This window comes from Paraburkholderia hiiakae (genome assembly GCF_904848665.1).
GTDB lineage: Bacteria > Pseudomonadota > Gammaproteobacteria > Burkholderiales > Burkholderiaceae > Paraburkholderia > Paraburkholderia hiiakae.
Genome location: NZ_CAJHCQ010000010.1, coordinates 228,731 through 285,284 on the forward strand (window position 1 = coordinate 228,731; position 56,554 = coordinate 285,284).

The window sequence follows — 56,554 nt, forward strand, 5'->3', positions numbered from 1 at the left end:
GCATGCCGACGCCGCCTGTCGCCCTCCCATCGTTCACCTTACGGAGAGTCACCCATGGCAAACTCGTGGCGTATTTCGGCGCTTGCGGACCGGCATCGCGCGCTAGGCTCTCGCCTGGAAGACTGGAACGGGATGGGCATGGCATGGAGCTACGCGACAGATCTCGCCGACCATCACGAAGCCATCCGCACCAAAGCCGGACTCATGGACGTCTCCGGCCTGAAAAAAGTGCATTACGTGGGCCCGCACGCACAGAGCCTACTCGACTGGGCGACCACGCGCGATATCGGCAAGCTCTATCCGGGCAAATCTGCTTACGCCTCCATCCTCAATGAGGACGGCAAGTTTATCGACGACTGCATCATTTACCGGACCGGGCCGAATGCATTCATGGTCGTGCACGGCGCGGGCACGGGCTACGAGCGCCTCGTACGCTCGGCGCAGGGCCGCCAGGTTGCCGTGCTGTTCGACGACGATCTGCATGACCTGTCGCTGCAGGGGCCTGCGGCCGTCGACTTCCTCGCCGAGCACGTACCCGGCATACGCGACCTGCCTTACTTCCACCACATGCAGACTCGCCTCTTCGGCCGGCCGGTCACCATTTCGCGCACAGGCTATACGGGCGAACGCGGCTACGAAATATTCTGCAAGGCGCAGGACGCCCCGCTGATCTGGGACACTATCCTCGCGAAAGGCGCCGGATTCGGCATTGTTGCGTGCGCGTTCGCGGCACTGGATTGGTTGCGCGTGGAAAGCTATTTGCTGTTCTACCCGTATGACAATTCGGAAACCTATGCGTTCGCCAACGAAAAGGCGGGCGACACGCTGTGGGAACTCGGCCTCGAATTCACCGTCTCGCCTGGCAAGACCGATTTCTGCGGCGCGAACGAGCATTTCCGGCTGGCAGGCAAAGAGCGCTTCAAGATCTATGGTGTCGATGTCGCTTCGTCAAGAGCCACGGCTGCAGGTGACACGCTGTGGCGCAACGGGCGCCAGGTCGGCGTGATCACGTGTGGGATGTACTCGCGGCTGACGCGCCGCTCTCTCGCCATCGCCCGTCTGGACGTCGAGCAGGCCCGCGACGGCGTCGAGCTCGAAGTGAGAGGCAGCATCGAAGCCCGCGGCACCGTGTCTGCCCTTCCCTTCGACGACCCGGAGAAGAAGAAACGAACCGCGGTGGGGTGAGGGTCAGGCGTCAGTTCTGCTTTCGGCATCAAACGGACGTCACCAGCAGAAACGCTCATGAAGTGTCGCAAATGAACCGCACGCATACGAGAAATCTGGTCAGGCAGGTTGCACAGGACTGCGATCCACAGGCTGCGCTGTCGCTCTACGACCAGAGCATTGCGTCGGGGCACAAACGGATCGCATTGCTGCGCTATCTGGATGCGCGCGACTTGTCCGTGCCGCTTACGCCGCAGCACCACGCCTATGCACGCGCAGTCGCGAGCGTTCTGAGCGAGCGCGACATGGAGATCATCGCGCGGGAAGCGCTACGGCGCAGCCGTGAGCGCCAAACGTTGCCCGCCCTGACCGAGACCGAGCGAAATTAGAATTGGGGGGCGAGGCAATCGAGCGCTCGATGGTGGCGCACGACGTGCGCACGCGACCGGGCGGTCGTTACGCAACTCGCCGCAAGCCCATCGCCGGCCGTTCGCAGGACGGCGGGAAGACCCGCCAGAAGCCATCGTCGTGCCGGAAGAAGAAGAGCGCTCGAGGATGGGTCGGATGCAGGACCTCGACGCAGACAAACCGCTTGTTGCCGACCGCCGTGCGGCCGAACTGCGTCACATGCGCAGGCACGTCCGGCGTCGGCGCCAGCCACTTCTCCACCAGCCCTTGCAGACTACGGTTCCGAGTGTTCATCTCTTGCTTCCTTGCTTCCGCCCTGCCTCGTTCCAGCTCTCGCACGTCCCGCCGCCACGGCATCGCGTTGCTCATGCCACCGCCCTGACGAGTTCTTCGGATAGCCCGAACTCGCGCGCGATCGTCAGGAGCCGCTCGCGCCACTCCCATCTGCCGAACACGTCGTGGACATTCTGTGGATAACTGAGCAGTTCGACCGCGTCGGCGTCGTAGACGTTGATTCGCGCGCGAAGCACAGCCCGGCGCAGCGCGGCGACGCCTACGTCCATGTACGCGGGTATCGCGTCCAGCGACTGTTTGCCGATATAGCGCACAGGCACGCTTCGATCGAATGCAATCGGAAGGCTTGATGAAGCTGCCGACAGGACAACCACCGCAGTAGCCGCGATAAGCGCCGCCACCACGTGGCAACAGCGCCGCGCGGTCGTGGCAGAAGAGATGCGCCACTGCCTGGTCGAAGATCTGTTGAGAAGTCAGAAGTCACGGCATTTCATGATGCTGCTCCACCAAGCCTTACACTGATTCGTGTCTCCAGTATGGCCGGTTCACAGCGCCATGAAATCCGCCAGAGGGGGCTCCTCCTTTTGGGGTATCCGGAGCGGTCATCGCGACAAGCGCCCGGCGGCGAAATGCGTCAGTTAGGCCGCCTTTCACGCCTTTCCCGCAAGTCCTCACCCGTAATCCGCGATGTTTCCGCCTCTTGTCGGACGACTCGAGCACTTCGAGCGACATGGGGTATTCGTGCTTTTCACGCATTTTCTGGCGGTAACGGCCTGAGAAGCCGCTTGTAGCAAGGCTGAGCGGCCTCAGACACTTTTGCAACTTGACGTATTTTCAACTCAATGATTTGAATCGGAAGTTCAAACGATAGCTTTGCCCGCCTCCACGTCGAGGAGTCCACCCACTGGGACACGGTTGCGCCGTGCCGTCAAATCCGCGACGATCGACAATGCGATCTCGGGCGGCGTGCTGCCGCCGAGAAATATTCCTACCGGTGCGCGCAGCGCGTCGAGCGCCGAGCCCGTCACGCCAAACAGTTGCAGCCGCTCGCGGCGCGCCGCGCTGTTGCGCCGCGAGCCGATCGCGCCCACGAAAAACGCCGGCGTCATCAGCGCTTCCATCAAGGCAAGGTCGTCGAGCTTGGGGTCGTGGGTCAGCGCGATCACGGCCATGCGCGCATCTGGGCGCATGGCAAGCACCGTATCGTCGGGCATCGTGCGCACGCAAGCGACGCCCGGCACACGCCAGTCGTCGAGGTAGTGCTCGCGCGGGTCGCACACCGTCACCGCGTAGCCGAGCGGCAACGCCATCAATGCCACGTATTCGCTCAATTGCCCGGCGCCAATCAGCAACAGACGCCACGCAGGACCATGCACCGTCGCGAGCCGCTCACCGTCGAAGCTGAATGCGTCGGCATCTGTATGCGCATGGACACGTGCCAGCGTCACCGCGCCACTGCGCATGTCGAGCGTGCGCCGCATCAATTGCCCGTCGCACAGCGAGCCAAGCAGCGAATCGAGTCCACTGTGCGCGCCCAGCGTTTCGCACGCGAGCCGCATGGTGCCGCCGCAAGGCAGGCCGAAGCGATGCGCTTCGTCGGCGCTCAATCCGTATTCGACCGTCGATGGCCGCATCGAAGGCGGCCCTTGCGAAAGCAGACGGTCGACGAGATCGTCTTCGATGCAGCCGCCCGAGACCGAGCCCGCCATGCGGCCGTCCTCGCGCAGCGCCAGCATCGAACCGAGCGGACGCGGCGACGAGCCCCACGTGCGCACGACCGTATAGAGCCACGCGCTGCTGCCCGCCGCGACCCAGCGCGCCGCCGCTTCAAACACTTCACGATCCGCGTCCTGCATGTTCACGTTCGGCCTCCTTGCCGCTGTGGTCCGGCTAGCGCATCACGTCCGGGCCGGCAAGCGCTCAATGCGTCTGCGCGCGCAGGCGCGCAGACGCCGCGGCGAGATCGCGCCATGCCGGCTGCCCCGGTGCATAGCGCGCACGAATGTAGCCCGCGAGTTCGGCCATCTGTTGATCGTCGAAACTGTCCTTGAATCCCGGCATATAACCGAGCCCCTCGGTGGCCGGCTGGTCGATGCCGTGCATCAGCACATGCAGCAGATTGTCGGGGCTCGCCTGGCTCACGCTCGTATTCAGTCCCATGAGCGGCCGCACGCCAAGATGCCCGACACCGCCCGATTCCGCATGGCACACCGCGCAGGCCGCTTCGAACATGCGCTGGCCGTTCTGGAAGCCGAACGCCGTGAGGGTCTCGGCAGGCGCGCCCGCTGCCCGTTGCGCCGCCGCCTGCGCGGCGCTGGCCGCATCGACGGGCGGCGAGAGCGAGGCGATGTAATGGGCGATCGCGCGCACGTCCGATTCGGGCAATTCCGAGAGCCCCGCGACAACGGGGGCCATCGGCCCTGCGGCCACGCCGTGCTCTGCAGAAAAGCCTGTACGCAGGTAGCTGAACAACGCGTCTTCGCTCCACGGCACAGGCGCGCCTTGCTGCTTGTCGCGCGCAGCGATCAGCGAGGGCGCGTCCCAGCCCTCGGCGTTCCCGCCCGTGAGATAAGCGAAGCCGCCCTTCTCCGCGCCAAGTGCGTTGCGCGGTGTATGGCAAGCGCCGCAATGGCCCGCGCCATCGACGAGATATTTGCCGCGATTCCACTGCGCCGACTGTTGCGGGTTGGGCTGGTATTGCGCCTCATCGTGGAAGAGCCAGTTCCAGCCCGCCACGAGACGGCGCTGGTTCATCGGGAACGGCAGGCGTGTTTGCGGCGCGGCCTGCTTGACCGCGGGCTGCGACATGAGCCACGCGTAGAGCGCCGTCATGTCGGCGTCGCTCATGCGCGCGAACGCGGTATACGGGAACGCCGGATAGAGATGGCGGCCGTCGCGCGCGATGCCGTGACGCATCGCGCGCGCGAAGGCCTCGTAGGTCCACGCGCCGATGCCGGTTTCACGATCCGGCGTGATATTGGTGGACCAGACCGTGCCGAACGGCGTCTCCAGTGCGAAGCCGCCCGCGTTCGTCCGACCGCCGGGCGCGGTATGGCACACGGCGCAATCGCCCGCGAGCGCGACCTGACGTCCGCGCTCGAGCATCGCCGCGCTCCACATCGAGGCGTCCGGGCCCGCGCCCGCGGGCAGCGGCGCGATGGGCGCGGGGCCGGGCAGCATCGAGCAGGCAAGGCCGATCAGGCCGCCCGCCACGCCGCCCATGCCGCCGCCAGCCAGCCAGCGTTTCCAGCGCGACGGGCGGCGCACGGCGGCGGGCGCTTCGAGGGCGACCGCCGGGCCCGCTTCGGCGAGCGTGCGGCGGATGGTGTCGGCGTCGAACGGCGGCGCGCGAAACCGCACACCGGTGGCGTCGTAGAGCGCGTTGGCAATTGCGGCGGCGGCGGGCGCGGCGGCCTGGTCGATGCGCGCGTCGTCGTCGGCACTTCGATGAATTACTTCGTTATCCGTAGCGTTCGACGGCGCGACGATATCGTGCGCGATCGATGCATGCTGCGCCGAATCTCTGCCCGGCTCGTCGTAGTTGGCCCGAGCGATGCGGCGCGTGCCTGTCGCGCGCGCGATCGCCTCCTCGATTTGCCATGCGGGCATGCCTGCGAGCACGGCCGCATTTGGCGTGCCTTCGCCCTGCCCCGCCACCACGCGCCGCACGGCGATATCGCCGGTCTTGCGGTTGACGTCCAGGTCGACGACCCACGCGGACCAGCTTGCCGCCTGCGCCGCGGCTTGCGCTTGCGCGTAGTCGAGCATCGGCGTCGAAGCCGCGTTCGCAGGCGTGTCATGCCGCGCGCTCGAACCGTCGAACGCAAAGCCGCGCCCCCGCGCCCACGGCGAAGCCGGCTCGCTCGCGACGGGCGGCGTCACGCCCCACGCCGCGCGCTCGCTCACCATGCGAATCACTTCGCGCGCACCCGCGTCGCGCGCCGCGTCGAGATGATCGAGACGTAGCGCAACCGGATCGCGATGCGCCTCGTGCGCGATCTCGTCGATGAACGACTCGCGCGCGAAGGTGTGCGCCTGCAGGGGAATTGCCTGCGCGGGATCGTCGACGGCGACGCTCGCCTGCGCATGGCGATAGAGCAGCGGCGGCACGGACAGCGGCGAAGGAGTCGAAGCCGCCGCGCCCGAATGTCCGTCGATGCGCGCGCGGTAATGCCATGTTTTCATGATGCCGTCCGGCGCGAAGCTCGCAGCAACGGCGAGTTGCGCATCGGCATCGAGACCCCGTGCAGGCCACGCGTACTGCGCACGGCGTCGCGCACCCGGTGCGCTTTCGTCGTCGCCGTCCTGCGCGGTCAGCGCATGCGCATCGTCTTCATGCTGGCGCCATGTCTGCGGATCGTGCTCACTCATCGCGCCTCAGTTCCCTTGTTCCTGTTGCAGATACAGCGCCGCGCGCTTCACCGCGCGCACGATCTCCAGGTGCGTGCCGCAACGGCACAGATTGAAACGCAGCGCGTCGCGGATCGCCTCTTCGTCGGGCGTGGGATTGCGCGCGAGCAGCGCCGCCGCGCTCATGATCATGCCGTTCAGGCAATAGCCGCATTGCGCGGCCTGCTCGTCGATGAACGCGCGCTGCACCGGATGCAGTGCATCGAGCGTGCCGAGCCCTTCGAGCGTCGTCACTTCGCGCTCGCGTGCCGCCCCCGCCGGCACCACGCACGAGCGCGTGGCCTGGCCGTCGACCAGCACCGTGCAGGCGCCGCATTGGCCGAGTCCGCAGCCGTATTTGGGGCCATTGAGCTCACAGTCGTTGCGCAGGATGTAGAGGAGCGGTGTGTCGGGCGTGGCGCCCTCGATGGTGCGCGTCGTGCCGTTCACGCTGAGCGTGAGCGGCCCCGCGGGGGAACCGGAATGCAACATGGACTGACTCGAAATTAGGGTAAGCACAGGCTGCGCGGATGCCGTTCCGCAGCCCCGGCGGCGCGCCGCGTGATCTTCACACACGACGCGCCGCAAAGGAGCTTATAACCCGCCGAAAATCGGCGCGCTTCAGCCCGCTGCGCTCAGCGCTTCCTGGCTTGCGTCCTGTTTTGCGCCAGCCTCTTGCGGCGCAACCAGCGGCACGTTGAACACGTCGTAGGCGAACACCCACGCCGGGTCTTCGTTCGTGCGCAGCCACGTGTTGTTGTGCGAGACCAGTTGCACCTTCGACGCGCGCGCCGCGCGGTTCGCCTCGTACAGCGCGAACGCGCCCGTGTAGTCGGTCGTGCCCACCTCGTCGAAGCAGCGCGTGAGCATGGCCGCGTCTTCGATCGCCATGGCCGCGCCCTGCGCCATGTGCGGCTTCATCGGATGGCAGGCGTCGCCGAGCAGCACCAGGCGGCCGCGGCTCCAGAGCGGCAGCGGATCGCGCTCCAGCAGCGGCCACTTGGTGATGGACGGCGAAACGTCGATCAGGTTCAGCACGTCCGGGTGATAGCCCTCGAACGCCTCGCGCATTTCCTCGCGGCTGCTTTCCATCATCGAAACGCCCGTGGGCCATTCGGCCTGCGGCACGCCCGTGACGTAGTAATACTCGTCGCGCTTCTCGGTCACGTAGTAGACCATCATGTGACGGTCCTGCGACCACCACTTCACGCACATGTCATACGGGTGATTGCCGAGCAGCGAGGCCGGAAACACGGCGCGATGCGCGACATAGCCCGTATAACGCGGCGGCTCCGCGCCCAGCAGATGCTCGCGAATCTTCGAGTTCACGCCGTCCGCGCCGATCACGATGCCGGCCACTTCCACGCTGCCGTCCGTGAACGTGAGGCGCACTTCGCTGCCGGTGTCCTCGACCGACTGCAGGCACTTGCCGAACGCGATGGTGCCCGGCGCGACGGCGTCGGTCATCAGCTTGTGGAAGTCGCCGCGATGCACGGTCAGGTAGCTCGCGCCGTAGGTCTTGAGGGCGTAGTCGCCGAGCGGAATCTGCGAGATCGCCTCCGCTGTCTGCCAGTCGCGGCTGTACCAGTAATCGGGGTGCGAGCCCATGGTATTGAGCGCGTCCTCGCAACCGATGCGCCGCATGATCTTCATGACGTTCGGACCGAGGTGGATGCCCGCGCCGAGGCGCGAGAACGCGGGCGCCTGCTCGTAGAGGCGGACGTCGTGGCCGCGGCGCTGCATCAGCGCGGCAGCCGCCACACCGCCAAGACCAGCGCCGATGATGGCGATACGGGGTTTGCTCATGGGTTCTCCAGGTCGTGCGCCCGCGCCGCATGGTGCGCCGCCGGGCCAGGTTGAGTACGAATCGGTGCGAAGTGAAATGTAGCGTACACATTAGAAAATAAATCAGCAAGCACAAACTTTCCCTGGCCACCTTCGGCACTAACCCGCAAAAATTCACCTATATATGAAGCGACGCGTTTGAACAGATTATTTTCCCCGTTGCACATTTAAAACGTACACGCTAGAGTTTGCTCAAATCTCGACGACACCTGCGAAGGCGGGCCTCGTCGCCGCCCAACCGCAATGGAGTGAGCGTCATGAGCAAGACTTACCGCATCGGCCAGATCGTGCCGAGCTCGAACACCACGATGGAAACGGAAATCCCGGCGATGCTTCGCCTGCGCGAAGCGATCCGCCCGGAGCGTTTCACGTTCCATTCGAGCCGTATGCGCATGAAGAAGGTCGTGAAGGAAGAGCTCGCCGCGATGGACGGCGAATCGGACCGCTGCGCGGTCGAGCTGTCCGACGCGCGCGTCGACGTGCTCGGCTATGCGTGCCTCGTCGCGATCATGGCGATGGGCCGCGGCTATCACCGCGTCTCGCAGGCGCGCCTCGCGAAGCACACCGCTGAGAACGGCGCCGCGGCGCCGGTGCTCACGAGCGCGGGCGCGCTCGTCGACGCGCTCAAGGTGATCGGCGCGAAGCGCATCGTCGTGGTGGCGCCGTACATGAAGGCGCTCACGGAGCTCGTGGTCGACTACATCCGCCATGAAGGCTACGAAGTGCTCGACTATCGCGCACTCGAAATCCCCGACAACCTCGACGTAGGCCGCCACGATCCCGCGCGCCTGCCCGAGATCGTCAAGACGCTGAACTACGCCGACGCCGACGCCATCGTGCTCTCGGCCTGCGTGCAGATGCCTTCGCTGCCCGCTGTCGCCAAGGTCGAGGCAATGACCGGCAAGCCCGTCATCACCGCCGCGATCGCCACCACCTACGCGATGCTGCGCGAGCTCGATCTCGAGCCGATCGTGCCGGGCGCGGGCGCGCTGCTCTCGGGCGCGTATTGACTAAGCCAGCGTCTTTCAATCGAGTCATTCCTCGGAGCCCAGCATGCCCAGCACCTTTCTCTACGGCGCGAACGTCGCCGCCAACGGCATTCGCCAGCACTATCTGCGCTACGGCGGCGCCAGCGGCGCGCGCGCCGCTCGTGCGGCGGTCATCGTGATTCCAGGCATCACGAGCCCGGCTATCACGTGGGGCTTCGTCGGCGAGGTGTTCGGCGCCGCATTCGACACCTATGTGATCGACGTGCGTGGACGCGGCCTCTCGGAAGCGTCGGACACGCTCGACTACAGCCTCGACGCCCAGGCCGATGACATCGTCGCGCTGGCCGCCGTGCTCGGGCTCGAGCGCTACGCGCTGGTGGGTCATTCGATGGGCGCGCGCATCGCCGCACGCGCCGCTTTGCGCGCATCGCGCGGGCTCGCCTCGGTGGTGCTGGTCGATCCGCCGGTCTCGGGCCCGGGGCGCCGCGAGTATCCGGGCAAGCTGCCCTGGTATGTCGATTCGATGGCGCTCGCGCGCAAGGGCACCGACGCCGAAGGCATGCGCGCGTTCTGCCCCACGTGGACCGACGACGAGCTGCGCCTGCGCGCCGAGTGGCTGCACACCTGCGACGAGCGCGCCGTGCTCGCATCCTACGAAGGCTTCCACACTGACGATTTTCACGCCGACGCCGCACAACTGAAGGTGCCGTCGCTGCTCGTCACGGCCGCGCGCGGCGACGTCGTGCGCGACGAGGACGTGGCCGAACTGCAGCGCGCCACACCCGCGATGCAGCACGTGCGTGTGCCCGACGCGGGCCACATGATTCCGTGGGACAACGCGGCCGGCTTCTATGCGGCGTTCGGCAGTCTCCTCGGCGCACCGCTTGTCGTAGAAGCCACCGAAAACGCCGTCGCCTGACGCACGCCAACCGGAGACCACACGATGCCCATCAGCGACCATCGACTGATCGAAGCGTGGAAGGAAGTGCTCACGCTCTCGCGCCTCGAAGCCGGCCAGACCGTCACGATCCTGACCAGCGCCGCCACGCACCCGCAGACGCTCGCGTGCGCGCTCATCGCCACGCAGCAGATGGGCGCGATCGTCAATCGGCTCGATCTGCCGCCCGTGAACGGCGACAAAGCGTTCAGCCGCGACTCGCTCGCCTATCTCGGCACCACACCGCTCACCGGCAATCGCGCGGCCATTGCTGCGCTCAAGGCCAGCGATCTGGTGCTCGATCTCATGACTTTGCTGTTCTCGCCCGAGCAGCACCACATCCTCAAGTCCGGCACGAAGATCTTGCTGGCCGTCGAGCCGCCCGAAGTGCTCGCGCGCCTCGTACCGACGCTCGAAGACCGCGCGCGCGTGCTCGCCGCCACGAAGAAGATCGGCGCGGCGCGCGAGATGCGCGTCTCCTCGCCTGCGGGCACGGCGCTCGTGTGCCCACTCGGCGAATTCGGCCCGACCGCGGAATACGGTTTCGTCGATGAGCCGGGCCGCTGGGATCACTGGCCCAGCGGTTTCGCGCTGACCTTCCCCGACGACCGCACCGCGCACGGCACCATCGTGATCGATCGCGGTGACATCCTGCTGCCGCAAAAACGCTATGTGAACGAGCCGATCGTGCTGACCGTGGAAGGCGGCTACGCCACGAAGATCGAAGGCGGCGTGGACGCCGCGCTGCTGCGCGACTACATGGAAACGTTCGGCGATCCGGAAGGCTATGCGATCTCGCACATCGGCTGGGGTCTGCAGCCGCGCGCGCGCTGGTCGACGCTCGGCCTCTACGACCGCGAGGCCACCATCGGCATGGACGCGCGCGCCTTCGAAGGCAACTTCCTGTTCTCGCTCGGACCGAACAACGAAGGCGGCGGCAGCCGCACCACGACGTGCCACATCGACATTCCACTGCGCGGCTGCACCGTCAAGCTCGACGACGAGACCGTCGTGCGCGACGGCCGCGTGGTCGCCTGATCGCAGGATCGCAGGATCGCAGGATCGCCCTTCATTTACGCCGGATTCTCAACATGAACGAACTTTCGCAACACGCCGAAGCGGCGGTTTATCGGCAGCAGGGCTTCGGCACGCCGCTACCCGTGCACGGCAACATCGGCCTGCTCATCGTCGACTTCGTGGTCGGGTTCGCCGATCCAGCCACGTTCGGCGGCGGCAACATCGTGCCCGCCATCGCGCGCACGCAGGAGGCGCTCGCGCTCGCGCGCCAGCATGGCTGGCCGGTTGCGCACAGCCGCATCGTCTACGCAGCGGACGGCAGCGACGACAACGTGTTCTCGATGAAGGTGCCCGGCATGGCCACGCTCACCGAGGACCATCCGAACAGCGCGATCGTGCCCGAGCTCACGCCCGCGGCGGGCGAACTCGTGGTGCGCAAGACGGTGCCTTCGGCGTTCTTCGGCACGCAGCTGGCCCCCTGGCTCGCGCAGCGCGCGGTGCAAACGCTGCTGGTGGCCGGCGCGGTGACGAGCGGCTGCGTACGCGCGAGCGTGGTCGATGCGATGTCGCATGGCTTCCGGCCGCTCGTGCTATCCGACTGCGTGGGCGACCGCGCGATCGAGCCCCACAACGCGAATCTCTTCGACATGCAGCAGAAGTACGCGGCGGTGATGCCGCTCGCGCAGGCCATCGCCCAAATCGAGGCGGCGCGGCGCTGAATGTGCGCGGCATGTGCACAATGCCGGCACTGGCAGCGATGGCCGCCAAGCCTGCGCCGGTATTTGACGCGATGTTTTTGGCCGCATAACGTCACGCGTGGCCGCGGGTGCCCTGCGTGAAGGCACGCGTGCCTTCGTGCATAGCCGATTGCCGCGCGCCCCGCCCCCACAGGAATTCTCTGCCGTGAACCGCTCCGAACTGCTCGTGCGCGAGAGCTGCCTCACCGTCGTGCGCCAGCCCGCCCCGCCCGTCAAGCCCGCACCCGGGCAGCCGGGCAGCCTCTCGTCGTTCGTCCCCGCCGTCGCCGAAGTGTTCGTCGCCGTGCTCGACGACGGCCGCCTGCTCGCGTTCAACGGCCACGTCGATCTGGGCACGGGCATTCGCACCTCGCTTGCACAGATCGTCGCCGAAGAGCTCGACGTGCCTGCTGCGCGCGTGGCGATGCAACTGGGCCACACCGCCGCCACGCCGAATCAGGGGCCGACCATCGCGAGCGCCTCGATCCAGATCTCCGCGACGCCGCTGCGCTGCGCGGCGGCCCAGGCGCGGCTTGCGCTGCTGCAGCTCGCCGCCGAGCGCTTCGGCGTTGAGGCGCAGGCGCTCGCGACCGACAACGCCGAAGTGTTTTTTGCCGATGCGCAAACCTCGGGCGACACGCGCCGCGTGAGCTTCGCGGACCTGGTGGCGGGCCAGCGCATCGCGCTCGATCTTGACCTCAAGACGCCGGTGAAAGATCCGTCGACGTATCGCGTGATCGGCAAGTCGTCGCCGCGCGTCGACATTCCCGCGAAGGCGACCGGCCAGCTCACTTTCGTCCACGACATACGCGTGCCGGGCATGCTGCACGCGCGCGTGGTGCGGCCGCCCTACACCGGCATCGACAGCGGCGCGTTCGTCGGCCGTCTGCTCGACGAAGTCGATCGCGATTCCGTCGCGCACGTGCCGGGCTTGCGCGCCGTGGTGGTGCTCGGCGACTTCATCGGCGTAGTGTGCGAGCGCGAAGAACAGGCGATGCGCGCGGCGCGCGAGTTGCGCGTGAAGTGGAGGCCGCTGCCCGCGCTGCCCTCGCTCGACGACCCGGGCGCCGCGATTAAGGCCGCGCCCTCGCAGCGCCGTCCGCTGCTCGAAGAAGGCGACGTAGAGGCCGCGCGCGAGGCGCCGGACACGCAGACGATCTCGCGCACCTACGTGTGGCCGTTTCAGATGCACGGCTCGATCGGGCCGTCGTGCGCGCTCGCCGACTATCGCGAGGTGGGCAGGGGCCGCATCACCGTCTGGGCGGGCACGCAGAATCCGGTCTCGCTGCGCTACGACCTCGCGACGCTCGTAGGCCGCGACGAAGCCGACATCGACATCGTGCGCATGGAGGCGGCAGGCTGCTACGGCCGCAATTGCGCCGACGATGTCTGCGGCGACGCGCTCCTGCTTTCGCGCGCCGTCGGTGCGCCGGTGCGCGTGCAACTCACGCGCGGCGACGAACACGCATGGGAGCCGAAAGGCACAGGCCAGGTCGTGGACGTGACCGGCACCGTGACGCGCGATGGCCGCATGACGGGCTACGACTTCGTCGCGCGCTATCCGTCAAACGATGCGCCGTTGCTCGCGTCGCTGCTCACGGGCGCGGTCGCGAGCGAACCGCGCATCTTCGAAATGGGCGACCGCACGGCGGTCTCGCCCTACCTGAGCGCGAACCGCCGCTTCGTTTGCGAGGATCTCGCGCCGCTCGTGCGCGCATCGTGGCTGCGCGGCGTCTCGGCGCTGCCCAACTCGTTTGCACACGACTCGTTCGCCGATGAGCTCGCAGCAGTGAGCGGCGTCGACGCGCTCGAATTCCGCCTGCGCCATCTCGACGACACGCGCGCCGCCGAACTGCTCGAGGCCGTGGCCCAGCGCGCAGGCTGGAAAGCGCGCTCGCCGCGCAGCGAGCCGTTGCGCAGCGGCGAGCGCTATGCGCGCGGCCGCGGCATCGCTTACGCGCGCTACGTACACAGCCGCTTTCCGGGCTTCGGCGCGGCGTGGTCGGCATGGGTCGCCGACGTGGTGGTTGACCGGGTGACGGGCGAGGTGCGCGTGGAACGCATCACCGTGGGGCAGGACACGGGCACGATGATCAATCCGGATGGCGTGCGCCATCAGATCCACGGCAACGTGATCCAGGTGCTGAGCCGCTCGCTGAAAGAGCGCGTGCGTTTCGCCGACGGCAAGGTGGCGAGCCGCGAATGGGGCAGCTATCCGATTCTGACCTTCCCCGAATTGCCCGCCGTGGACGTGGTACTGATGCCGCGCCAGGGCGAGCCGCCATTGGGGGCGGGCGAATCGGCCTCGGTACCGGGGCCGGCTGCGCTAGCCAATGCGATTTACGACGCGACGGGCGTACGTTTCTGCGCCCCACCCTTCACGCCGGACACGATCCGCGCGGGGCTGCGCGAGGCGGGCGTGCTGCTGGAAGCGAAGCACGCGGCGCTTGCCTGAGTGGCGCTTTTACTGGTCTTTCTTCTGGATACTCAACGGCGACAGCGAGAACGACACCTCGTGGCGCTCATTCGCTGTCCAATTCCATCATCTTGCGCAGCAGGAACAGCAGCCCTACGCGCTCGCCCGCGTTGAGCGTGCCGTAAGTACGCTCGGTGACCTGCTTCGCGAACGGAACCGTGCGCTCGATCAGCGCGATGCCGGCGGGCGTGGTGCGCACGAGCAGCTTGCGGCCGTCGGTGGGGTCTGGCAGGACTTCAATGAGCGCGCGCGTTTTCAGCCGCTCGACCACGCCGCGGATCGTGGCCTGGTCGATGGCCGTGGCCTTGACGATGTCGTTGAGCGAGCAGCCCTGGGTCTCCTTCACGGCGCAGAGCGTGACGAACTGGGCGGCCGTGAGATCGGAGTCGGGAATCGCTTCCTGAAAGATGGACGCGTGACGCTGGTAGGCGCGGCGCAGCAAATGGCCCACCTGATCGTGGAAGTCGTAAGAGTCCTTGTGCGACGGCATGAACGTGCAGCCCTGACGGGCCTTGAGGAAGAAAAATGTAGTGTACACCGTCGAGATAGCCTGACAGTACGCGTGCGACGAGAAGACTTGCCCAATGTCAGCCCGGAGGCTCTGGAGACGACGCCACGTACAAACGCATCGAGACGTTTGAGCGGTACCACATTGGGGACCCGGTACGATTTGCGTTCGCCCTCCCGCAGCGCGCTGCGTGCGCCCGCTTACGCACGCAAAGCCCTCGACAGCGCCCAGCGCCCGTGCCGGAAGCACCGTCCGACGATCCAGCGACAACACTGCATATTTGAGCGCATACGCACAAATACCGTGCTTGACGGCACCATTGTGCGTCATTCAAAACGGACAGCCAGCACGAAAAATATACCTGAATTATCAGGTGCCCTCGCGCTTTTCAGTGTGCCCATATGAAAACCGGAAATGCTTTCCTTTCCCAGGTATTTTAGAGTGTATACGCTTGTATTTTGACATGCTATACATCTACCTGTGAGCGCTCGATGTGTGCACGCATCGGACGGCCAACCTCAATCCGACTTGTCCCAACCGGGAGTCCATCTATGTCAACCGTGCAATCCGGCACCGCCGCCCTCTCCCCTGCCGGCGCGCAACACGGCGAGCTATACCGCAAGGTCACGTTCCGCCTGATCACCATCTTTTGTCTGTGTTATTTCGCAGCGTATCTGGACCGGATCAACATCGGCCTCGCGAAGCTGCAGATGCTCGACGCGCTCAAGTTCAGCGATACCATCTACGGCTTGGGCGCAGGCCTGTTCTTCGCCGGCTACATTCTGTTCGAAGTGCCAAGCAATCTGATCCTGCAGCGCGTAGGCGCGAAGCTGTGGATCGCGCGCATCATGATCACGTGGGGCATCCTTTCGGGCGCGACCCTGTTCGTGACCACGCCGATGCAGTTCTACATCGTGCGCTTCCTGCTGGGCGTGGCCGAGGCCGGCTTCCTGCCGGGCGTGCTGCTTTATCTCACGCAGTGGTATCCTGACGCGCGACGCGCACGCATCGTCGCTCTCTTCATGGTCGGCCTGCCACTCTCCAGCATGATCGGCAGCCCGATCTCCGGCTGGATCATGCGCTTCTTCGACGGTGCGCACGGCCTCGGCGGCTGGCAATGGCTTTTCCTGATTGAAGCGTTGCCGTCGATCCTGCTCGGCTTCGCGATCCTGCTCTGGCTGCCCAACAGCATCGAGTCGGCGCCGTGGCTCGACGCGCACGAGAAAAAGACACTGCGCGCCAATCTCGACGCCGACCCGGCCGGCAACAAGAGCCATGCGCTCGGCAAGGCGTTTGTCGATCCGAAGGTGTGGGCGCTCGGCCTGATTGATCTGTGCGTGCTGCTTGGCCTCTACGCCGTGAGCTTCTGGCTGCCTTCCATTCTGCGCGATACCGGCGTCAAGGATGCCTACACGATCGGCTGGCTGATGGCCGTGCCCAACGCGGTCGCCGTGATCGGCACGCTCTGGTGCGGCGCGAGCTCGGACCGCCAGCGCGAGCGCCGCTGGCATATCGTCGTGCCGTTCCTCGTCGCCGCGGTGGCGCTCGTCGTAGCCGCCAGCGGCACGCATGGCACGCTCTCCACGGTGATCCTGTTCTCGCTCGTCAATGCAGGGGCGGCAGCGGCGATGCCGGTGGTATGGTCGCTGCCCTCGACCTTCCTCAAGGGCTCCGCGGCGGCGGGCGGCATCGCGTTCGCTTGTTCGATTGCGAATCTCGGCGGCTTCGGCAGCACGTATTTCATCGGCTGGCTGCGCGATACGTTCCACTCGCAAAGCGCGGGACTTTATGGCTTCGCAGTGTGCATGGTGATCGGAAGCGCGCTCGCGCTGTCGTATCCGAAGAAGGTGGTTAACCGCTGATTTTCGCGGCACGCGGGAAAGGCGCTCGCCAGGCGCCTTTCCCATCGTTATCGCAGTTCACCGTGCCCGCTTCGGGCGCGGCAGCCTTCGAGATTTCCCCTGCCTCAAGGGCGCGCACAGACCCTCCTGCTGCCCCACGCGCCCCTTTGCGCCCCGCTATCGCGCGACGCACTCCGTTCGCCTGAGCACGCGCCTCGTTCGTCTCGTTCCCCCACAACCTCCGCATCGCTTCCACGCCCGGCGCAGCGCATCACGACGCGTCCATAGCGACCCGTGTCACACGCCACAACCCAAGGTTTTCCCTGATATTGAGTCGCTTGACTTGTGCTAATTGGAACCTTAACTTTGCACCTGTTCCTACATGTACTTTTTTATAGAACAGGTTGGCCACTGGAACGGCCCCAATCAACCGGTCACAAGGATCTCCAATGTCCACCCGCCCACTTCGTCACGCTTGCGTTCTCGCTGTCTGCGCGCTGCCGCTCGTTGCACGCGCCGACTCGGGCGTGACGCTGTACGGCATCGTCGACGAATTCGTTCAGTACGTGAACACCGGCAACGGCTACACCGCCGCGGTCGGCTCGTCGGGACAGTGGGCGAGCCGCATCGGCCTGCGCGGGCACGAAGACATCGGCGGCGGCAACTACGTGGGCTTCGACCTGCAAAACGGCTTCAATCCGAACGATGGCACGTTCGCCTCGCCCGGCTCGATCTTCAACCGCCAGGCGTGGGTGGGCATCGGCGGCAACTGGGGCGAAGTGCGCCTCGGCCGCCAGAATTCGCCGATCTTCAACGATCAGGGCGGCCTCGATGCGTTTGGCGCCTCGACCCAGGCCTCGGGCTTCAGCAACATGATGACCTACGCTGTGCGCACCAGTAACACCGTGTCGTACACGTCGCCGACGATGTCGGGCCTGCAGTTCAGTGTCTATGTCGGCTTCGGCGACGCGGGAGGCCTGCGCTCCGCGGGCGCGAGCTATCAGGCGGACCTCACCTACGCGAACGGCCCGTTCTCGGCGGTCGCCGCCATCCAGGGCGTGCGCAGCCCCGACAACAGCACGCTCGACCACACGGCGGAAGTCGGCGCGTCGTACCAGATCGGCAAGACCACCGTTTATTTGGGCTGGAGCGGCGCGAAGTGGGACGATCTCGCGCTCGACGTGAACATCTACGGCATTTCCGCGCTGTATCAGCTCACGCCCGCCCAGGCAATTGCGTTCGGCGGCACGCTGCTGCACGACGAAACTGGCCAGGGCGACAACGCCCGGCAGATCGCCGCACTCTATACATATACGCTTTCGAAGCGCACCTCGCTGTACGGCGCGGTGTCGTTCCTGCAGAACCGCGGCGAAGCCTCGTACCGCCTTGCGGGCTCCGCCAACGCGGGCCTGCCGCTCGCCTATGCGGGCGCGGACGCGCGTGGCGTCCAACTCGGCATCGTCCATCGCTTCTGATTCGAACCGTCACGCCGATCATGCTGCGCGCAAGCCGATTCCCCACCCGATGCCACCCGTCAGAAAACATGTGCATACTTGTGCCTTTTACAAGGCGCGATGAGCGCACCGGCTCCCTCCGGTGCGCATTTGCACCGATTGCTCACGGGAGACTGAAGATGGTTCGAAAATCGGCCAAGGCATCCGATGTCGGGCGCTCGAAAGCGCACATGGTCGCGGCGGCGCTCGAGCGCGACATCCTGACCGGAAGGCTGCCCTACGGCCAGCAGCTCGAAAGCGAAAGCGAACTGGTGGAGCGCTTCGCGGTGAGCCGCAACACGGTGCGCAAGGGGCTCGACCTGTTGACGACGAATGGACTGATCACCCGCAAGGGCGGCGTTGGCTCGTTCGTGACGTTCAACGGCCAGGCAATCGACGGCTCGCTCGGCTGGAGCACCGCGATCGAACAGGCCGGCGGCAGCGTGCAGACGAAGCTCCTGCAGATCGCCATCGTCGAAGACGAGGCGCTCGCGAGGGAGCTGCGCCTGCGCAGTTCGCGCTTCGTCGCCATCGACCGGATGCGCCTGATCGGCGACCCCGCCACCTGCATCTCGCTCGAACGCAGCCGCCTGCCGTTCTCCGACGATCTCGCGGCGCTGCCGCTCGAAGGTCTGGTGGGCGGCTCGCTGTACCGCACGCTCGCGGCCCATGGCATGGTCGCCGATCACGGCGAGCAATGGGCCGAGGTGGTCGGCCTCGAAGCCGACGACGCCAAACTGCTCAAGCGCCGCGCCGGCACCTCGTTCCTGCGCTCGCGGCGTCTGACCCGCGATCGCGACAACCGCATCATAGAGTACGTGGTCAGTCTGCTCGACCCGGCTCACTTCGCCCTGCACCTGGAATTCTGATGTCGATGTCCCGCTCTCCTTCTTCCGCTTCGTCGGCGTCTTCAGCGTCCACGGACGCCCGCTTCGACCGCGCACGTGGCGCGTTCTACGGCCTCGCGCTCGGCGACGCCTTCGGCATGCCCACCCAGTCGCTGAGCCGTGAGCAGATTCACGCGCGCTACGGCCGCGTCACGGCGCTCCTCGACGCCGACGCCGACCAGCCGATCGCCCCCAGGATGGCCGCTGGCTCGATCACCGACGACACCGAACAGGCCGTGCTGGTCGCGCAACTGCTCGTCGACGGCCACGGCACGATCGAGCCGCTGGAGTTCGCGCGGCGGCTGATCGCGTGGGAGGCGGCGATGAAGGCGAAAGGCTCGCTCGACTTGCTCGGGCCGTCCACACGCCGCGCCACCCAGGCGATCGTCGACGGCGAGAACGTCCTGGTCGCGGGCCGCTTCGGCACGACCAACGGCGCGGCAATGCGCGTGACGCCGGTGGGCATCGCAGCCTCGCTCGCCAACCCGGACGCCTTCGTCGACGCCGTGGTCGGCTCATGTATCGTCACGCACAACACCACGCTTGGCATCGCGAGTGCAGCCGCCGTTGCGGCGGTCGTATCTGCTGGCATCGAAGGCGCGACGCTGCCCGAGGCGCTGGCGATCGGCGCCGACTTCGCAGAGCGCGGCGAACAGCGCGGCTTCTGGGTCGCCGGCGCGCGTATCGGCGCGCGCATCCGCTGGGTCGCCGATCTCACTGCGCAGGCGGGCGGCGACGCGCTCGCCGGCCTGCTCTACGACGTGGTCGGCACCTCGGTCGCCTCGCAGGAATCGGTGGTCGCGGCGTTCGCCCTCGCACACGACACGGCGCACCGCGGCACCCCCATCGAAAGCTCGCTCGCGACCGCGGCCAGCCTCGGCGGCGACACCGACACCATCGCGGCCATGCTCGGCGCCATGCTCGGCGCGTGCGCCGGCTACGACGCACTGCCGCGCGAACCCGTCGAGACCGTTCGCCGCGTCAACGCGCTCGATCTCGATCCGCTCATCCGGCAGTTGCTCGACCTGCGCGGCCCGCGCGGCTAAGGCGCTGCACCCTACGACCCAGGAGACTCACAGATGGCTTCGTCAAGCAATTCCGCCAACGCAGGCAAAATCGAGGCGCGCGGCATCGAACCCGTGCCCGAGAACGAATGCCGCGGCCATCCGCTGCAACTCTTCTGGGTCTGGTTCGCCGCCAATATCAGCATTCTCGGGCTGCCGCTCGGCGCCACGCTGGTCGCATTTCAGCATCTCGCGTTCTGGCAGGCGATGCTGGTCGCCGTGATCGGCGCGGCCGGCTCGTTCGCCATCGTCGGCGTGATCTCGATTGCCGGCCGGCGCGGCCACGCGCCGAGTCTGACGCTCTCGCGCGCCATCTTCGGCGTGCGTGGCAATATCGGCCCGACCATCGTCTCGTTGCTCTCGCGACTGGGCTGGGAAACCGTCAACACGACCACGGGCGCGTTCGTACTGCTCTCGTTGTGCTCGATCGTGTTCGGCACGTCCGCCGACGCGAAGGCCTCGCCGGCGCTCACGCTCGCCTTTATCGCGGTCTTCGTCGCGGCCACGCTCGTGGTGTCCGGCCTCGGCCACGCGACGCTGCTCGTGATCCAGAAATGGTCGACGTGGGTGTTCGGCGCGCTCAATCTGGTGGTCGGGGCGTTCCTCGCCGGTTCGATCGACTGGCATGCGGTGTTCGCCGCCGCGCCGGCACCCGCAAGCGCGGTCGTCATCGGCATCGGCACGATCGCGGCGGGCACCGGCATCGGCTGGGCCAACGCCGGCGCGGACATGTCGCGCTATCAAGCGCGCGACGTGAAGGCCGGCGCGCTGGTGGCATCGGCGGCGTTCGGCGCGGGCATTCCGCTCGTGCTGCTCGTCACGCTCGGCGCGCTGCTTTCGGTCGGCAACGACACGCTCGCTTCGGCGACCGACCCGATTGCCGCGATCCGCGAGCTGCTGCCGCACTGGATGGCGATCCCGTATCTGATTGCTGCATTCGGCGGCCTGCTGCTGTCGAACTATCTCTCGGTCTATTCGGCTGGCCTCACGACGCTCACGCTCGGCCTGAAGGTCAAGCGCGTGCAGGCGGTGGTGGTCGACATCGTGGCGATTACCACCGGCTCCGTTTACTTCATGCTGATCGAGGGCAGCTTCTACGGCCCGTTTATCGGCTTCATCTCGCTGCTCGCCGTGCCGATCACGGCATGGGTCGCCATCTTCATCGTCGATCTCGCAGGCCGCGATCACTATCACGCCGAAGCGCTGCTCGACGTGAGCCCGCGCAGCGCGTACTGGTATCGCAACGGCATCGAGTGGCGCGCGTTCGGCGCTTGGGCAATTGCGATCGTGCTGGGCTTGTGCTTCCTCTCGATCGGTGAGCATGGTTTTCGGGGGCCGTTCGCCGATAGCTGGCTCGGACACAACGGCCTTGGCTGGATCGTGACGTTCACGGTCGCGGGCGGCCTTTACGCGATGCTGGGCGGCGCGCGCCGCACCCAAGGTTTGCAGGAGAGCACGACATGAAGTTGGAAGTTCCCCGTTTGATTCACACGGGACAGGTCATCGTCGATCTGGTCATGCGCGTGGGCGCACTGCCGCCGCACGGCGGCGACGTGCTCGCGTCGGATGCGAGTTTCGAAGTGGGCGGCGGCTTCAACGTGATGGCCGCCGCACGGCGCAGCGGGATGGATGTCGTCTATGCGGGCGGCCACGGCGACGGCCGCTTCGGCGACCTCGCGCGCGAGGCGCTTTCGGCTGAGGGTGTCGAGGTCGCAGCTGCGCGCACAACGGACCGCGACACCGGGATTTGCGTCGCGATCATCGATGCGGGCGCGGAGCGCACCTTCGTGTCGCATCTCGGCGCGGAGGCTGAACTCCATCGCAGCGTGCTCGACGCACTCGCGGCCACTTCGCGCGACATCGTTTATGTCAGCGGCTACAGCCTCTGTGTGCCGGGCAAATGCGCGATCCTCGCCGACTGGCTCGAGACCCTGCCCGACGACGTGTGCGTGGCGTTCGATCCAGGCCCGCTAGTCGGGACGATCGATGCGGCACTGCTCGCGCGCGTGATGAGACGCACGCATATCTGGACCGCCAATTGCGGCGAAGCGCTGCGCCAATCAGGACGTGCGCAGGCTAGCGAAGCTATTGCCGAAATCGCCGCGCAACTGGCAGCCGGCGCCCTGACGATCGTACGTGACGGCGAGCGCGGCTGTCTCGTGTGGATGGAAGGCGCGGTGCATCGCGTCAGCGGCTTCGCAGTCACGCCCGTCGACAGCAATGGCGCAGGCGATGCACATACGGGTGTTCTGCTCGCGTCGCTAGCAGAAGGCCGCGCTCCCCTCGAGGCAGCGCGACGCGCTAATGCTGCTGCAGCGCTTGCAGTGACCCGTTTCGGTCCTGCGACAGCGCCTGTGCGAGAGGAAATTGACCGGTTGATCGAAACACGATAATCGCTCATCGTTTGAAAGTGCGGGAAATTGCGATGGCGACATCAGCCTCGTTGAGCCCCCCTATCGGAGTGGTGTGTCAGAGTTCCGTCGCCGCCCGCTAGGCAGGCGCACAGCGCCGACTCAAGTGCAACCAGAACGAAGTCCGTGGTCATCGACAAACTGACGCGCCAGCCAACGATGCGAGAGGCGAACACGTCGAGCACGTGCAATGCAAGAACGCACGCGACGGCGGAACTCGCGGGTATGTGGACCTTCAAGAGATGGCGTGCAACGTCACTATAACGATAAGTATTCCTATCTTATGGCTACCCAATCAAAAACGACTTGCGCGCCCCGCTCGGGAAGTCTGTCGGCCTACCCACATTGCCGCCTCGCGAATCAATCAAAACCACCGACGATAATTTTTTTATGTACAATTACTCAGGAATCCTGTTTATAGTTTGGCCAAGGAGGTATTCAGGCCGTTAACAAGTTCTAAACACGCAGGCGCGGTGCGGGTCTGGATTCGTCCCGTGTGTGGCGCGTCTCCCGGCGTTGACTGACTGGCGGAATGTTGACGCATCCTGCGCCTGCTTCCCGATGACCGGTCTCCCTGCATAGCCTCATGCGAGATAGCTCGGTCACGGTGTTCCTGTCGCGCATCCGTGTTGCTTCCTGTGAGGGCGAAAAGCTTCGTCGGCTCTCCGCACCGGCCGGTCATCGACCCATTCTGAAGCCCGGCCATCCCGGCGCGTCCAGTCGGTTAAAATCCGTCGGCATTCCGAAGGCCGCAGCAAAGCGGCCTGCAAACCCACCACACTTCGCCATGCCTACAGTTTCCATCGTTGTCCCCTGCTTCAATCAGGAAGCGTTCATCGCTGAGGCCCTTGATTCCTTGGTCGCGCAGTCATACACCGACTGGGAGTGCATCGTCGTGAATGACAGCTCGACCGACGGCTCCAAGGCCATCGTCGACGCCTACGCGAAGAAAGACAGCCGCATCCTGTCATTGACCAAGGAAAACGGCGGCGTCGCGGCGGCGCACAACTTCGGTTTCTTCCAGGCGAGCGGCTCGCTCTTTGTGCCGCTTGATGGTAACGACAAAATCCACCCTGACTATCTCAAGCGCGCCGTCGAGTGTTTCGAGGCGTTCCCCAATACCGTGCTTGTGCATACCGGTACGCAGAGCTTCGGTGAAAACCGCAAGGTCTGGCGGTCGCCGGAGTACAGCTACGAAAAGCTCCTCTGGCAAAACCTGATCGTCAAAACGACCATGTACCGCCGCGAGGCGTTCCAGCGCGCGGGGGGCTATGCGCCGGAAATGGTGCATGGGTTCGAGTACTGGGAATTCTATGTGCGCCTGCTCGGCCCGGATGCGCATGTGCAGTACATCAGGGAGCCACTTTACCTCCACCGCATCAAGAAAAGCTCGCGCTCGACCGACCTGGTGGAACAGGGCAAGGTCGAGGAGTCGCAACGCCTCATTTACGAGCGCAACCGCGAGCGGTATGCCGATCACAATGCGAACCCGATCAGCATATTCGACAAGCGCATGAAAGACTTCGCACCCATGCACGCCGCGCGCTACAAGCGGCAGGCCCGCTATCTGCACGCCGGATATGGCGTGCTCGTCGTGGTTCTGCTTGGCGTTATCGGCTTGCTCGTCGCGGCAGGCTAGAACAACGATTCCGGTCTGGATGCCACGTCGACGTAGTCAGCATGTGATTGATTGCAAAAAGAGTTTTTATAGGGCCGCAAGGCAAAGGCTCGCCAGGCTTGAGTCGCTGTAACCGGAAAAAAATGCATGAAAAGCAAAGGGCCCCCGTCTATCGCGTCATCTGACAGCTGGTGCGGCTTACAAAGAACTTTGATGCGTTGTAGTGCGGGTGGATAGACAGGGCCCAACGCCTTGCTGCCGCCAGGTCTCATGACGCACGAGGTTCCTCGTTGGCTACTGGCTCCCCAGGAACTTCGCCTGGATCACCCTGCGAGTTGACTTGCACGCGTTTCGGAGAGGTCTCGATATTATAGTTGCCTTATCAACTACAATGAGATTACCCCGCGGGGCAAAACAACCGCTACAGCGCGCTCGCAGAGTTCGCCATAGGCGTTACGCTGTACACGCTCGGGAGAGCGAAGCTCAAATTAGGACTTGCAATCCGGCGAATCGAGCGGCACGAGAAATACGCGGACAGCGCACGCGTGACTCAAAAAATCCCCAGGGCAATCCCCGCCGCAAGCCCCGCGCCAAGCTCGGCGCAACGTGCAAGATCGTCAGCGCCAATGGTCTTGGGCGCGAGGATGCGCTCGGGCGTCTGCGCATGCGTGCATACAATGACGCCCTCTGCCACCGCCTTCAACCGCCAGCCCGTTGCAATGCGATCGATCTGGCGCAGCGCGTTCTGCCCGTCACTGCCCGCGCAGATCATGACCGCATAAGGTCGACCGTTTACACGGTCGAGCGCCGCGTAGTAGCTGCGGTCGAAGAAGTCCTTCATCAGCCCGGACATGGCCGCGAGATTCTCCGGCGTCGCGAAGAGATAGCCATCGGCGGCGAGCACATCGTCCGGCTGCGTTTCGTCCGCAAGCTGGAGTCTGACCGTGACTCCCGATTGCTCGCGCGCAGCGGCGGCCGCTGCCTCGGCCATTTGCCGTGTGCCCCCCGTCATCGTGTGATAGACGATCAGCAGCGTCTTCATGCGTCTTTGTCCCGTAGGTTCATGATGAGTCTGCCGACGTGCCGGAGCGGAGCGCCGCATCGTTTCGATGATACCGCACCGACAGCCATGCCATTCCGCTGCCGGAGAGCAGCACTGTCCGGACCGTCCCAGTGTGCTGATGACCTAACACCAGTCCACCGCCGACAAAGCGAGCTGGCGTGGTCGGGCATTGTCGGCGTTCTTGCTTTACGGCGCCCGGAATCTGCTTCCATGCTCGACGCGGTCTGTTGAATGATCAGATCGAAGACAGATAATTTGCACTCCGACTAAACATTGATCATAAAGCCTATAGTAACTTTCGTAGTACTACGAGTGATAGATTAGCCATGACTGGACGTAGACAGGACGTGTCACCGCCTCTGTGCTCAAGCGCTTGTTGACGCCGCTGCGGCCAATCGCCCAAAACATCAGCAGTGGCTGCCTCCAGCCGCTTATCGGCCATCCCGTGGCGGAGAGGCGGTACTGCCCACATATCGTAGGAAACCACTGTTGAGGTGGATCGCGTCAAGACCGGGGTTTCGTTCGAGCAAACGTCTGCCGCAACCTGCGCGTGACGGGTTGCTCCTCGGCCAGCAAGGTTCTTTTCGTTCGCCGGAGCCCGAAGGTGAGGTTTTCCTCAAGATCATGGTCAGCGCAGCAGGCGCAGTTTCCCGTCCGGATCGCGCGCAACACGGGAGCACCAATGCACTGGGCCACCCTGCGCTGTAGACCAGTCTTCGTCGAGACAATATCGACCGTCATCCGAAATCGACCACCGTGCCTGGGCTTTCCGCACTCCCTGTTTCGACCCGGGACCTGGCAGTCGGCTAACTGTCGCGGTTCCGTCCGCGTCATTAGTCCATTCACGAATGCCACCATTTTGCCCGATCCGACTCATGGTCGCTCCCGGCACCATGGAAAGTGCCTCCTCGCGCGTGAGCGCCACGTCCTCATCCGCCAACGCACTGACCTGAATAAGGCAACCGGTCAACAACACGATCAATGCTCGCATGCTCCCTCCCACATTTCTTTTGCTTCACACGCGTAAGAATTCGGGAAACGCTTCGGCAGAACTGCGCGGACTCATCGGCCGGCGGCCAAGTCTAGTTCAGTATGTCGACAAAGGGATCCCAACGGGTGCTCATGACTTTCGCCTGGCATGCGCCCGTTTTCGTGTCCGAAGACTGTCGTCAAATGTAGTGGCGATTTTCTCGACACCCGTTCCGAATTGACCGATCCGCGCCACGACGATACCAGTGGATATCGAGAGCGAGCACCAACTCCGCGCGGTGATCGGCGAGGTCGAGGACTTCAATACGCGGGCCGAGTCCAAGCTCTCTTCGCTCGATGACTTGCTGGCCGAAGCATAAAATCAATGTTCGGAAACATCGATAAAATGCGATATTGACTGAACTCCGACCGCGCGCTTGCTAACTGAGGAGTTTAGCGGCCGTTCGCACGATTTCCGCGACGAACACTTTGACCATTGGATGGTTGCGTTCGCCGCGGCGATAAGCGACGTAGATTTTTCGGCGAAGCTCCGGCCTCAGCTTTACCCATGCGACGCCCGGAGGTAAGCGTAGCCTCCTGAGTCCAGGGACGATTGACACAGAGCAGCCGGAGGCCACCATCGCTTCGATCATCTCCGATCCACGGCATATGGCGTTGGTCCGAGGCTCGTACCCGGCGCGGCGGCACAAGTCGGCTACGAAGCTGCCAAAGGGTCCACCGGTCGATTCGATCGCCCAGGTTTCGTCCTTGAGATCGGCCAGGCTGAGCGACGGCTTTTTGCTCAGCGGATGGTCAGTCGACAGTGTCACGTACCAGACATCCTCGGCCAGCGGCACAATCGCGATGTTTTCCCGATTCTCGCCCGCCACGATTGAGAGATCGTCAATCAAGGCGATGTCCGTTCTCCAGGACCGCAGTGCCGCGACTCCATCAATTGCCTCCAATTCTTCGATTCCGATCGCCAGACGCGGATACGCGTGCTGCAGCGTCTTGACCGTGTCAGGTAGGACAACCGAGGCGATCGACTGAAACGCGGCAACGCGCAGCTCGCCGGCGATCTCACGCCGAAGCTCTGCCATTTCCGAGCGAGCTTCGTCCAGCACAACCATCAGCCGCTCGGCGTAGCCCACCAGTGCGTGGCCCGCGGGTGTAAGCCTGACCCTGCGGCCGATGCGCTCCGTGAGCGTGACGCCCGCCTCATCTTCAAGTTGTGCGATCTGCTGAGAAACCGCTGAGGGCGTAAGGAACAGAGCTTCGGCGGCAGCGGCAATCGTGCCACACCGCGCCAGCTCCAGGAGTGCCCGCATTCGACCGAGCTCCAAGGCAGGTACCTCCTGAAAGAACAGATTGATTCCACAGAATTGCTAATGTATTACGTAAAAAATGATAAGTATACGTAAGCATACTGGCCGCCTAAGATTGAATCGTCGAACAGCGCAATAGAACGGCCGCAACGCACATGCGTAGTGTCGAGTTCGACCAGCGTCACTGGTGAACAACTTTCTGGAGATTATTATGTTTGCCTTCCTCCTTACACGGGTTAGCCGCTGGTTCGAGCGCGCTGAACGAAGCCGCAATGACGAGTACCTTGCAGGCGCTCGAGACATTGCCGAGCTCGAACACCGGATGCGCTCGCTGGAAAGCGGCCGCTAGCTGATGTCAGGCTTGCGCGAAATCTTTTGGTTGGCTGGCGCGCTTACCCTCGATGCTCCCACACGCGCCTTGAGAGCGATCCTCGGGCGCTGACTGCGAAGGTAGCGGAGCACGATTTCACTGGACTACGCTTGGCGATAGGCTGACGCGCCGGCCCGCGGTCCGATGTCGGCCCGATCTCTGTCCGGATGACCAGGATCAATCGTTACAATGCCTCGACGAGTTCCCTTCGACAGCATCGAATGCGAAATATCCTGACCTCCTTTTTCTGGAGCGGCGACGCCATCCGCAGTCGACGCGTAAGTGACATCGTTTTATCCGGAACGCTCGATCTGCCGGCGCCTTCTGCGGCCGTGCTTGCGGATTGGCAAAGAGAGACGGCGGTGCGGCTCGCCCTGGAACCTGGGGATGTCGAGGCGATGCATCTGGCGCGCACGCAAATGCGCTGGCCGGACTACAGGCGCTGCATTCAGGCCATGTCCGCCTGGACGGGCGCCCTTGGACTGCCCGCCGCGGTGCTTGCAGATAGCGACATGGCGCTGATGGCCTGTCGTGGCGCGAGGTATCACCACGATGGCGACCAATACGGCGATACCGCTTTCTGCAATCTCTTCCTGAGTGAAGACAAGGGTCTGGACTTGCACTTTCCCTTTACGGGCCAACGCATTCCCCTCAAGCGGGGAACAGCCGTGATTTTCGATCCGGTTCAGCCCCACGGCGTCATTCAGCGCGGCAGCGACAGTTTTTCTGCGGCCGAATTCGCCCCGGACCAGGACTTCGACCAGATTTTCCTGACGTGGGAACTTCCCATCGAAGACGCCGATATTGGAAGCGCGCTAAAGGTCATCTTCGATATCGCCCCCTCAACGTCGCAGCATCTCGAGAAAGAGCAGGTCTGGTTCAACGGTTCACCCGCCGCCGTCTGCCCGGAATCTGGTCGCTGGCTCCCCGTTAGCTGATATCGACGTCACGGCCAGTGTTGACGGCGGCCTGCAGATCGTGCCTCTACCGGTTTCGCTCGCGCAAAGCCACACACGCTTTTCCGTCGAGTCCCTGCTTCGGCTGATAGTCAACCTGAAGGCGCCGCGCGAGCAGCGCCTCTCCCTTCGCGGCGGATCAGAGACGTCCTGATGTGACGAAAATGTGCGCCGCGTGGATGGCATGTTCATTGTCACCGTCCAAGAAGCTAAACACGAAAAATATTCGCAATCCTTATTTAAAGTTAGATCATTTAAGGACTGGCGCGGAGGCTTCTCGGCGTGTGACGCCGCGCTCAGCAGATTCCAATTCCCCGAATTGGCGAACAGCGGCTAAACGTCGACGATTCCTGCCGATGACACATGGTTAATCGCATTGAGGCAGCCCTCTCAAAGCGACAGGCCGAGGCACAGAATTCCCGCCCATCAACTCTCTTTCCATCTGCGCGCCATTGGATTTCAGTCCCGAAGGCTGATAACCCTGTCAAAGCCTTATCCGTATTGGGCTTGGAGGTTCGGTAGATTAATGATCCACCATCTGGCCCACCACAATTTCGTGGTTTTACCCGATACCATTTGGACGCTGGCGGTAAGTATCAATGATGGGTAGGGTTCCGCTTTGTGACCACGCAACCGCATGACCCACAGCGCAGTCGCCTTGCTCGGAACGTTATGCCCGTTCGTTCCGACCCGGGTGGGATTCTCATTGTTGCCGCTCAGGCCGGCCCGATATGGGATGGGTCGATGTGGCGAATTCCGGCCTAGTTCGGCTCCCGACTCGCCGCGACTCCTACTGTCCGCACTTTCTCACTTTGGGATTCCGTCCGGAGTTCGCCGACACTCCATTACCGCTCGCACTGCGACACACTGGGCACGCCACCCGGCAATAGCAGTCATTCTGCCCGGAATGTTCACGGCTAAACTGATTGCGAACGGGCGCTTGGTTGAAACGGTTCAAATTTGACTCTCCCGATTACGTGGGCAACGCACAACTCGACGCATCCGGTGCAGTCAATCTGGTTCAATGAACTAGCCGGCGGTTATGGCGTTTCCCGAGCGTTAGTGCCGCGTCGTCTTCGGGCCAAATCCTGGCAAAACGACGCGCGGCAGTTTGGTCCACAAGGTCGATGAAATGCTCTATAAAAGGGTGCAGGCTTGGTCGAATTCGAGGCGCGGCGCACGCGCAAACAGCTTTGATTTGTCGCCGTACCCGAGATTGCAAAGGAAGTTCGACTTAATATGCCCTTCAGGAAAGAATTCCTGGCTGGAGTTCGGCTCGCTTGTTCCGGCACCAAAGAACTCCTCGTCGACTTTCGCGTTGTCGAAGCCAGACATCGGTCCGCAATCTAGTCCTAACGCACGTGCAGCCAGAATCATGTAGGCGCCTTGCAAACTGGAGTTGCGTTTCGCAGTAGCGTCGACTAGTTCCGGTGCATTGGCGAAGAGATCACGCATGCCAGGATCGTGCGGGGATAGCTGTGGCAACTTCTCGTAGAACTTCAGGTCGTGAGCGATGATGGCCGTCACCGGGGCACTCATCGTCTTGTCCACGTTCCCAGGTGCGAGTGCCGGCAACAGCCTCTCCTTAGCCGCCTTGGTGCGTAGGAAAAGGACCCGTGCGGGATTTCCGTTGGCGCTGGTGGGAGCCCATCTCATCAGGTTGTAAACCTGGCGCAAGGTCTCGTCCGACACCGGTTCGTTCAGCCACGCTCTGTACGAACGTGCCTCACGAAAAAGAATATCGAGCCCAACATCCTCTATAGCGTTTCTCATAAATTCTCCCAAAGCAGAAGACCGCGACTGACTCGCACGACGTGCTTGCTCACGCGGCCACAATCAAACAGCTCACTCCATCACGACAATCCTTTTGTCGCGCTGCTATCCACCGCCAGTGCCAGTGGGGTGGCAGCGGTCAGCCTTTTCATTCCGCTTTGTCTACTTGTCGCGTCACTCTCGGCTTACGATCGGATGCCCGGTCGCAGTTTCCCTTGCGATCACCGAGCGTAAACGACCTGGAAGTCTTTCTTTCGTCTTTGCAGAATGCTCTACCCGTACATCTTGCGCGTATCTACTCTCTATGAGGGCGCCGACAGTCCCAAGCCATCGTGGTTACGCAGCACTTACCGCCTACGGCCTCAAGCAACGCGGCGGAACACGACGCCGCTACCCTCTATGTTCGCCGACGTGGGGAGCGCTTCCATTGAGCCCCCTCGGCGGCGAAAGAGAGTCATTCCGTTCTACAAGGAAGCACTCAATGAAACGCACATCCGTGGCCGAGAATGAAGAACACTTTGAAAGATCAACGAACCATCGTCTGATAATAGATTGGCAGCGAAATCATGCATATGTCCTGAATTGCAATGCAACTTTGCGCTCGCTAGAACGCCGAGCGAAGGCAAGAAAGAATGTCCGAAGTACTGAACCATGTGCGCACGGCGGATTTAAACCCGACGCCCCTGCAACAAGTGATGAAGGGTACTGCGTGAACGCTGTGGCCCCTTACTGAGTGTGGATTGGGGGGACGGCGGCATGTGGAGCGCTTCGTCCATCCCGGCGGGCTGTTCATAGTGATTTGCACCCACGCCGTAGAGTCCTGTGGACACCAACACGTCGACGCGCAGCCCGCTCCGTCGCGACGGATCAAAACTTCTGTTGCAGACCCACCATGACGCCAAGCTGATCCATGCCGGCCCCGACAGTGCCTCCGGCTGCAACGGCGTTGGCGGCCAGCGCGCTGTTGAACATGTACCCGACCGACGTGTACACCGTGGTGCGCGGCGATAGCAGGTAATTCACACGTCCGACCAGCAGCGTCGAGCTTGCATCGTTCTTCCCCGCTGCCCCTCGCTGCAGGTAACGCACGCCCTCAGCATCGAAGAAAAGCGCTGGCGTGGCATAGTACGTCGCCCCCGCAAAGAAAATGTCGTACTGCAAATGGGTCGCGGCCGCCAGGTTGTTTCTGATCCAGCCGACACCGATTTTGGTCGATCCGAAAATCACGTAACCGTCGACGATATTGTGCGTATCGGTGTACGCGCTGTTGTTGAGCGGTGGCGAAGCACCCGCGCCACCGCGTGCCACGTCGTAAGAGGCGGCCACGCCAAAGCTCGCTGAATCGTACGCGAGCATCGCGGTGTATTGCCGGCACGCTATGAAGTTGCCCGCCACCTGACCTGGGCAATTGGTCGCCGCCGGTCCCGCAGGACCCGCTGCGTCACGGCCAAAACTGTATGTGCCGCCGAGAGTGAAGCCATGGAATTTGCCGAGATAGCCAACCGCATTATCGCTGCGCGAGTTCGGTATATATGGATCAAAACTGGCCATCGAATGAATCGAAGGACCGATCACATCCGCGTTCGTCAGCGCGTACATCGTCATGTTCATCTGCCGGCCGAGAGTGACCGAGCCATAGTTGCTGCTTACGCCGACGTTCGCTTGCCGACCGAAGAGGCGGCCGCCGTAGTTCAACTCCCCGGTGCCCGGTTGAAAGCCGCTCTCCAGGACGAAGAATGTCTTGTAGCCCCCACCAAGGTCTTCGGTGCCCTTTATGCCCCAACGCGACGGCACTTCACCGGTCAGAAAAGGCATCCCAACCGATGATCCGCCACTGGCTGTTGCATGGTTGTAGTACGACACCCCGGCGTCGACGATCCCATATAGCGTGACGCTGCTTTGGGCGTATGCGACCCCTGACGCCGCGACGAGCAACGCCGCGCTCCATTGAGTTTTCATGACGATCAAATCTCCATTTTTGTGGCGCAATCTCTTGTTCTGGACGGCTTGGGGGAAACGCAAATCTTTGTGTTATCGTATTTAATTAGTAATGCGAATCTTTGTAGCGTCAGGAACGTGCGAAAACGGACCTGAATCTGTCTCCTCCTGACGCCTGTGTACGGCGGAGTTCAAGACGTCGGCCGTGCGACGAATGCGGGACCGGCAACGTACGATCGCCGGGTCCCGCGAGCGGGTCCCTCAGCTGTCTGTTCGGGTGGCGTCGGCAGCCCTGAACATGGTCTCGAGCGTACCAATGCGTTCGATCCAGACTTCGATTTCGTCGCCGGGCTCGATAAACTGCTTATGTGGCATGCCGACACCAGCCGGCGTGCCGGACAGGATCACGTCGCCCGGATATAGCATCACGCGGCTGCTCAGGAAGGCGATCTGTTCAGCCACGCTAAAGATCATTTCCGCTGTACTCGAGTCCTGACGCACTTCGCCGTTGCGCCACAGACGAATCTTCAGTGACTGCACATCCGGAATGTCTTCCGCCGGCGTGATCCAGGGTCCTAGCGGACAACTGCCCTCCCAGCATTTCTGGGAGATCCAGTCGAAGTGGAACGGTGAATGCACGCCGATGTAGTCGCGGACGAATACATCCCGTAGCGAGAGATCGTTTGCCACGGTGTACCCCGCAACATACGACAGTGCATCCTCGACTCCGACGTTGCGTGCTGGACGGCCGATGACCACCGCGAGCTCGGCTTCCCAATCAACGTTGCGACTGTACGGCGGCAAGGTCACCTGCTCGCCGGTACCCGTGACCACCGAACACGCGGGTGCCTTGATGAAATGCCACGGCGCCCCCGACACCGTGTGCGGATCGGGCGACGGCGGCATGTTGAACGCGCGGTCCATTTCGGCAACGTGGTCATAGTAATTTGCACCCGCGCCGTAGATGGTTCGCGGTAGCAGCGGTGCCAGCAGCTTTACCTCATCGAGCGCGAGGCCCGGCAACGGCGACTTCGAAGTCGCAACGCGTACCGCCGCCTCGCGCAACAGAGGGCCGAAGCTGTCCCACCGTTCGATCAGGTCAGTGACCGTCTGCTCACGCATTTCAAGCTGAAGCAGTTCGCCCAGTTGCGGGCCATACGGATAGACACGTTCGTCAATCAACAGGCCCGCACGTGTTCGACCTTCGTCGTCATAACTCAGTAGATGATAGTGGCCGTTCATGTCGGATTGTCCTGGCCTTAGAAGCGATCGCCGAAATCGAAAACATCGTCGTGCTGGAAGCCCTCGTAGTACTGGAACTCCCACCAGTTGTAGTCGAGGTCCTGAAGATAGAACGAGTACACGCCGTGTTGCAGCGTCGTCTCGGTGATCTGCCGAATCTTGTATTGATCCTTGTATTCGTGCGCTGCGCGATGCGCCGCGTCGACTTCTTCCCGGGTGCGTACGTCCAGTCCCCAGTGGGTCAGGAACGAGACGTCGTGAATCTTGTCGCCCACTTCGACGCAGAACACGTGGAACTTCAGGCCCAGCCGGAACGCAAACGCAGGCGCCGCATGGCGCACGGTTTCAAGGCCGAGGAACTCCTCGTAGAAGCGACGCGTTTCGGTAATGTCGCGGCACTCCAGCGTGCCGTGGCCAAGCACATACGGCTGATTGATCGCGCGGCTGTTTTTCAACGGCACAACGGCGTCGTCAGGGATTTCAAGCGTCATGGGATGTCTCCATTGTGTCAGGTGCAGTTGGTGTATCGATCTGCGACTGGGTGGCTCTACGCTGCGGTCTCGGCCTGTGTCAGGAACGCATCGGCGTGGAAGGCCGCTGGGGGAAGCCCGCACGTGCGCGTGAAGTCTTCCCGTGCTGCGTTGACCATCGCTGGCGCGCCGCACGCATAGACCTCATATCCCGAAAGATCCGGAAAGTCCTCGACCACCGCCTGATGAACCCAGCCCGTGCGCCCGGTCCAGTCGCAATCCAATCCCGGTTCGGACAGCACCGGCACGAAATGGACGTTCGGATGATCCCCCGCCCATTTGTGCGGGAGATCGGAGAGATACAGGTCGCGCCGCCGTCGGCCACCCCAGTAGATGTGGAATTCGCGAGCGCTCCCGCGTTGCAGTGCATACTCGACGATGGCCTTTACAGGCGCGAAGCCGGTTCCGCCCGCGAGCAGAATGACGGGCTTCTCGGTCGCCTCTCGCAGGAAGAACGCGCCGAACGGCCCTTCGAAGCGAAGCATCTGCCGGGGTGCAAGCTCCGAAAATACCTGTTCGGTAAAGCGACCACCCGGGTGATGGCGGATGTGCAACTCGATATGCGTCAGCGACACCGGATCGGGCGGCACGGCAATCGAGTAGCTGCGGCGCACGCCGTCCGGCAGCAGCATGTCGATATACTGACCGGCGCGGAAGAAGAAGTTCTCGTTCAGCGGCAGGCGCAATCTCAGTACGGCAACATCAGGCGCGGGCCTCGTGATGTCCGTCACCCGGCAGGGGAAAGTCGAAGCCCTGACGACATCGAGGCCGGTTAACTCCTCCACCTCGATGGTCAAATCGGAAAGCGGCTTCGCCGAGCATAGCAATGCGTAGCCGTCCTCCCGCTCCCCGGGTGGCAGGGCTCGCTCGAGTACGTGTCCGTGCTCGACCCGCCCCTCGACGACGCGCCCCTTGCACGCGCTGCAAGCGCCCGAGCGGCAGCTATAAGGAACGAAAAGACCGGCCTTCATGGCTGCGGCCAGCACCGTTTCCCCGTCCTCGACGACATAGCGATTTCCGCTTGGCTTCAATATGACTTCATAACTCACTTTCATTTCTCCATTCCCGAGCCCAGCCTCCAACCCACTACCCTTCACGTTTCGAATCCGCCACCGGTGCCTGAAGGCTGTTTTCCAGGCAAACGAATCTGAATCACTGCCGCGATGCGCCATTCCGCTCAGCGCCGGCATCGTCTCCGTGTTTCCATGCGTCTGAATTCACGCTTCGCGTTTGCCAGCAGTTTCCGCACGCACTCCCGCGTGTTCCGCGCTTTACGCATTCGTGTTACCCATCTGGCTCACACCGGTTCGGCAACGATCCGATTTTCAATCGCCCCGATCCCTTCAATTTCGGCCCGCATCACATCGCCCACTTTCAGGTACACGGGCGGGCTCATCGCGACGCCCACGCCCGACGGTGTCCCCGTCGCCAGGAGATCGCCCGGTTCGAGCGTAAAGGCCGTGGACAGGTGAGCGATCTGGTCGTGAATGTTGTGGATCATCGAATCCGTCACATCGTCCTGACGCAGCTCGCCGTTCACCCACAACTGCAAACGCAGGGCGAGTGGGTCACCGATTTCGTCGGGCGTGACGATCCATGGACCGGTGGGTCCACAGGTATCGAACGACTTGCCAATCGTCATGGTCTGGGTGGCGAGCTGCCAGTCGCGCACCGACACGTCATTGCAAACCATATAGCCCGCGATCACCGAACTCGCTGCGTCGCGGCTCACGTGCCTGCAGCGTTGACCGATCACCACGCACAGTTCGACTTCGTAATCGAGCTGGTTCGATACTGCCGGCAGATGTACATCGCCGAACGGACCGTTGATACAGGACACCTGCTTGTTGAACCAGACCTGGGTCGGTGGTGTCTGCACGCCGACACTGGCTGCCTCTGCCACGTGTTTGCGATAGTTCATACCGATGGCGAGAAACTTCGACGGGTTGGGCAGCGGCGCGAGCAGCGTGACCTCCGACAACGCGACGGCATGCTTGCCGCGTACGGCACGCGCACGCGTCATTGCGTCCGGACCGGCTTGCAACAACGCCATCATGGTGGGCGGCAAGTCCGGATCATTCCGCGGCAGGTCAATGACCTGGTCGCCTTCCACCTTGCCGATCGAGACGGTGCCCTGATGCTGATAAGTAACGAGTTTCATGAGTGTCGAAAAAGAATGAGTTATGCAAGGCTCGGGTGGGATTGATCATCCGCCGCCTGCTCGTGCGCGGGAGGCTGAACGGGATACGGGTAATCGCGCGGTAGTCGCAACAGTAGCCATCCGGCGCAGATGAGCAGGCCCACAAACGCAATCAGCGCAGGTCGATAGGATCCCGTAGCATCATAGGCCGCTCCCATCACGAAAGGCCCGAGTCCCGTGCCGACGGTGAACACTGCGAACAGGTAGCCGTAGATCTGACCAAACGCGCGCAAGCCGAAATATCGGCTTTGCAGATAGCCGATCAGATCGACTTCCGCGCCCATGCCGAGGCCGACCAGTACCGCACCCATGGTTGTGAGCGAAGGTTTGGCGCTGCCCAGCAGTGTCAGCACGCCCACGGCCGGCAGGATCACGAACGCGATCGCGACGTAGGGACCGAAAAGCCGGTCGAGCAGTACGCCGCACAACATGCGCCCTGCGATCAGCGAAGCCCCGATGCCCGACAACACGGCGACGGCCTGGCCCGCCGGAATGCCGCGATCAGTCAGCAGCGGCACAAGGTGCACGACGGTGCCGTTGACAACGATTGGAATGCACAGGAACACCACCGCCAGCTTCCAGAAATTCCGGTCACGCACCGCCTCGTTCGCTGCGAGCCCGGCCAGGCCGGGACCACGCACGTTAGCTTGCGCCGTGCGCGCAGCGCCAGCCGGATCACGGACGAATAGCCCGACGGCAAGAAATGCAATGACAAACACGGTCACACCAACCGCGACATACGCGCCTCGCCATCCAAGCCTGTCGAAATACAGCTGGGTAAGGCGAGGCACGAGTGCTGCACCCAGTCCCACACCCGTCATGGCGATGCCCATGGCTAGACCGCGCCGCCGATCGAAGGCCGCAGCGATTGCCTTCGCATAAGGCAGCGGCGCCTGGCCGCCGCTGAACAGGCCCATCATGGCGAACATGGCGAGAAACACCGCGGGGACGGCCGGTGCCAGCGACATGGCGGCGATGGCCAGCGCAAAGAGCGCAATGGCAGCCAGCGTCACGCGCCGGACCCCGCGCCTGTCGATCAGCCGGCCAGCGACGGGCGTGGCAATTGCGGCGAAGATCGACCCCAGCATGACGGCGGCGGACATCACTCCGCGATCCCAGCCGAACTCCGCCATGATGGGCTTCATCAGCACCGAGGTCGAAAACTGCAGGACCGTGACGTTACCGACCGTCAGTCCGAGAACCGAGCCGAACACGATCCACCAGCGGCTCCTGAATATCCGTTGCACTATCGTCTCCAGTTGGTCTTTGTTGCTGGCAGGGATCCGCCGACCTGGGGCTGCGGATCCGGGTTCGTTGTCATGCGGTGGCGCTGTGCTCGAGGAAGCGGCCAGCATGGAACAGCAGCGGGGATTCACTGCCGTAGTGGAAGCGCTCGACGTGACCCAGAATCATGACGTGGTCGCCGTAAGTCTCGATGCTCGACGTCCGGCATTCGAAGCACGCCAGCATGTCGCCAAGCACCGGCACGTCGCCGAGGCCTGCCTGCACGCGTTCGCTGAACGGCGCGAACTTGTCTTCAGCAGACCTTGCGAAATGGGTCGCGAGGTCTTGCTGACCTGCTGCCAGAACGTGCACGGCGAAGTAACCCGAGTCTCTGAACACGGGCAGGCTTGGAGCCTTGTCGTTCAGATACCACGCGACCAACGGTGGATCGAGTGAAACCGAGCAAAACGAGTTGATGGTCAGTGCGGCCTTCCGGCCAGCGTCAGTGCGGGTTGTGACGACGCAGACACCCGTGGCAAAGCGACCCAGTGCGTTGCGAAGTTCGCGGCTATCGATAGGGGACGTGCTCATGCTTTTTCTCCAACCAGTTCAGGCGTGGCGTTCGCGCCGGCACCCGTGAAACAGCGCGGATCGCGCACCGATCCCCAGTAGTCCAGATTACCGGGCGTGGGCTCCATGCGTCGCGGCTCACGGGGATGCGCCTCAGGAAAGGCTTCCATGCCGAAGCTGTATTCCATGGTCAGACCATCCGGGTCGAGGAAATACAGAAAGATGCTGTCTGAAGCCGGATGCCGGCCAGGTCCGAACACCACGTCCGAGCTGGCAGCCTTCAGGCGCGAGAGCGCCCGGCCGACGTCGTCGATCTCTGTCACCATGAAATTGACGTGGTGCAAACAGTGGCGTTCGAACCTGGCGATACCAATACCGTGGTGCCACGGGCTCGGCCAACAGCGCATGAAGGTGACGAATTCACCCAGCGAGTCCGACTCCCGGAAATTCAGCACGTCACGCCAGAATTCAATGGCGCGTGCCGCGTCGGGCGTATTGAAGACAACATGCCCGAGTCGCTGGATGCGCGCGACCGACGGCTGGAAAGGACGCTCCGAGTCCGGCAGCGGCACATAGAACTCCAGCGTCGCGCCGACCAGCGGTTCGAAGATGCGCACCGCACGCAATTGCGCGCGTGCGCGACACGTATCCGCTTCGATTTCGTGCACCTCGAGACCGGCCCGGGTGAGTCGCTCGATCAGCGGCTCGAACTGCGCGACGTTCTCCAGCATGAAACCGGCGCACCGCAGTCCCGCGTCTGGGGCCGCGTGCAGCACCAGGTTATGGTGATCGTGATCGCAGCGCAAACGGATCCCGCCATCCGCACCCGTGTCTACGTATTGGAGTCCCACCACTTCTTCATAGAAGCGGCGCGAGCGCTCCAGGTGAATGACGTTGAGTTCGACGCGCCCCAGCTTCTGATATCGGACCATCACACGCTCCCCTTCAATATTGGCCGCGCGGCGGCAGACCGAGGCGCATCTGCCCGTACATCGTGGACACCGCATGCCAGTTGACGCTGATATGGTGCGCAACGGCATTGATATCGCGCCACGCGCGCTGGATACCGCTGTCCAGCTGGATGCCGGTTCCGCCCACGACGTCGTAAAGCGCGTTGATCGCCTCGACGCACAGACGTACCGCGTACGCGTGTCCGCGCCGAACCGTAATGCGCTGCTCCTTGCTCAACTTCTCACCGGCGTCCACCCACTCGGCGACCTGTTGCAGGTCACGTTGCAGAATGAGCTGCGCGGCGTCGACAGCTGCCTCGGCTTGCGCGACCGCCGACTGGACATGCCCGAACTGGGCAATCGATGCACCGCCGCCCGAGAACGCCCCGCGCGTCGCGCGTGCGGCGATGCTGTCGACGAATTCATCGAGCGCGCCGCGCAGCGCCGCCACTGCCGGGTTGGCCAGCAACGGCGGAAAGCCGCTCAGGAAAGGCACCCGGTACAGCGCCGAATCGTGAATGTCAGCACCCGGTGCTTCCTGCTCGAGCACCTCCGAGAACGCCACTGTGCGATGCGCCGGAACAAACACTTCCTCTTCGATGACGATGTCCTTGCTGCCGGTGCCGGCCAGGCCCACCGTGAACCATGTGTCAGCAATCCGGTACTCGCCCTGCGGCACCAGCAGGAAGATCGCCCGGGGCGGTGCCCCTTCGGCCTGCTCGACCATCGCGCCCAGCGACAACCACTGCGCGTTATCGCTATTGCTGCCGAAGCTCCAGCGACCCTTCAGCCGGAAGCCGCCCTCGGCCGGGGTGGCCTTGCCAGTCGGCGCAATGCAGGAGGCAATCAGCGCGTCGGGCGACTCGCCCCACACGTCGTGCTGCGCCTGCTGCGGGAACATGCCGACCACCCACGACGCCGCGGCGCTCAATCCGTAGCACCAGCCAGTGGACGCACATCCCTGACCGACTTCGAACGCGAGGCGGCGCAACGCCTCCAGGCCCAGCTCATATCCGCCGAAACGCCGCGGCTGAACTACCCGGTACAGACCTGCTTCCTTGAGCAGGTTGGTAACGTCTGCTGAAACGCGACGGTCCTGTTCAGTCTGACGGGCGCGCTCCGCAAGGAGGGGCCGCAGTTGTACGGCGGCCTCCAGCAGGCGTGCGAATACGTCCGTGTCAGCCGATGCCGCACCTGACGATGCGGGGGCGCTCAAAATCGGTGTCATTCCTGGTACCTCCAAAAATATTGCAAAAGCAACCAAACCGTGATCGAATTAAACCTCACAACAGTTGCTTTTGCAACCGTATTTAGCTGGTCACCAACCAGGAGTTACCCTGATGAACACCGCAAACCCGTCATCCCACTGCGGATGCATCGACATCCATACTCATATCGTTCCGCATAATTTCCCGGCGTACCTGGGCCGCCATCCAGGCGCCCCGTGGCCATCGATGCGCGACGGCAAGCCGTGCCACCGGCACGTCGTCATCTCATCCAAGGTGTACAGAACGGTGTCGAATCAAGCGTGGGATGTCGACATTCGACGCGACGACATGGACCGGACCGACATCGGGCGACAAGTGCTTTCGCCGATGCCGGAACTGCTGTCGTATTGGCTCGCCCCCGAAGACGGCGCGGCGCTGGCGCGTTACCTGAATGAAACGCTTGCTAACATGGTGACCCGGTCACCGGATCGCTTCAGCGCGCTCGGCGCTGCGCCGCTGCAGAACATCGACTGCGCGATCCGGGAACTCGAATTCGCCGTCGGCACGCTTGGGCTGGCTGGAATCGAAGTCGGCAGCAATGTGGGTGGCGTGCCAATTGGCGATCCGCGCTTCTGGCCCTTCTTCGAGGCCGCCCAGGCGTGCAACGCGGCGATCTTCGTGCACCCGTTGCGCCCGGCCGGCATGGACCGACTGGTTGGACCGGCATCACTGGAGCAGATCGTCGCGTTTCCGGGTGAGATCGGTCTCGCTGCCGCATCCCTGATTACCGGTGGATTGCTGAAACGGTTTCCGCGCTTGCGCATCGCGCTAAGCCACGGTGGCGGGGCGATCCAGGCGTTGCTGCCACGCATGCAGTTCGCCTGGGAATGCCAGGAGGCATTGCGTGAGGCCATTGCCGTAGCTCCGGTCGACGCGGCACGGGCGCTTTACTATGACGACCTGCTCTACAGCACCACTGCTATCCGCGCACTTATCGAAACAGTGGGGGCAGACCGCGTGATGATCGGGACCGACTACCCATTCGCGATCATGGACCCCGATCCCGCAGCGCGCGTTGCCGCACTCGGATTAGATGCCACCGTCCAGGAGGCCTTACGCTGGAAAAACGCGGCCACCTGGCTCGGGCTCGAATGATCCCGGCCCGCACGCTTATCCGGATCCCTTAAAACTGTAGCTTAAGCTATCATTCAGGTTCGAATCCGAGCGACGAACGCCATTCATGACCACTTCCGATTCAGCCACGCAGGCGCAACGCGCCGCCCGCCATGCCGACACGCAGCCATTGCCCACGGAACGTCCAGATCACGATCTGGACAATTCGATCGGCTATCTGCTCAATCGCGCGGCTAGCATCATCGCGGCGCGCTTCTCCGACGATCTGAAGTCCTGCGACATCAACCTCCAGGGCTGGCGCGTTCTGGCTGCGCTGCGCCACGAAGATCATCAGACCTTGTCCTGCCTCGCAAGTCATACGGGATCGGAACTGTCCTATTTGTCGCGAGCCGTTGGCGCACTTGAATCCAGGGGCTATATTCAGCGCAGCGAGTCCCCCACCGATCGTCGTACCATTCGGCTGTCGCTGACCCCCGAGGGGATTTCGACCGTGAATGAACTCGCCCCGCGCGCATGGCAGATCGAACGCATGTCGGTCAAGGGAGTGTCTGCCCGCGAGTTGGAAAACACGCTCAAAACCCTTCGGGCAATCTATTCGAATCTCGTCGACAACAGCGAGGACGCGCCCGTGATCAATCGCAAGCTCACTGTGGCGCGCCGCGCGCGCCGACGCGAAACGCGCGACGAAATGTCCGGCTGATTCTCGTGCCGCGTCGATAGGCATCCCGCACCCACGATCGGTGCGCATGGACTGTGGCACTTGCATGTCGCAGCGGTTCGAAGGTGTCCTAAGCTCTTCTCTGGTCACGCGCCGTTGCGTTTGCTGGCAGTCCTGCGTTTTTGGTGTGCGCGAATCGAGCTCCCAGTATTCTGCTCCGTTGACGTCAGCGCGCTGCGCGAATACATGACAGTAAAGAGCGGAACGGAATACTAGCCCAACGGCAAGAGCAGGCGGCTAGCCATTGCGGATGTCCGATCACTCTGCCCCGTTGCACCTTATGCTTCGTCGCCCTTCGATCTTCTCCAGTATGCAGAAGAACGAATCGCGTCCTTATCGTGCCCTTTCCCCTCAACCAATATTTCCCGTACTGTCGCTGCGATTGCCGCTTCGGCACCGCACCATATGTAGCCCTCTCCCGAGGGAACGTGGAATGCCCGCACTGCGTCTACGAGTGCCTGCTCGTCGTCGGCCCAGTTCACGTTGAACACGGCCTTACTTCTAAGGCGGCGCCGGTCCGCTCGATCTGCAACAAGCAAGAGCACCTGCGCGACGGCCCCGGACGGAAGCTCTTCGAGCCGACGGGCCACGGCAGGAAGCGCCGTGTCGTCTCCGATGAGCAGATGCCATTCGTAATCGGTTGGCACGATCATCGATCCGCGGGGCCCGGCGATCACCGCGCGCTGCCCCAGACGTGCCGAAGCTGCCCAATTTGAAGCGAAACCGTGCCCATGCAGGGCGAATTCGATCGTCAACTCCTTGCTGACGGGGTTAAAGCGCCGCGGCGTGTAGTCTCGCGCAACCTCTCCGTCACCAGACGGCAGGATGAGCTTCACGTGATCGTCAAAACCATCGCTCCGAAAACTGGCCAGCGCTTCGCCCGCAAACGTCAGGCTGCGGAAATTCGGACTGATCTCGTCGATGCGGATCACTTCGACGTCGCGTCGAACGGGCTCGTGCCGTACGCGAGTTACCCGGCTGCCGGTCGTCGTGGTATCCATCTGGCCACCCCATTAGTAGACAATGTCTCCTATGCTATAAAGATAAGGAGACAATGTCAACCATTTCCCGGATCCGTACCCTGGCTAAATCGATGAAAGACTCTCCAGACGATTTGTTGGACCTCGTGCACACCGTCATGCATGAATACCGCTCTTTGCAGTACCGATTTCTGCGCGACGGCCCCCATGACATCACGCACATGGATGGCAAAGTGCTCGCGTACTTCGCCGTCCATCCGGGAGCCACGCAAAGCGAGTTGGTCACCTTTAGCGGGCGCGACAAGGCTCAACTCGGGCGCCTGATCAAGGGGCTCAAAGAAAGGGGCCTGCTGGACGCGAAGGCGGATGCTACGGACCGACGCAGCATCAGGCTTTCGCTGACCGCAATGGGACAAGAGATCCACGCTGCACTTCAACGCCAGGCAAAGCGCCTTTCCGCGAAAGCTGTCGCAGGGCTCAATGCAACGGAACAGAAACAGCTCGCGAAACTGCTTCGGGCGGTCAAAAACAATCTCAGCGCAGCGGACGCGTCAGATTGCGAGGCTGATCAATGCGGGACGAAGAAGTCTGTCGTTGGCCGCACGCGGCCTGACGGGCGTGCCGTCTGATCGATCGACGAACGGCTTACCGTTCCGGCGGGTAGGCTCAACTCCGCCGGCGGCAATTTTTTTGCGGCCTTCGAATCTTTAGTCCTTTCCGGGTAAGGCAGAGCGTTGGTTTGTCCGTGCTGCGGATTGGTAATGTATCGCTGAAAGGACGGTCAACAAGGATCCAATGACGGTCACTCCCACGACAAAGCCAGTCAGCGTCCTGTTGATTTTGAACAATATGGTGTAAGGGGCTGGTCGGAAAGGCACTTCGCAGTTAGATCAGGCTAACCGGAAAATTGCATGAAGATCAAACCTACCCCTGCATCCGCGCGCGGAGTTCGTCGCGGGCGTAGATCTGGTCGCCGTCGTTGGTCTCTACCTCGAATTGCTCTCGCAGGCGGTCGATCACGGACGGAAAAACTCTTCGGGTTACCAGGATTCTTTCCTTCACGCCAAAACTCCGCCAGGCTGAACTGGAACGGTGCTGCCGAGGAAAACGGCTGCACTCACATCTGCCACGGCGCGACGGTCTCAACGGCCGTCTTGCCGTAGCGCTGCCGTGCATGCGCCACAATCTCCACGCCGATGGCTTGCTCGTCGGCGAGCGCCTTCAACGCTGCGAGTACGATCGACGCACGGTCCACTTCGAAGAGGGGTGATCGTCCTTTTCGTGAGAATTCTGGCGATTCAAACTGAGAAGGCTCGATTAATCAATGGCTTGCAGTGCGCTTCGATCGCACCAAACATGACGACCCGCAAAGCCTTGCCGCAGGCGACTCGATGTCAACTTAGCACCATTTTCTGCACGAAAAGTGCGATTACCCCGTCTCGCGGGTGATTTCCAGATCGGCCACCCAGGCAGACCAGCTCGCCGGCTGGCCTTCAGCCCCGGCTCGCGCCGCGTCATGCAGTGCTCGTTGGGCCTACGCCTGACTCGCCCCGAGAACTCAACCTACTGCCATCTGCGTGGCAGCTACCACGCCCCTCCTTCTTGCCTTGCCTTTCCCGCGGTCTGCGCGACCCGCGCCAAGCGTTATGGATCGCCCGCATGGTGCAGCAGGCGCTTTGGCTATGACAATAGGTCAATAAAAAAGGACGGCCCGCGTGGGTGTGTCAAGCGACACCATGCGGCATCTGCGCCGCCTTCGACAGCACACGGACGGCCACTGGGTCATCGCGGCCTCTCAGTCGTGCGGAGAGTAGCGGCAGGCCGGCTGCTGAAACGCCCGCATGCTGGAAGACTTGTTCTGAGACGATCGCCTCACAAGCGATCTCCTTTGTCATCTGCTCAAGTCTCGAGGCCACGTTCAATGGGTCACCAATTGCAGTGAATGTGGCATGCTCGCGAAAGCCAATCTCCCCCATTACTGCCTGTCCGCAATGTAATCCAATACCAAACCGGATTTTTGCTTGCAACTGCTGCTCGAGCGCAGCGTTGAGTTCGTCAATATTGGCTGCCACCAGCGGCACTGCGCCGAGCGCCTGACGACAGGCGATGGACGGCTCTGTGCTTAAGCCAAATATCGCGAGCACTGCGTCGCCCATAAACTGGTTTGGCAGGCCGCCCGCCTGCATGACTGCGGAGCTGACTGCACTCAGGAATCGACTGACCACGAACAGGCTGTCGAACGGTAGTTGTGTCGCCGCAAGCCTTGTGGAATCCCGCATATCCACGAACATGAACGCCGCGAAACGCTCTTGCGGCATGACATCCCGCTGGCGCCGCTGCAAGAAGGCCACTGATGCTGTCGGAGGCACCAGTGGCCACACGGAGAGATCATGAGCCGGCCGCAACTGGCAAGCGAGGCGCACTGCCTGCGAATCAGCGCCCAGCCGCTCCAGAACGCGACGCTCTGCCTCGGCAGGCGCGGGCAACGGCACAATGCTGAGCACGCGTACCCGGCACAACGTGCATCGGGCGCGGCCACCGCAGCTGCTGGCGTGGGGAACACCGCCCATTCGGCTAGCCTCAAGCACCGAAAATCCGAGCGGCGCGAATATTTTTCGCCCGTCAGGATACCGAACGCAGAACCGCCCGATCCGGCGCTCCCGTATCGTGCGCATCAGCCGCGCAGCGAGCACCAGCAGCAGTGCACCACCGTCGAAGAGCAAGAAGTCGTTGCGCAGCCCGGCAAGCCCATGATTTTGCAATCCCGTTCCGATAATCGTTGGCCGGATTGCCGTGGCGCGCCAGACTGGATCTTGCGCGAGCGCGATCACTTCCCGTCCACTCTGCAAGAAGCCTAGCAGCGCGAGCACCGGGAGCAGGACGGCGGCGCTCAACAGCACACTGCGCCACGCTCCGAACCAGGGTTTCAATCGCAACCAGAACCAGATGCCGAAACACCCATGCAGCCAGGCGACCACCAGCAGCGTCAGTTGTACACGGCCGAACATCGGCGAATCGATCCAGAACGAGTACAGCAACTGCGCGTAACCCTTGTTCAGGCCGAACTCGGCAAAAGCGACCCGCGTATTCACAAGGTGGTTGGCTAGCAGCGGTGGTATGCACAAACCCAGAACGAGTTGCGCAACTTCACCCGGAGTCCAGTGCAACGAGCGTCGTTCGTAGAGAGCCCACAGCCCCAGGAAGAAGTGCGTCACGAGAGCGCTGTACAGCACTGCCGTTCCAAGCCATCCCTGCCAGATGAACTTCTGTACGAGCAGATCACGCTCCATCCATTTGAGTGAGATATTCCCGAGCGAATGATTCAGGAGGTGCGTGCCCACGTAGGTGAATACCACCAGCCCCGTGGTCAGCCGGACCGATCGCACACCCGCCGGACGAAGCCATTGAGGATAGTGAACGTGTGGCATGCTCGACTCTCCGCACATCTCGATACGCACATTCTTGACTATCTCGCTACATCGTGTCGATTCGGAATGCGTTCGATACGAATCGAGCTACAGACGCCGGCTTCAGAAGTTCGGCCACCCAGCTTGCTCATTCGCTTTCGAGGATCTCATGTCGTCACAGAACGTCACAGAACCCATCAAACCCGTCACGCCGCGGGACCTCGAAATGCGCGGCCTATGGGGCGGACTCGGGACACTGTTTGCACTTTTCGGCAGCGTACACGTCCTGGGTGAGCGCCGAGTTTTTCCTTCTTATCACGAGATATCGATTTTTCCATCAAATTACACGATTTCAAAAATCGCCGGATGTGGTCGCGCGCCCCGCCCTCCGCTGAACCTGTCGGCTTTCCCGGTGCCGGTGAACTCGCAATCCTCAACTCCAGCGAGATGAACGCGCAGCGCCTGAGCTTCGTGTCAGTCCAGGCGTTTCATCTGTAATGGGATGGTCACCCCCACCTCGCAGCGAGGTGTACTCTGCCGGGATTCCTTGGGAGATCTGCCATGCAAAACGTCACGCTGGTTGGAATTGATCTAGGCAAGCACGCTTTTCACCTCCATGGCCAGGACAAGGCAGGTACGGCCGTGTTTCGCAGAAAGGTATCGCGCAAGCAGCTGATCGAGTTCTTCGCGACGTTCCATCCATGCACGGTAGTCATGGAGGCATGCGCCGGTGCGCATTGCATGGCACGCAAGCTCGCCGAACTCGGGCACGAGGTAAAGCTTATCTCGCCGCAGTTCGTACGCCCGTTCGTCAAGAGCAACAAAAACGATTTCGTCGATGCGGAAGCTATTTGCGAAGCTGCTTCGCGACCGTCAATGCGCTTCGTCACACCGAAGACTGTATCGCAGCAGACATTGTCGGCTTTGCACCGGGTACGCGACTCGCTCGTGCGCGACAAGGTGCGCACCACCAATCAGATGCATGGATTCCTGCTTGAATTCGGCGTCACGCTACCTGTCGGCAATGCCGTTGTCAGGCGCCTGCCCACTTTGCTGGCCGAACATTCCCTCCCGCCGCGTCTTGTCGCGATTCTTGAGCGCCTGCATGCACATTTCAAATATCTTTCGGAGCAGATTGGCGAGATCGAGAAGGAACTCGGTCGGCAGCTCGCAGATGACACTATTGCCCAGCGACGACTTTCCATTCCCGGTGTTGGAGCGATCACCGCAAGTCTACTTACCTCCGAACTCGGCGATGGAAAGCTGTACCGATGCGGCCGCGACTTTGCCGCTGCCGTTGGATTGGTACCACGCCAGTACAGCACGGGGGGCCGGTCGAACCTGTTGGGAATTTCCAAGCGGGGAGACAAGAACATCCGCCGGTTGCTCGTCCAGTGTGCACGTGCCTTCATGCTGCATCTGAACAAGCACTCGGGCAAGATGGCCGACTGGGTGCGTTCAATGCTCGCACGGCGACACTCAAATGTGGTGGCATGTGCCCTCGCTAACAAGTTCGCGCGAATAGCCTGGGCCATTGCGAGTCGCGACACAGTATTCGACGCATGCATGCGAAGTGCCGCTCGATGAGCAAGCACCCGCGCTATCGCTTTACCGAAGTCAACCCATCTGGTTTTGCGAATGTTGATACTGATGACGTGAACGGCAAACCGGCCTGACGGAAACCCTGAGAGGTTAACAGCTTCTGAAGCTGCCCCTGTTATCAGGACCACCAGGCGCGATTCTCATCGAGGCGCAACGGCTCATCCAGCCCTGACGCCGGATAGATTTAAGCAAGCCCAACATGCCATGAAATTCAGCATTGCAAAAACGGGGGTGACCATAGATTAACCTCCACGTTCGCCCCGGTAACTCGCGCGGGCGTTAGAGCCGATATAAAAGAATGGCGGTTCGCGAGGCGTAGAATACGCCCTTCATTCAACGCATCCGGCTCCGGGCGCGTCGCCTCGAATAACCTGAAATCCAGGCTCTGAGTGTGTCGTTGGTTGGCGAACTTGCCTGAGCGGCGGCCGGGCGAACAAACAAAGGCTTTATCAGCTTGACGGCAAGAAAGGACGAAGAGCTCCATTTGGCTTTGTACAAGGGTGTTCTCCATGCAGCCAGGCATCGGGATATGGGCGTCTTGCCAGGGCGGCTCGTCAGGCGTGGGGAAGCGTGCGTAGTACGGCATCAACTGATTAGAGAACGAAAGAAACATGCAAACCGTTGCGGTACTCGACTTCGAGACAACCGGGCTTTCGCCGAATCTGGGCGACCGCGCTACCGAGATTGCCGTCATCCTCCTGCGTGACGGTCAGATTGTTGATCGTTACCAGAGCTTGATGAACGCAGGACGGCGCATCCCGTCCGATGTCGTTGCTCTCACCGGCATCACGAACGACATGATCGCCTCGGCTCCTCCTGTATCGAAAGTCATGAGGGAATCAGTAGCGTTTGTTGGAAACCATCCCGTCGTTGCCCACAACGCCGGTTTCGATAAGCGGTTTTGGCAGGCAGAACTGGGGCTTCTTGGAGTGCCAGCGGGGCATTCATTTGCTTGCACAATGCTCGTCGCCAGGCGGATCTACCCACGCGCCCAGTCTCACCGCCTGGCTAGTTTGGCGGAGATGCTTCAGTTACCGAAAACGGGTCGCGCTCACCGGGCGATGGTTGACGCTGAGGTCGCCAGCCATCTATGGTGTCGATTGCAGCACGACATCGCTCAAACTTACGGGCTCAAGCGAATCGATCACGCCCTCATGGCTCGATTGCAGAAAACCAGCAAGGCGAAGGTTGCGACATTTCTGGGTTCGCTGTCTAGCGACTGAGCCCACAGCGCCGAACAACCTGGACCGCCCCCTCTATCCGTAGGGGGCGACCAAGGAGGCCTTCCAGAGGCAAGCCTGCGCACGGGGCGCCTTCACTGCCGTCTGCGCCCCTTCTGCTTGCGAGCAGGCTCAACGTCTGAACCAAATGGCTCGACTGCCCGCCCGTATTGCCCACACCAAGCTCGAAACAAATTCAACATGTTGCCGGCCGGTCAAAAGGCAGCTGTGAGAGAGTCTGCTTCGCTGGCCCGTCCCTGCTTGCCGAGTACCCGGACGAGGCACTTTAGGCTCTCTTCAGTATCAGAATGCCCGGCGGGCAACGCGACTGACCGTTGGCCCCAAGCTTGTCGATAGAAGTGTTCCGCTTCGCGATACTGTTCCTTATGTTCAAGCACGATTCCAAGCTTGTGCATGCTGGCGGCGGTCGCAAAGTGTCCCTCCGGCAGCACTTTCAGCCTCAGCTCCAGTGCTTCCCGATGCAAACTTTCCGCTTCGTCTACGGACCCGAGCTTGAATAGCACCTGGGCAAGATTATTCAGGCTAGGTCCAATGAGCGGACTAGTCGCGGGCAGTGCATCGCGTCTCAACTTTAACGCAAGCCGATAGAACGGCTCGGCATCCTCGCTACGTCCGAGCCGGTACAGTGCCGTTGCAAGATTATTTTGAATCGCCGCGATATCGGCTTTCGCATCCGGCGTCAGTTCCTCCCTAATGGCCAATGCCTGCCGATAAAGTGGCTCCGATTCGGAATAATTGCCTTGCTTGTCCAAAGCATCGGCGAGCGAATTCAAGGTAGTCACGATTCGCTGATCATTGTTCCAGCGACCTTGCTTTTCTATCGCTAGCGCCCGGCGGTAGGCGGATTCGGCCTCCGCGTACTGCCCCTTCTCGTAGAGCAAATTGCCAAGCGTCTGTCCGACCAGATTCATCACAATTCCAGGAACCTGCTCGCCTTCCGCGATCTCCATGGCGGTTCGGCAGAGTTGCTCCGCTTCGGCAGATTTTCCTTGCTCCTCCAGTTCTCCCGCAAGATTAGCCAAGGCCAACACGGTAGCGTGATGCGCAACAGGAAACGCCGCAGAAGTGATGTGCAATGCCTCGCGAAACAGCCTCTCAGACTCGGCATGTCTGCCCAGGTTACTCAACACATGCCCGAGGTTATTCAAGCACGTTGTGATCATCGGGTGCCCGGGCGGCATTGCGCGCTTCGTCAACTCGAGCGCCTTCCAATACAGCGGCTCAGCTTCTGCGTAGCGTCCCTGATTCTCCAGATTGATGGCCAGGGTGTTGTAAGGCGCAGCGGCGATGAAGTGCCCATCCGGTAACGCTTGTGCAAGCTCCATCGCCTCGCGCGCGAGCTTTTCGGCTTGTGCGAGATTCCCCAGAGCTTCCTCGGCGCCAGCCAGATTATTGAGGTTTTCGATCATATGCGGATCGCCCGCGCCCAGGTTTTTCCGGTTCATCTCCAGCAGCAATCGATAGAGATTCGCGGCGTCTTCAGCACGGCCCAGCGCGTCTGCGACATACGCCAGCCCAAAAACAACTTTCTCCGTCGCATTGCCGCTTTTGGCGATCGCCGACCAAATCGTCGAATATAATTCTTCGGCCTCCGAAAGATTTTCATCTCGCACGAGTGTGGCGGCAAAGTTGACTAAAAACTGAGAATTTTCGCTTATATCTTCAAGCGTAGGCGAGACTTTATCGGCGAGCCGCCGATAGATCTGGACGGCATCGCCGTGGCGGCCGCAGGCATCCAGATAAACGGCGAGATTGTTATGCGCTTTGATCTCGCCACACTGGTTCAGCGAAGGCAACCATTTTGGCAACCAGTTCATGACGCACGTGTGCCATCTCGCATATTGCGCATTTTTCCCTATCAGCTCGGCCAATAGAACATCCGCAATCGACTGACGGCCGTCGACTGCGTCGACATAAAACGGATTGCTCCTTGAATCCGTGAGCCAATCGAGCAACGTTTTATGAAACAGGGCAAGGCCCGAACGCGACTCGACCAGATAACTTCCCAGCGCGCGCCGTTGTTTGTGGAGTCTTTCTTTGGTCCAGTCCAGCACTTCGACGATCAGGCTTTCGGGCAACGGATCACCCGCAGCGACGAGCAGCCTGAGCAGTGGCTGGACACTATCTTCGTAGCATCCAGATGCTTGCCCGAAACGACGCTGGAAGCTCAACTGATAGAGACTATTCAGGCCAGGTATGCCGGCATAGATTGTCTGAATCTGTTCCAGATCGAGCACATGGTCACGCAATCCACGTTCGACCTGAACCAGGTACAAAAACATCCCTTCACTGCGCTCAATCAGTAGCGCTTGCATCCGCTCCTGCTCCGGTGCGGGCATAGCCAGCATCTCCGGCCGCACGGCCAGGTGCTGGGCATACCAGGCGCGCAAGTCCGCGCGATTGCGATCGTCTTGAGCGTCGAGCTCAAACGGCTTGTACCGTTGAAGCCGCGATACGACAGCTGATTCCGGGCGGCTCGTCACCACGAGACCGACCCAGTCCGGCAATCGACACAAATCGCGTGCAATAAAATCCGCAAGCGGATTGTTGCCTGCGTCGTCAGTAGCTTCGTCCAGTGCGTCGATCAGGATGACCAGCTTGTGCTCACGCCAGATCAGTTGATCCCTGCCAAGCGGCTCGATTACCAGCAAATTGAGCAAGTCGTGTGCGTTCAGCTTGTCCAGGGCTTTTCGGCTCTCGTTCAACTGATCGGCTACTGAATGCGCACTGACGCCGAGCGCGCGCATCAAACGCACCCTGTAGTCTTCGAGCCGCAACGCGAGCTGGTACGCCAGACTCCGCACCGCCCGTTCCGGGCTGCGCAATTCCGCACTGTTGGTGCTGCAGAACCAGTTCGCGACAACAGTATTTCGATTTCGCGTGACCAGATTGGCCGCAAGCGCCGTTTTGCCGTTCCCAGGGCCCGCCTTGATCCAGAATAGCCGCGATCCGCTCTGATGATCCACCCAGTCCTGATACGCCTCGAACACCCACTGTCGGCCGACAAAGTCGTCCAGATGCTCGGCAATGCGTGACTCGAAACTGGTTGGCCGCAGGATGTCGCGAAGCACTTCGATCTCGCTCGCGTAGGCGCCTGCTTCGCCTTCAATTTTGGCTATCAACTCGATCAGGTGCGATTCGTACCAGCGCTTCCAGTCCACACCGGGCACCTTGCCCGCGCGAATATCGCGCCACTCGTGCAGATCCGGCCACTGAAGTTCTCGCAACGTGAGAGGAATGTCGTTTTCCAGTGCAGCTTCGAGAACGACGGGATAAACCGTACCAAAGCGGTTCAATCCGAGCGAAATTTCATTTCGGCACACACCCGGATCACGTAGGGCATGTCTGGACATGAAAGCCACCATCATGTTGCTGGAGTCGATCCCGCGCGTAATGCTTCCCTTCCAGTCGTCCCAGGTCCCGATATCTTTTGCGTCGAACCAGATCCGGTGGCCGCGCTTCTCGAGATCACCCTTGAATATCTCGACAAGTTCGCGGTTATCGTCGTGAGCGTAGCTGAAGAAAATGTTCTGAGGGCTGACCGCCTGGCCGTCCGCGCGATTTTCCTGCGCCGCTATCACGCCTTGAAAACGTTGCTCGCATTGCTGGCATTCCCACAATGCGACCTTGCTTTTGTATACGAGGTCGCTGCTACCGCAAAATGGGCATGCCGATGAAAGCGGGTTTCCAGCCTGGTCCTGCGCGTTACTATCCGTAGACATATCCCCCCCGAAAACCGTGTGTATTCATTGCCTGCATGATCGGCAGATCTGCAGACTTTAGGTGCTGTTTGATCCTTGAAACGCGGCTAACCCGCGTGGATTTCCTTGGTGCGAAGGGCAACATGCCATCCAGCGGCCTCGCCGGACACTAGTCGATAGAACGCCTGAATGACATTGTGCAGATACGCATCATCCGATTCGCCATCGGCACAAATCCGTGCGAGTTGTTCGCGCAGGACGGCAAGTTCCTCGCACATCTCATTGGACTGCTGGTGCAGTGTCGCGAACTCGCCGGCACTTGCAATGCCGTGACAAGCCGCGGCAAGAGTCGGGAACATGACGGCAAAGAACGACAGCCACTGCGAATGCCAGAAGAAGTGCGCGAGGCAAATGGCAATCGTCGCAAGGAAGCATCGAAACGCGATTTGATGCAAGCGATGATGAATACGTTCGCACCGCGCCGCGTTGATGTAGTGATAGGCACGCTGCTGGTCAATGACCTCAATGCCGTAGGCACAGTATTGCGTCACACCGTGCACGGACGCTTGCGTCCTGGGAACGCGCTCGGCAATCTCCTCGTACCACCGGATGAATGGGCTCGTGAACCGCTTGTGGAGGAAGTCCCCGGAAAGCGGCTGAATATCGATTGGGCCTCCCGGCAACGCCAGCAACAACCCGGCATACCGTAGTTGCTCCGTTAGCACGCGGTTCGCAACCCACTTGCGGCGCCACGCTTGATTGAGCGCCAACCCGCGCCGCGCCAGCCACGCGCGTAACGGCCGATTCGCTGCGCCGTGCACCCTGCCATGTAGCCGGGCACGAGACACTCCGTGGGCATGCGACTGTTCCCTTCCGACCAGATAGACGAACAGGATGCACAGGATGCACGCGGCTTCAATCACTGTGCATACCCAACCGTAGAGGTGAGATATTTCTTCGGGCAGCACCAGCGGAAGGGCTGCGGCAGCCACCGCCACGACGCCCAATCCGAAGTTGATCAGGAAGCCGCTCCGGTAACGTGTCGCATAACGCTCCGAAATCGCCTCCCTTCGCATGAGCGCACGATTTATCTTCCGCTTGATCGATTCGGGCAACGCCAATGCAGGCAAAATGCCTGAGTGCGGCATACCGGAAGGGGCTAACCCGTGCGGAACAACCGGCTCTCCCCCGATACAGCGACGGAACGTCATCCAGACGTTTTGGCAAATCTGGTCTACGAGGCGCATCTGCGAGATGTCTTATGTGTGAAATAATAATTGAGCGAATCCCACTGCTGGATTCTGCATGATTCTTGCCGATGGGCTGGGCGAGCGTAGCATTGTCTACGCGCTCAGTAAATGTTTCCCCCATTGTCCGCAACGCCGATTCAACAGAACATGAAGCTCGATCTCTCAAGTGATTCAAATGCGCGCCGTTATTCAAAGAAGCCCGATGCGCTTTCCGTTGAATTTGCGTCCGCAGGCGGCGTGCTGGCGACACTCGAGGGAGACGTGACATACGTGGCCGGTGATGCGTTGTTGACAGGTCCAGCCGGGGATCGCTGGCCCGTTGGCCGACAGCATTTCAATGCCGCCTATATCGCCATTGCTCCCACCGTCCAGGGGCAATCAGGACGCTATCGCCGAAAGTCCAATGTCGTGTGGGCGAGGCAAATGACTGCTGCGTTCGAGGTCAGCCTGGACGCCCGTGGCATATTGCGCGGCAAAGCCGGAGACTGGCTTGTGCAATACGCACCGGCGGATCAATCGATCGTGGAGGAAAGTATTTTCGCGCAAACATATGTGCCCGTGGACTAACCGCGCAACGTCTGCGCACGCCAGCGCTCACGGATTCAAAAGCCAGCTCGCACATTCGACCATGATGTCACCCTCACCGATGCCCATGCCGTGGCAGCTTCCCGACGTATCGCTTCTGAACGTTTGCGCGCAGATCCGCGTCGGCCCGGAAACCCTGCTCGACGAACTCGCCAAGCTGGCGAAACTGCAAACCGCCGCACTGCCCGACGCCGTTGCCTTCTTTGCAGGTCGCGTGCTCGAGGGGCTGGCCGCCAGCGCCACCCAGGCTTTCCAACTTCGTCCGGCGGAAACGGTGATCGAGAATCTGGATGCGCTGGCGCTCACGGGCAGGATCGATGACGGCATTCTGATGTGCGCGCATGCCATTCGAAGGCTGGCAAACGAAGCGCGTCACCTCGAGCGATCAATCGGTGTCGACGAAGAGGCAACCATCGTCGCACTCCTGCAAATCTGGATTGAGTGGTATCTCTCGGCCGCGGACGGCGCCGCTGACGCGCACACAGCGGACTGGAACGACTGGTCCTCGCGCACGCCCGTGCTGCGCACGCTCGCCTTTGGCGCCAGGGACGCGATCATCGCTCCGACGACAAACGAGGCCTTGACGCCACTTCTCGCGGACGCCTCCACGGCCGCCTTCGCGGGCGAGCGGCTGATCGACTGCCGGACGCCCGCTGCCGAAGCGTTCACCCGGGCTGCCATCGACCGCTACCCGCGCAACCGGCGCGTCGTGCAAGTGCGCGCGCTGCATTTCAGCCGCACCGGCCACATCGATCAGGCCGAGCGCCTGCTTCTCCCTATACGCAACGGCAATCCCAGGCGCCTCGACGCAGAAACCGTCGGCATTCTTGGCGGCGCCTACAAAAACAAGTGGATGCACACCAGGAACGTCAAGCATCTGCAGTCAGCCTGGCAAACCTACGGCCTGAGTTTCCCTGGAGCCGCCGACAGTTACTACCTGACGATCAATGTTGCGGCGACTGCCTTGTGGCTCGGCAAGAACGGCGAGGCACGCAGCAAGGCTCAAGCAACGCTCGAGCTGCTCGACCAGAGGGGGATCGCACCGACGCTCGCTCTCGAACAGCACGTCAGCTACTGGATGACCGCCACGCTCGCCGAAGCCCTGTTGCTCGTTGGCGATAGCTGGAAGGCCTCGATGCTTTATTCCAAGGCAAAGCAACTGGATTCCCTGGGCGGGCAATGGTCGAGAACCGCAGCCCATTTGTCGCTGCACCTCGATCGTCTCAATGGACTGGAGTACAGGGAAACACTGGAACGCCTGCTCTCAGGTCAGCCTTGACTCTCAACAGCCCGCGAGTCGATTCCTTTGCGCTTTAGTTCCCTTTTATTGCGATTCAGGCGCGAGGGTGAAGCGATGCCACGGTGCGTCACCGGAACCCGGCTTGGAGCAGGCTTGCCCGGGAGTTGCATGCGGCAATTGAGAAAACCTGTAAGCGGCTCGTGCCGGCCGTTGTAGACGGTGGCTGAGGGCGGCATCAAAGTGATGCCCATCATTTCCGATCTGATGGGCATCACTTTGACACAGTCTGCAGAGAAGAAG

At 62.2% G+C, this 56,554-nt stretch carries 48 protein-coding genes and 2 pseudogenes; 23 read left to right on the forward strand and 27 right to left on the reverse strand.

From position 1 onward, the window contains the following. Positions 1-54: 54 nt before the first annotated feature. Together JMY28_RS20475 and JMY28_RS20480 are read left to right on the forward strand one after the other, a co-directional pair. Complete coding sequence (locus JMY28_RS20475; protein WP_201697724.1) at positions 55-1,185, forward strand: aminomethyltransferase family protein; 1,131 nt, start codon at positions 55-57, stop codon at positions 1,183-1,185. Between the two features lie 71 nt (positions 1,186-1,256). Beyond that, complete coding sequence (locus JMY28_RS20480) at positions 1,257-1,553, forward strand: hypothetical protein (protein WP_201697725.1); 297 nt, start codon at positions 1,257-1,259, stop codon at positions 1,551-1,553. A 67-nt stretch (positions 1,554-1,620) separates the two neighbouring features. Here the strand turns inward: JMY28_RS20480 and JMY28_RS20485 are convergent, their stop codons facing one another. From JMY28_RS20485 to JMY28_RS20510, 6 genes and pseudogenes are all read right to left on the reverse strand, one after another. Beyond that, on the reverse strand, positions 1,621-1,866 hold the full coding sequence (locus JMY28_RS20485; protein WP_201697726.1) for a hypothetical protein: 246 nt from the start codon (positions 1,864-1,866) through the stop codon (positions 1,621-1,623). 71 nt (positions 1,867-1,937) lie between these two features. Then, positions 1,938-2,343: pseudogene (locus JMY28_RS20490) on the reverse strand (hypothetical protein). Positions 2,344-2,726: 383 nt separating this feature from the next. Continuing rightward, on the reverse strand, positions 2,727-3,722 hold the full coding sequence (locus JMY28_RS20495; RefSeq protein WP_201697782.1) for an XdhC family protein: 996 nt from the start codon (positions 3,720-3,722) through the stop codon (positions 2,727-2,729). A gap of 64 nt (positions 3,723-3,786) precedes the next feature. Beyond that, positions 3,787-6,237, reverse strand: a complete 2,451-nt coding sequence (locus JMY28_RS20500) for a cytochrome c (protein ID WP_201697727.1) — start codon at positions 6,235-6,237, stop codon at positions 3,787-3,789. Between the two features lie 6 nt (positions 6,238-6,243). Continuing rightward, the gene (locus tag JMY28_RS20505; RefSeq protein WP_201697728.1) at positions 6,244-6,747 is read right to left on the reverse strand and encodes a (2Fe-2S)-binding protein; all 504 of its coding nucleotides are present in this window, start codon (positions 6,745-6,747) and stop codon (positions 6,244-6,246) included. A gap of 129 nt (positions 6,748-6,876) precedes the next feature. Next, complete coding sequence (locus JMY28_RS20510) at positions 6,877-8,061, reverse strand: FAD-dependent monooxygenase (RefSeq protein WP_201697729.1); 1,185 nt, start codon at positions 8,059-8,061, stop codon at positions 6,877-6,879. Positions 8,062-8,357: 296 nt separating this feature from the next. On the opposite strand from JMY28_RS20510, the gene JMY28_RS20515 reads away from it, so the two are divergent. From JMY28_RS20515 to JMY28_RS20535, 5 genes are all read left to right on the forward strand, one after another. Beyond that, positions 8,358-9,110 carry a maleate cis-trans isomerase family protein gene (locus JMY28_RS20515; protein ID WP_201697730.1) on the forward strand — a complete coding sequence of 251 codons (753 nt, stop codon included), beginning with the start codon at positions 8,358-8,360 and terminating at the stop codon, positions 9,108-9,110. Positions 9,111-9,153: 43 nt separating this feature from the next. Beyond that, positions 9,154-10,008 carry an alpha/beta fold hydrolase gene (locus tag JMY28_RS20520; protein ID WP_201697731.1) on the forward strand — a complete coding sequence of 285 codons (855 nt, stop codon included), beginning with the start codon at positions 9,154-9,156 and terminating at the stop codon, positions 10,006-10,008. A gap of 24 nt (positions 10,009-10,032) precedes the next feature. Continuing rightward, entirely contained in the window at positions 10,033-11,064 is a 1,032-nt protein-coding gene (locus tag JMY28_RS20525; RefSeq protein ID WP_201697732.1) for a M29 family metallopeptidase, read from the forward strand. Between the two features lie 53 nt (positions 11,065-11,117). Beyond that, entirely contained in the window at positions 11,118-11,762 is a 645-nt protein-coding gene (locus JMY28_RS20530; protein ID WP_201697733.1) for an isochorismatase family protein, read from the forward strand. A gap of 184 nt (positions 11,763-11,946) precedes the next feature. Next, a complete protein-coding gene (locus tag JMY28_RS20535) occupies positions 11,947-14,235 on the forward strand; it encodes a xanthine dehydrogenase family protein molybdopterin-binding subunit (protein ID WP_201697734.1) in 2,289 nt (762 codons plus the stop codon). A 67-nt stretch (positions 14,236-14,302) separates the two neighbouring features. Here JMY28_RS20535 and JMY28_RS20540 read toward each other — a convergent pair whose 3' ends face one another. Further along, on the reverse strand, positions 14,303-14,746 hold the full coding sequence (locus JMY28_RS20540; RefSeq protein WP_201697783.1) for a MarR family winged helix-turn-helix transcriptional regulator: 444 nt from the start codon (positions 14,744-14,746) through the stop codon (positions 14,303-14,305). A gap of 569 nt (positions 14,747-15,315) precedes the next feature. On the opposite strand from JMY28_RS20540, the gene JMY28_RS20545 reads away from it, so the two are divergent. The 6 genes from JMY28_RS20545 to JMY28_RS20570 all read left to right on the forward strand — a co-directional run bounded on the left by JMY28_RS20545 (position 15,316) and on the right by JMY28_RS20570 (position 22,442). Further along, the gene (locus JMY28_RS20545; RefSeq protein ID WP_201697735.1) at positions 15,316-16,626 is read left to right on the forward strand and encodes an MFS transporter; all 1,311 of its coding nucleotides are present in this window, start codon (positions 15,316-15,318) and stop codon (positions 16,624-16,626) included. Between the two features lie 428 nt (positions 16,627-17,054). Then, positions 17,055-18,080: a porin gene (locus tag JMY28_RS20550; protein WP_201697736.1), complete on the forward strand. Its 1,026-nt coding sequence runs from the start codon at positions 17,055-17,057 to the stop codon at positions 18,078-18,080. Positions 18,081-18,238: 158 nt separating this feature from the next. Next, positions 18,239-18,967, forward strand: a complete 729-nt coding sequence (locus tag JMY28_RS20555) for a GntR family transcriptional regulator (RefSeq protein ID WP_201697737.1) — start codon at positions 18,239-18,241, stop codon at positions 18,965-18,967. A 5-nt stretch (positions 18,968-18,972) separates the two neighbouring features. Then, on the forward strand, positions 18,973-20,031 hold the full coding sequence (locus JMY28_RS20560) for an ADP-ribosylglycohydrolase family protein (protein ID WP_236596956.1): 1,059 nt from the start codon (positions 18,973-18,975) through the stop codon (positions 20,029-20,031). 33 nt (positions 20,032-20,064) lie between these two features. Next, positions 20,065-21,513 carry a purine-cytosine permease family protein gene (locus JMY28_RS20565; protein WP_201697739.1) on the forward strand — a complete coding sequence of 483 codons (1,449 nt, stop codon included), beginning with the start codon at positions 20,065-20,067 and terminating at the stop codon, positions 21,511-21,513. After that, positions 21,510-22,442 carry a PfkB family carbohydrate kinase gene (locus tag JMY28_RS20570; protein ID WP_201697740.1) on the forward strand — a complete coding sequence of 311 codons (933 nt, stop codon included), beginning with the start codon at positions 21,510-21,512 and terminating at the stop codon, positions 22,440-22,442. Before JMY28_RS20565 ends, JMY28_RS20570 begins: the two co-directional genes overlap by 4 nt. Before the next feature lie 50 nt (positions 22,443-22,492). On the opposite strand, the pseudogene JMY28_RS20575 reads toward JMY28_RS20570, so the two are convergent. After that, a pseudogene (locus tag JMY28_RS20575) lies at positions 22,493-22,645 on the reverse strand (IS3 family transposase); the annotation flags it as partial. A 401-nt stretch (positions 22,646-23,046) separates the two neighbouring features. On the opposite strand from JMY28_RS20575, the gene JMY28_RS20580 reads away from it, so the two are divergent. Beyond that, positions 23,047-24,099, forward strand: coding sequence for a glycosyltransferase family 2 protein (locus tag JMY28_RS20580; protein ID WP_201697741.1), 1,053 nt, complete (start codon positions 23,047-23,049; stop codon positions 24,097-24,099). A 529-nt stretch (positions 24,100-24,628) separates the two neighbouring features. Here the strand turns inward: JMY28_RS20580 and JMY28_RS20585 are convergent. Together JMY28_RS20585 and JMY28_RS20590 are read right to left on the reverse strand one after the other, a co-directional pair. Then, entirely contained in the window at positions 24,629-25,120 is a 492-nt protein-coding gene (locus tag JMY28_RS20585) for a flavodoxin family protein (protein ID WP_201697742.1), read from the reverse strand. A gap of 1,430 nt (positions 25,121-26,550) precedes the next feature. Continuing rightward, positions 26,551-27,438, reverse strand: coding sequence for a LysR family transcriptional regulator (locus JMY28_RS20590; protein WP_236596957.1), 888 nt, complete (start codon positions 27,436-27,438; stop codon positions 26,551-26,553). Between the two features lie 208 nt (positions 27,439-27,646). Between JMY28_RS20590 and JMY28_RS20595 the strand changes: the two genes are divergently transcribed. Both JMY28_RS20595 and JMY28_RS20600 read left to right on the forward strand, forming a co-directional pair. After that, positions 27,647-27,784, forward strand: coding sequence for a DUF3563 family protein (locus tag JMY28_RS20595; protein WP_201697784.1), 138 nt, complete (start codon positions 27,647-27,649; stop codon positions 27,782-27,784). 242 nt (positions 27,785-28,026) lie between these two features. Next, positions 28,027-28,743: a hypothetical protein gene (locus JMY28_RS20600; protein ID WP_201697744.1), complete on the forward strand. Its 717-nt coding sequence runs from the start codon at positions 28,027-28,029 to the stop codon at positions 28,741-28,743. Positions 28,744-29,898: 1,155 nt separating this feature from the next. On the opposite strand, the gene JMY28_RS20605 is transcribed toward JMY28_RS20600, so the two are convergent. The 10 genes from JMY28_RS20605 to JMY28_RS20650 form a co-directional block, all read right to left on the reverse strand. Beyond that, positions 29,899-30,534, reverse strand: coding sequence for a malonic semialdehyde reductase (locus JMY28_RS20605; protein ID WP_201697745.1), 636 nt, complete (start codon positions 30,532-30,534; stop codon positions 29,899-29,901). Between the two features lie 867 nt (positions 30,535-31,401). Next, positions 31,402-32,493 (reverse strand): porin, encoded by a 1,092-nt coding sequence (locus JMY28_RS20610; protein ID WP_201697746.1) that lies wholly within the window; start codon positions 32,491-32,493, stop codon positions 31,402-31,404. 240 nt (positions 32,494-32,733) lie between these two features. Then, the gene (locus JMY28_RS20615) at positions 32,734-33,714 is read right to left on the reverse strand and encodes a fumarylacetoacetate hydrolase family protein (RefSeq protein ID WP_201697747.1); all 981 of its coding nucleotides are present in this window, start codon (positions 33,712-33,714) and stop codon (positions 32,734-32,736) included. A 17-nt stretch (positions 33,715-33,731) separates the two neighbouring features. Then, complete coding sequence (locus JMY28_RS20620; protein ID WP_201697748.1) at positions 33,732-34,205, reverse strand: VOC family protein; 474 nt, start codon at positions 34,203-34,205, stop codon at positions 33,732-33,734. Between the two features lie 56 nt (positions 34,206-34,261). After that, positions 34,262-35,293: a CDP-6-deoxy-delta-3,4-glucoseen reductase gene (locus JMY28_RS20625; RefSeq protein ID WP_201697785.1), complete on the reverse strand. Its 1,032-nt coding sequence runs from the start codon at positions 35,291-35,293 to the stop codon at positions 34,262-34,264. A 248-nt stretch (positions 35,294-35,541) separates the two neighbouring features. Next, positions 35,542-36,405 carry a fumarylacetoacetate hydrolase family protein gene (locus JMY28_RS20630; protein WP_201697749.1) on the reverse strand — a complete coding sequence of 288 codons (864 nt, stop codon included), beginning with the start codon at positions 36,403-36,405 and terminating at the stop codon, positions 35,542-35,544. 20 nt (positions 36,406-36,425) lie between these two features. After that, positions 36,426-37,799 (reverse strand): MFS transporter, encoded by a 1,374-nt coding sequence (locus JMY28_RS20635; protein WP_236596958.1) that lies wholly within the window; start codon positions 37,797-37,799, stop codon positions 36,426-36,428. Next, positions 37,762-38,259, reverse strand: a complete 498-nt coding sequence (locus JMY28_RS20640) for a flavin reductase family protein (RefSeq protein ID WP_201697750.1) — start codon at positions 38,257-38,259, stop codon at positions 37,762-37,764. The genes JMY28_RS20635 and JMY28_RS20640 overlap by 38 nt, the downstream gene beginning before the upstream one ends. Continuing rightward, positions 38,256-39,278, reverse strand: a complete 1,023-nt coding sequence (locus JMY28_RS20645) for a VOC family protein (protein WP_236596959.1) — start codon at positions 39,276-39,278, stop codon at positions 38,256-38,258. The genes JMY28_RS20640 and JMY28_RS20645 overlap by 4 nt, the downstream gene beginning before the upstream one ends. Continuing rightward, positions 39,184-40,416 (reverse strand): acyl-CoA dehydrogenase family protein, encoded by a 1,233-nt coding sequence (locus JMY28_RS20650; protein ID WP_201697751.1) that lies wholly within the window; start codon positions 40,414-40,416, stop codon positions 39,184-39,186. The genes JMY28_RS20645 and JMY28_RS20650 overlap by 95 nt, the downstream gene beginning before the upstream one ends. A gap of 112 nt (positions 40,417-40,528) precedes the next feature. Here JMY28_RS20650 and JMY28_RS20655 point away from each other — a divergent pair, with 112 nt between their 5' ends. Together JMY28_RS20655 and JMY28_RS20660 are read left to right on the forward strand one after the other, a co-directional pair. Beyond that, positions 40,529-41,551, forward strand: coding sequence for an amidohydrolase family protein (locus JMY28_RS20655; protein WP_201697752.1), 1,023 nt, complete (start codon positions 40,529-40,531; stop codon positions 41,549-41,551). A gap of 85 nt (positions 41,552-41,636) precedes the next feature. Then, the gene (locus tag JMY28_RS20660; RefSeq protein ID WP_201697753.1) at positions 41,637-42,230 is read left to right on the forward strand and encodes a MarR family winged helix-turn-helix transcriptional regulator; all 594 of its coding nucleotides are present in this window, start codon (positions 41,637-41,639) and stop codon (positions 42,228-42,230) included. Between the two features lie 296 nt (positions 42,231-42,526). Here JMY28_RS20660 and JMY28_RS20665 read toward each other — a convergent pair whose 3' ends face one another. After that, complete coding sequence (locus tag JMY28_RS20665) at positions 42,527-43,249, reverse strand: siderophore-interacting protein (RefSeq protein ID WP_201697754.1); 723 nt, start codon at positions 43,247-43,249, stop codon at positions 42,527-42,529. Positions 43,250-43,302: 53 nt separating this feature from the next. Here JMY28_RS20665 and JMY28_RS20670 point away from each other — a divergent pair, with 53 nt between their 5' ends. Continuing rightward, complete coding sequence (locus JMY28_RS20670; RefSeq protein WP_236596961.1) at positions 43,303-43,857, forward strand: MarR family winged helix-turn-helix transcriptional regulator; 555 nt, start codon at positions 43,303-43,305, stop codon at positions 43,855-43,857. Positions 43,858-44,152: 295 nt separating this feature from the next. On the opposite strand, the gene JMY28_RS20675 is transcribed toward JMY28_RS20670, so the two are convergent. The 3 genes from JMY28_RS20675 to JMY28_RS20685 form a co-directional block, all read right to left on the reverse strand. Then, positions 44,153-44,290 (reverse strand): hypothetical protein, encoded by a 138-nt coding sequence (locus JMY28_RS20675; protein WP_201697755.1) that lies wholly within the window; start codon positions 44,288-44,290, stop codon positions 44,153-44,155. A 55-nt stretch (positions 44,291-44,345) separates the two neighbouring features. Next, positions 44,346-44,483 (reverse strand): hypothetical protein, encoded by a 138-nt coding sequence (locus JMY28_RS20680; protein ID WP_201697756.1) that lies wholly within the window; start codon positions 44,481-44,483, stop codon positions 44,346-44,348. Between the two features lie 469 nt (positions 44,484-44,952). Continuing rightward, positions 44,953-46,656 (reverse strand): adenylate/guanylate cyclase domain-containing protein, encoded by a 1,704-nt coding sequence (locus JMY28_RS20685; RefSeq protein WP_201697757.1) that lies wholly within the window; start codon positions 46,654-46,656, stop codon positions 44,953-44,955. Between the two features lie 540 nt (positions 46,657-47,196). Between JMY28_RS20685 and JMY28_RS20690 the strand changes: the two genes are divergently transcribed. Both JMY28_RS20690 and JMY28_RS20695 read left to right on the forward strand, forming a co-directional pair. Beyond that, complete coding sequence (locus JMY28_RS20690) at positions 47,197-48,222, forward strand: IS110 family RNA-guided transposase (protein ID WP_201697758.1); 1,026 nt, start codon at positions 47,197-47,199, stop codon at positions 48,220-48,222. 626 nt (positions 48,223-48,848) lie between these two features. Then, complete coding sequence (locus JMY28_RS20695) at positions 48,849-49,460, forward strand: 3'-5' exonuclease (protein WP_201697759.1); 612 nt, start codon at positions 48,849-48,851, stop codon at positions 49,458-49,460. Between the two features lie 212 nt (positions 49,461-49,672). Here JMY28_RS20695 and JMY28_RS20700 read toward each other — a convergent pair whose 3' ends face one another. Continuing rightward, positions 49,673-53,200 carry a tetratricopeptide repeat protein gene (locus JMY28_RS20700; RefSeq protein WP_201697760.1) on the reverse strand — a complete coding sequence of 1,176 codons (3,528 nt, stop codon included), beginning with the start codon at positions 53,198-53,200 and terminating at the stop codon, positions 49,673-49,675. Between the two features lie 86 nt (positions 53,201-53,286). Next, positions 53,287-54,426: a hypothetical protein gene (locus tag JMY28_RS20705; protein ID WP_201697761.1), complete on the reverse strand. Its 1,140-nt coding sequence runs from the start codon at positions 54,424-54,426 to the stop codon at positions 53,287-53,289. A gap of 150 nt (positions 54,427-54,576) precedes the next feature. On the opposite strand from JMY28_RS20705, the gene JMY28_RS20710 reads away from it, so the two are divergent. Together JMY28_RS20710 and JMY28_RS20715 are read left to right on the forward strand one after the other, a co-directional pair. Beyond that, positions 54,577-54,996 (forward strand): PGDYG domain-containing protein, encoded by a 420-nt coding sequence (locus JMY28_RS20710; protein WP_201697762.1) that lies wholly within the window; start codon positions 54,577-54,579, stop codon positions 54,994-54,996. 85 nt (positions 54,997-55,081) lie between these two features. Then, the gene (locus JMY28_RS20715) at positions 55,082-56,293 is read left to right on the forward strand and encodes a tetratricopeptide repeat-containing protein (protein ID WP_201697763.1); all 1,212 of its coding nucleotides are present in this window, start codon (positions 55,082-55,084) and stop codon (positions 56,291-56,293) included. Here JMY28_RS20715 and JMY28_RS38980 read toward each other — a convergent pair. Then, positions 56,284-56,554 (reverse strand): hypothetical protein (locus tag JMY28_RS38980; RefSeq protein ID WP_236596962.1); only part of this gene is annotated, 271 nt, incomplete at its 5' end. The two genes, JMY28_RS20715 and JMY28_RS38980, sit on opposite strands and share 10 nt — an antisense overlap.

Excerpts from the sequence above, each read along its gene's own strand:
- JMY28_RS20475 (WP_201697724.1), top strand. The coding sequence starts at position 55 with ATGGCAAACTCGTGGCGTATTTCGGCGCTTGCGGACCGGCATCGCGCG.
- JMY28_RS20600 (WP_201697744.1), top strand. The coding sequence starts at position 28,027 with ATGCGAAATATCCTGACCTCCTTTTTCTGGAGCGGCGACGCCATCCGC.
- JMY28_RS20610 (WP_201697746.1), bottom strand. The coding sequence starts at position 32,493 with ATGAAAACTCAATGGAGCGCGGCGTTGCTCGTCGCGGCGTCAGGGGTC.
- JMY28_RS20700 (WP_201697760.1), bottom strand. The coding sequence starts at position 53,200 with ATGTCTACGGATAGTAACGCGCAGGACCAGGCTGGAAACCCGCTTTCA.
- JMY28_RS20515 (WP_201697730.1), top strand. The coding sequence starts at position 8,358 with ATGAGCAAGACTTACCGCATCGGCCAGATCGTGCCGAGCTCGAACACC.
- JMY28_RS20605 (WP_201697745.1), bottom strand. The coding sequence starts at position 30,534 with ATGAGAAACGCTATAGAGGATGTTGGGCTCGATATTCTTTTTCGTGAG.
- JMY28_RS20520 (WP_201697731.1), top strand. The coding sequence starts at position 9,154 with ATGCCCAGCACCTTTCTCTACGGCGCGAACGTCGCCGCCAACGGCATT.
- JMY28_RS20710 (WP_201697762.1), top strand. The coding sequence starts at position 54,577 with ATGAAGCTCGATCTCTCAAGTGATTCAAATGCGCGCCGTTATTCAAAG.
- JMY28_RS20670 (WP_236596961.1), top strand. The coding sequence starts at position 43,303 with ATGTCAACCATTTCCCGGATCCGTACCCTGGCTAAATCGATGAAAGAC.
- JMY28_RS20545 (WP_201697735.1), top strand. The coding sequence starts at position 15,316 with ATGTCAACCGTGCAATCCGGCACCGCCGCCCTCTCCCCTGCCGGCGCG.
- JMY28_RS20480 (WP_201697725.1), top strand. The coding sequence starts at position 1,257 with ATGAACCGCACGCATACGAGAAATCTGGTCAGGCAGGTTGCACAGGAC.
- JMY28_RS20615 (WP_201697747.1), bottom strand. The coding sequence starts at position 33,714 with ATGAACGGCCACTATCATCTACTGAGTTATGACGACGAAGGTCGAACA.
- JMY28_RS20570 (WP_201697740.1), top strand. The coding sequence starts at position 21,510 with ATGAAGTTGGAAGTTCCCCGTTTGATTCACACGGGACAGGTCATCGTC.
- JMY28_RS20690 (WP_201697758.1), top strand. The coding sequence starts at position 47,197 with ATGCAAAACGTCACGCTGGTTGGAATTGATCTAGGCAAGCACGCTTTT.
- JMY28_RS20555 (WP_201697737.1), top strand. The coding sequence starts at position 18,239 with ATGGTTCGAAAATCGGCCAAGGCATCCGATGTCGGGCGCTCGAAAGCG.
- JMY28_RS20595 (WP_201697784.1), top strand. The coding sequence starts at position 27,647 with ATGTTTGCCTTCCTCCTTACACGGGTTAGCCGCTGGTTCGAGCGCGCT.
- JMY28_RS20630 (WP_201697749.1), bottom strand. The coding sequence starts at position 36,405 with ATGAAACTCGTTACTTATCAGCATCAGGGCACCGTCTCGATCGGCAAG.
- JMY28_RS20585 (WP_201697742.1), bottom strand. The coding sequence starts at position 25,120 with ATGAAGACGCTGCTGATCGTCTATCACACGATGACGGGGGGCACACGG.
- JMY28_RS20650 (WP_201697751.1), bottom strand. The coding sequence starts at position 40,416 with ATGACACCGATTTTGAGCGCCCCCGCATCGTCAGGTGCGGCATCGGCT.
- JMY28_RS20495 (WP_201697782.1), bottom strand. The coding sequence starts at position 3,722 with ATGCAGGACGCGGATCGTGAAGTGTTTGAAGCGGCGGCGCGCTGGGTC.
- JMY28_RS20500 (WP_201697727.1), bottom strand. The coding sequence starts at position 6,237 with ATGAGTGAGCACGATCCGCAGACATGGCGCCAGCATGAAGACGATGCG.
- JMY28_RS20550 (WP_201697736.1), top strand. The coding sequence starts at position 17,055 with ATGTCCACCCGCCCACTTCGTCACGCTTGCGTTCTCGCTGTCTGCGCG.
- JMY28_RS20580 (WP_201697741.1), top strand. The coding sequence starts at position 23,047 with ATGCGAGATAGCTCGGTCACGGTGTTCCTGTCGCGCATCCGTGTTGCT.
- JMY28_RS20655 (WP_201697752.1), top strand. The coding sequence starts at position 40,529 with ATGAACACCGCAAACCCGTCATCCCACTGCGGATGCATCGACATCCAT.
- JMY28_RS20640 (WP_201697750.1), bottom strand. The coding sequence starts at position 38,259 with ATGAGCACGTCCCCTATCGATAGCCGCGAACTTCGCAACGCACTGGGT.
- JMY28_RS20685 (WP_201697757.1), bottom strand. The coding sequence starts at position 46,656 with ATGCCACACGTTCACTATCCTCAATGGCTTCGTCCGGCGGGTGTGCGA.
- JMY28_RS20540 (WP_201697783.1), bottom strand. The coding sequence starts at position 14,746 with ATGCCGTCGCACAAGGACTCTTACGACTTCCACGATCAGGTGGGCCAT.
- JMY28_RS20560 (WP_236596956.1), top strand. The coding sequence starts at position 18,973 with ATGTCCCGCTCTCCTTCTTCCGCTTCGTCGGCGTCTTCAGCGTCCACG.
- JMY28_RS20485 (WP_201697726.1), bottom strand. The coding sequence starts at position 1,866 with ATGAACACTCGGAACCGTAGTCTGCAAGGGCTGGTGGAGAAGTGGCTG.
- JMY28_RS20705 (WP_201697761.1), bottom strand. The coding sequence starts at position 54,426 with ATGCGCCTCGTAGACCAGATTTGCCAAAACGTCTGGATGACGTTCCGT.
- JMY28_RS20530 (WP_201697733.1), top strand. The coding sequence starts at position 11,118 with ATGAACGAACTTTCGCAACACGCCGAAGCGGCGGTTTATCGGCAGCAG.
- JMY28_RS20645 (WP_236596959.1), bottom strand. The coding sequence starts at position 39,278 with ATGCCGTTGCGCACCATATCAGCGTCAACTGGCATGCGGTGTCCACGA.
- JMY28_RS20715 (WP_201697763.1), top strand. The coding sequence starts at position 55,082 with ATGCCGTGGCAGCTTCCCGACGTATCGCTTCTGAACGTTTGCGCGCAG.
- JMY28_RS20525 (WP_201697732.1), top strand. The coding sequence starts at position 10,033 with ATGCCCATCAGCGACCATCGACTGATCGAAGCGTGGAAGGAAGTGCTC.
- JMY28_RS20695 (WP_201697759.1), top strand. The coding sequence starts at position 48,849 with ATGCAAACCGTTGCGGTACTCGACTTCGAGACAACCGGGCTTTCGCCG.
- JMY28_RS20635 (WP_236596958.1), bottom strand. The coding sequence starts at position 37,799 with ATGCTGGCCGCTTCCTCGAGCACAGCGCCACCGCATGACAACGAACCC.
- JMY28_RS20620 (WP_201697748.1), bottom strand. The coding sequence starts at position 34,205 with ATGACGCTTGAAATCCCTGACGACGCCGTTGTGCCGTTGAAAAACAGC.
- JMY28_RS20510 (WP_201697729.1), bottom strand. The coding sequence starts at position 8,061 with ATGAGCAAACCCCGTATCGCCATCATCGGCGCTGGTCTTGGCGGTGTG.
- JMY28_RS20565 (WP_201697739.1), top strand. The coding sequence starts at position 20,065 with ATGGCTTCGTCAAGCAATTCCGCCAACGCAGGCAAAATCGAGGCGCGC.
- JMY28_RS20505 (WP_201697728.1), bottom strand. The coding sequence starts at position 6,747 with ATGTTGCATTCCGGTTCCCCCGCGGGGCCGCTCACGCTCAGCGTGAAC.
- JMY28_RS20660 (WP_201697753.1), top strand. The coding sequence starts at position 41,637 with ATGACCACTTCCGATTCAGCCACGCAGGCGCAACGCGCCGCCCGCCAT.
- JMY28_RS20665 (WP_201697754.1), bottom strand. The coding sequence starts at position 43,249 with ATGGATACCACGACGACCGGCAGCCGGGTAACTCGCGTACGGCACGAG.
- JMY28_RS20590 (WP_236596957.1), bottom strand. The coding sequence starts at position 27,438 with ATGCGGGCACTCCTGGAGCTGGCGCGGTGTGGCACGATTGCCGCTGCC.